The organism is Enterovibrio gelatinilyticus, from assembly GCF_028683095.1.
In the GTDB taxonomy this organism is placed as follows: Bacteria; Pseudomonadota; Gammaproteobacteria; order Enterobacterales; family Vibrionaceae; genus Enterovibrio; species Enterovibrio gelatinilyticus.
Window position 1 is genome coordinate 1 of the sequence record NZ_JAJUBC010000035.1, and the last position, 57671, is coordinate 57671.

Genomic DNA, 57671 nt, shown 5'->3' on the forward strand with positions numbered 1-57671 from the left:
TACCGGCTTAACTCGCCGTGTTCCGTGTCGATGGGGCGCAGTATAGGGACTTCAGAAAATCGTGCAAGTAGTTTTATGAAAAAAATCACACTTTCGTGGTCAAATGTTCATATAACACCCAAAAACGCCACTTTTGTTCAAAAAATACACAATAATCACTGTAATCTTGGTAGATCAAGATCTGGAAATTTGATCATTGCTACATCAAGATTTCGTTTTATTGACGAGTTTATGAACAAAGAGTATTGAGTAAAGCACAGTTGGCGGGTTCTGCACGGAAATTTTCTAAGACAAACCACATCGGCCATCTACTAAAAATGCGGATCTTTGAGGTTACGTTCAAAAAGTGGTCAATAACCTTTTCTTTATATAGAAAAAAGCCCGCTTGCGCGGGCTTTTAATGTTTCTAGCTGAAACGGATGATTACATCATTCCGCCCATGCCACCCATGCCGCCCATGTCAGGCATTGCTGGGCCATCTTGTTTTGGCTGCTCAGTCACCATTGCTTCTGTAGTGATCATCAGGCCAGCTACAGATGCTGCAAATTGCAGTGCTGAACGAGTAACTTTAGTTGGATCCAAGATACCCATATCAATCATGTCGCCGTATTCGCCAGTTGCTGCGTTGTAACCAAAGCTACCTTCGCCAGCTTTAACGTTGTTTGCAACGACAGAATCTTCATCACCCGCGTTCAGCGCGATTTGACGAATAGGCGCTTCCATTGCACGAAGTGCTACACGGATACCTACGTTTTGTTCTTCATTGTCACCTTGAAGGTCAACAACTTTGCTTGCTGCGCGGATAAGTGCAACACCACCACCAGCAACCACGCCTTCTTCTACAGCAGCACGTGTTGCGTGCAGTGCATCTTCTACGCGGTCTTTCTTCTCTTTCATCTCAACTTCAGTTGCTGCGCCAACTTTGATGACTGCAACGCCGCCTGCCAATTTCGCAACGCGCTCTTGCAGTTTCTCTTTGTCGTAGTCAGACGTCGCATCTTCGATTTGTTGACGAATTTGAGAAACGCGGCCTTGGATAGACACTTCATCACCGGCACCATCAATAATAGTGGTGGTTTCTTTAGTGATAGTAATGCGCTTCGCTTGACCTAAGTCTTCTAGCGTCACTTTCTCTAGTTCCATACCGATTTCTTCAGAAATCACAGTACCAGCAGTTAGTGTCGCGATGTCTTGCAGCATTGCTTTGCGACGATCGCCGAAACCTGGCGCTTTAACAGCAGCCACTTTCACGATACCGCGCATGTTGTTCACAACCAAAGTTGCCAATGCTTCACCTTCTACGTCTTCTGCAATGATAAGAAGAGGACGTGAAGATTTCGCAACTGCTTCCAGAGTCGGTAGCAGTTCACGGATATTTGATACTTTCTTATCAACCAATAGGATGAACGGGCTATCTAGATCAACAGAACCCGACTCTTGGTTGTTGATGAAGTAAGGAGACAGGTAACCGCGGTCAAACTGCATACCTTCAACGACATCAAGTTCATCTTGTAGTGATTGACCTTCTTCAACAGTGATAACACCGTCACGGCCAACTTTTTCCATCGCTTCAGCAATCAAAGTACCGACAGTCTCATCAGAGTTAGCTGAGATAGTACCTACTTGGGCGATAGCTTTAGTATCTGCACATGGAACAGACAACGCTTTCAGTTCTTCAACAGCAGCAATAACTGCTTTGTCGATACCGCGCTTAAGATCCATTGGGTTCATACCCGCAGCAACAGCTTTCAGGCCTTCTGCAATGATAGCTTGAGCAAGAACAGTCGCAGTGGTTGTACCGTCGCCTGCTGCATCGTTAGCTTGAGATGCAACTTCTTTAACCATTTGTGCGCCCATGTTCTGGAATTTGTCTTCCAGTTCAATTTCACGCGCAACAGATACACCATCTTTAGTGATAACCGGAGCGCCGAACGATTTGTCCAGAACTACGTTACGACCTTTAGGGCCAAGGGTCACTTTTACTGCGTTTGCTAGAACGTTTACGCCTTCCAGCATTTTTGTACGAGCATCATTGCCAAATTTAACGTCTTTAGCTGCCATTTCTCTCTTCCTTTATAAAATCTGTTTCTTCAGTGAAATAGTAATTACTCAACGATAGCCATGATGTCGTTTTCAGACAGGATCAGGACTTCTTTACCATCAATTTTTTCAGTTTTGGTGCCGTAACCTTCAGAGAAGATAACAGTGTCGCCAACTTTAACGTCCAAAGGCTGAACATTGCCGTTTTCAAGGATACGGCCTTTGCCTACTGCTAGCACAACACCGCGAGTTGATTTCTCAGCAGCTGAACCAGTTAAAACAATGCCACCAGCAGATTTTGATTCAACTTCTTGGCGTTCAACGATTACTCGGTCATGTAGTGGACGAATGTTCATTGGTCGTCTCCTGAATTAATGTAGTGATCCATAGGGGAAATAAATGAGGAAACCACAGCGTCTGTTGTTTCCAAAGTACCTCTTAAGTGGGGATGGGTTATCTCAATCCCAAGGGGGATCTTGCAACTTTTTTCCGTTTTTTTGCCGAATATCTTTTGCGGCATCACATTCTATCTATTAGGGTAGCCCTGCCTTTAACGATAACGATGGGGCATCCAGCAATTTCAATATTCCCGCTTTCTTCAATCTCTTTGAAGAAAACAACAATCCGAGAGTGGTATGAAGGATAAACACGGCCTATTAACTGCCCCCATCGACCAAGTGCTAAAGAACATGACTATCCCAATGGTATTTGGCCTTGTCGCGATTCTGGCATTTAGCCTTGTTGATACCTTCTTTATATCCTTGTTGGGTACCGACGCCTTGGCGGCAGTCAGCTTTACGTTTCCGATTACATTTGCCGTAAACTGCATCACCATGGGAATTGGTGTCGGGCTGTCGACGTGCATTGCACGTTCATTGGGTAAACGAGCAATGAATGACGCAGCGAGGATATCAGGCCACGGTTTGATACTGGCGGTACTGTTAGTTATCTGCGCGAGCGCGATAGGCCTTTTGACTATCGACCCACTGTTTCGACTGCTCGGCGCACACCAGAGCCTACTCCCCCTCATCCATGAATATATGAACGTCTGGTATCTGACGATTCCATTACTGGTGATACCCATGGCAGGGAATTCAGCCATTCGCGCCACAGGAGACACCAGAACGCCTGCCAAGATCATGATTCTGGCAGGCCTTATCAATGGCCTGCTTGATCCACTATTAATCTTCGGATTGGGCCCATTCCCCGAACTCGGTGTTCAAGGTGCGGCGATTGCCAGTGGGATTAGTTGGGCTGGCGCCTTGCTTTGCTCTTTGTATGTGCTAATAAAGAGGGAAAAGTTGCTGGCGCCCCCATCAACTCGCTATCTACTTCAAGATTGGAAAGATATCCTCGCCATTGGCACACCTGCTGCACTATCAAATGCATTGAATCCACTGTCTGGCGCTATTCTAATGGCACTACTTGCTGCTCAAGGCACAGCAGCAGTCGCAGCATACGGCGCGGCACAGCGTGTAGAGTCCTTGCTGCTTATCGTTATGATGGCACTGACTTCGTCACTCACCCCATTAATGGCACAGAACTTTGGGGCGAACCATTCGTCTCGCGCCTTCGACGCATTATTTCGAGCCATGCGTTTTTCCGTGTTGTTTCAGTTCATTGTATTTATCGCCATGGTGCCGCTCAGCTCCCCCATCGCTGCGATATTCAGTCAAGAGCCTGCTGTACAGAACAAGCTATGGCACTACCTGATTGTTGTGCCAGTGAGTTATGGCATGCAAGGTGTCATGATGATGCTAGTCAGTGCATTGAATGCGATGAAAAAGCCAATGTTGGCATTTGCGATGAACTTGGTTCGGTTATTTGTGCTGCTTTTGCCTATGGCATGGTTTGGCAGCATGATTGATGGCACAGAAGGCATGTTCATTGGCATCGCTGTTGCCAATGGCATTGCAGGAATTGTCGCCTACATCATGGCCTTGCAATTAAGACGGCGCAGCATGACCGATATGGCGCATACCTCGTCGTCCGAGACTCATTAAATGCCGCAAAAACTCAAGGCTCTCTAATCGTGCGACGAGGATCGCCACCCGCTTTCTCCAATAAAGCGTCCAGTGTCTTTAAAAAAGATTGGTATTCTTGCCATTCGATCCCAGACATTAACCCTTTCTCCCATGCTCGCGCCTTGGGAAGAATTTCAACATATAGCTGTTTACCTTTATCAGTCAGATGTAAAAACGCCGCACGTTGATCCTTGGCATCTCGTTCTTTACTCACCCAGCCTTTTTGCTCCATCTCTACTAACGTTCGCGATACCCTGACCTTATCCAAACTTGTCTCTTCTGCGAGCTCTTTGGCTTTAATCCCTTCCCTTGCCCCCAGCGAAGCCAATATCCGCCACTGCGCTCGGCTAAGACCAAATTCCCGTTCATAAATATGCGCCAGTGAATCTGCCACATGTGCCGCGGTCTTAACCAATTTATAAGGTAAAAAGTCATCCAGCTGAAACGGATCTGCTTCTAACATCTCTTTATCCATCACTGTCCACCAACACAATCTCTCCATTGATATATAAAAACTGCCATTCCATTTGGCAAACTTCCCAATCCCGCACTACGCTAATATAGTTTCAAATGAAACTATATTCCAATATCGAACCGTTAAAGTGCTGAGGAGGAACGATGAGAAAGTGGTTTTCATTCCCCATCAACGAAGGCAATACCTCAAGGCAGGCGCACTGCGACCTGCCCGAAGGAACATTTGAAAGAGAGTGTGGAAAAGAGGGTTTTTTCGGCCCAGCCACGCACATGTATCACCAGCATGCGCCTACGGGGTGGACGGAATGGGAAGGCGAACTTCGCCCTCATGCCTTTGACACCAATAACGTAGAAGACGTTGGTGATAACCCGCTAGCAGCACCTCTGCTGCTGTCCAATGCCAACGTTAAAGTGCGTATTTGGCGTTGCACGTCATCAATGGAATATCTCGTCAGAAATGGGGACGGTGATGACTGCCTCTTTATTCATGAGGGGTCAGGCTCACTGTATTGCGATTATGGCCACCTAAGCTTTGGGGATGGGGACTACCTGATCATTCCTCGATCTACCAATTGGCGCATAGAACCTGATTCTCCTGTGACCATGTTGATGATAGAAGCAACCCACGGCTCTTACATGACCGCGGAGCGCGGAATCGTCGGCGATCACGCAGTATTCGATCCTGCAATGCTTGAATACCCGAAGATCGATGACGCCTTTCTCACACAGCAGCAAGACGTTAAACCTTGGCAGGTTTATCTCAAGTCTCGCGAAGCAATGAACCGCATCACCTATCCTTTCAACCCACTTGATGTCGTAGGGTGGAAAGGTGAACTCACCGTGCTTCGACTAAATTGGCGGGATATTCGCCCACTCATGAGCCATCGCTATCACTTACCGCCGTCAGCCCATACCACCTTTGTTGCCAACGGCTTTGTCATTTGTACCTTTGTCCCCCGCCCCATTGAATCCGACCCCGGCGCACTAAAGGTGCCCTTTTATCACAACAACGACGACTACGATGAAGTGATCTTCTATCACAAGGGTAACTTCTTCAGCCGAGACAACATTCACCCCGGCATGATCACCCATCACCCATGTGGCTTTCCTCATGGGCCACATCCAAAAGCCTTTGCCGCTGGCGCAAAAGCAACAAAAACAGAAACTGATGAAGTGGCAGTAATGATTGATACCCGGATGCCACTAGATTTGGGCGATGCCGCCAAAAACACCGAAATTGACGACTACGTTCAGTCATGGCGAACACCGCCACGCGGTTAAACAACTAAAGGAATAGATGATGAAACTGGCTTCCCTAAAACACCGCCGCGACGGAAAACTGATCCTTGTCTCTCGCGATCTATCTCAAGCGGTTGATGCCTCAGATATTGCCTTCACGCTGCAAGATGCACTCGATGAATGGGCAACACTTTCACCCCTGTTGCAGGCACGATATGACGCGCTAAATGCTAACACTGTGTCAGGGCGTTTTGTTTTCGATCCAAACCAGTGTGCATCCCCGCTGCCCCGAGCCTATCAATGGGCTGATGGCAGTGCTTACGTCAACCATGTTGAGCTAGTGCGAAAAGCGCGTGGCGCAGATATGCCAGAAAGCTTCTGGACCGATCCTTTGATGTACCAAGGCATGTCCGATAAATTTATTGGACCATGCGAAAACATCGAGTTGTGTGATGAAAGCTGGGGCTGTGATTTTGAAGCAGAAGTCGCCGTTATCACTGACGATACCCCGATGGCAGCCTCTGTCTCCGACGCATCAACACATATCAAACTGCTGATGCTGGTCAACGATGTATCATTAAGAAACCTTATTCCTGGCGAGCTTGCAAAAGGGTTTGGCTTTTTTCAATCTAAACCCGCATCTTCATTTTCCCCCGTTGCCGTCACACCCGATGAATTAGGTGATAGTTGGCAAAGCAGCAAAGTTCACTTGCCATTACACGTCCAACTCAATGGGGATACTTTTGGTGCACCAAACGCAGGTGTCGACATGACGTTCGATTTTTCCGAACTGATTGCGCATGCCGCCAAAAGCAGACCGTTGAGCGCAGGAACGATCATTGGTTCTGGCACCGTATCGAATCTTGATCGTTCAAAAGGATCATGTTGCATTGCAGAGAGACGAATGTTGGAAATTCTGGATCTTGGAGCACCCAAAACACCGTTTCTGCTCTATGGTGATAAGGTCAGTATCGAGATGCATGACAAGGAAGGTCGTTCAATCTTCGGACGGATTGAACAAACGGTTGTCCCCTACCAGATAGCCGAACAAGGAAAGTGAGGAAGAACACGCAGTGAAGCTCTATGACTATCCAAAATCATCAGCCTCTTACCGTGTTCGTATCGCGCTCAATGTTAAGGGGCTGACGTATCAGTCCCATTGTGTGTCTTTACTCGATGGCGACCAAAAAAGTGATGCTTATACAGCCCTCAATCCTAGCGGGTTAGTGCCAACCTTGGTCGACAACGGACAAACACTGACACAATCGCTGGCAATCATAGAGTATTTGGAAGAGGCCTACCCTTCCCCCTCCTTGTTGCCCGCGGCATACGCAGCACGAGCCAAATGCCGTGCACTCGCGTTAGACATTGCTTGTGATATCCATCCATTGAACAACCTTCGGGTACTCAAACACCTAACAGGCCCTATGGGGCACAGTGAGGACGAAAAGCTAGATTGGTATCTGCATTGGCTCCGTGTTGGATTCAGTGCAGTGGAAAAGAAAGTAGAGAATACGCAAACCGCGTTTTGCTGTGATCATATCCCAACACTCGCTGATATTTGCCTCGTCCCACAGCTGTTTAATGCCCGCCGATTTAATCTTGATCTGGCTCCTTACCCAACACTAAAAGAAATAGAACAGCGCTGCCTGGCCCTACCTGCCTTTGAGCTGGCGCATCCAGATAATGTTTAGGAGCAAGCATGCCACATCAGCCTCTTTGGCAACCCAGCACAAAGCGAATTGCCAACGCTAACCTGACAGACTTTATCAACACGATAAACGGTCAGTACGGGTTAAGCCTCACCAATTACGACCAACTGTACGCATGGTCAATCAAAGACAGTGAAGCATTTTGGCAATCACTTTGGCAGTTTTCAGGAGTAGTAGGCGCTCAAGGCGAACGCATCGTTGATAAACCCGACACCGACCCGAATAAAAATAGCCGCTGGTTTCCAGATGCAAAACTCAACTTTGCAGAGAATCTCCTGCAATGGGTTAAAGACATGCCAGACAAAGACGCCATTGTCTTTTCCGGCGAGGATGAAAAAGCGAGCACGGTATCGTGGGCTGAATTAGTTCGACAAGTCAGTTGCGTCGCCGCCTACTTAAAGCGTTGCGATGTTCAGAAAGGAGATGTTGTCGCTGGGTATCTACCCAATATCGCCGAAACCGTTGTCGCCATGCTTGCCACCTCATCACTTGGTGCAATTTGGACATCCACCTCTCCCGATTTTGGCACAGACAGTGTGCTAGATAGATTCGGTCAAACCCAACCCAAGGTGCTATTTACCACCGATGCTTACCACTACAACGGTAAATCTCACGACAATCTCAACAAGGCACGATCAGTACGCGCTGGCGTTGACAACCTCACTCATATGGTCGTGATCCCTTATGTTGGCGGTACTGCGCTCAATGAAGACGAAACCTGCTGGCGTGCCATATTGGCAGAGCAAGCAGAACCACTCACCTTCACGCGCGTTGGCTTTAACGATCCGCTTTATGTGCTGTATTCCTCCGGCACAACAGGCAAACCGAAATGCATTATTCATAGTGTGGGCGGCATGCTGCTCAACCACTTGAAAGAGCATCAACTTCATTCTGACGTCAAAGCAGGCGACCGCGTCTTCTATTTCACCACCTGTGGTTGGATGATGTGGAACTGGCTAGCGAGCGCATTGGCCAGCGGTGCAACACTGGTGCTGTTTGATGGGTCACCATTTTATCCGGACGCTGGCGTATTGTGGCGTCTCACAGACGCCCAAAAAGTGTCATTGTTTGGTACGTCCGCCAAATACCTCGAAGCACTAGAAAAACAACACTACTCACCAATGCGTGAGCACTCACTAACTAGCCTTCAAGCCCTATGCTCAACAGGTTCGGTGTTGGCACCGGAGCAATTTGACTATGTCTACAAAGACATTAAGAAAGATGTGCAGCTAAGCTCCATTGCCGGCGGCACAGACATCTGTGGGTGCTTTGTATTGGGAAGCCCTATCTCCCCCGTATATCAAGGTCAAAGTCAGGTGCGTGGACTTGGCTTAGACGTCGAAGTGTTCAACAACGAAGGCAAGCCCGTTAGCGGGGAAAAAGGAGAGCTTGTGTGTTGCAACAGCTTTCCCAATCAACCGGTTGGCTTTTGGCACGACACGAACGGCGAACGCTACCACAAAGCCTATTGGGACAAAATTGAAGACATCTGGTTTCACGGCGATTACGTCGAGCTGACAAAAGAAGGTGGCATGGTGTTCTTCGGCCGCTCAGATGCCATCTTAAACCCGGGAGGCGTGCGCATAGGAACCGCTGAAATCTATCGACACGTCAATCAACTGGATGAAATCATCGACTCTGTGGTGATTGGGCAAGAATGGCAAAACGACGTACGTGTGGTGCTGTTTGTTAAGCTTAAACCCGGTGTCGATTTGGGTGACAACTTAGAACGGAAAATTCGCTCTACGATTCGAACCAGCTGCACACCAAGGCATGTACCCGCCAAAATCGTTGCCATTACCGACATTCCTCGCACTAAGTCAGGTAAGCTCGCTGAACTCGCAGTACGAGACGTCGTTCATGGCCGCGCTGTTGCACAGCTCAGCGCCCTAGATAACCCTGAGTCTCTCGCTCAATTTAAAGACAGACCAGAGTTACAGGAATAACCGCTTGTCTCGCCGCGTGAATGCATTTAGCTGCGGTCAATAAAGCACAAAGCCAACCGAAAGGTTGGCTTTGTCGTCTCTAAACGCACCGTTCAACTGACCCGTTCGGGCGTTTTTTCAATACGGCTAATTCAGGCGATCGTTATCGTCATTTTTTCGCTGATATTCACCTTCAAACGTACTGCCATTACCAGAGCCGTCACGAGAGGAACCATTGTCATGCCCCCCAAATGGGCCTTGACCAAACGGACCTTGTTGCTGGAATCCACTTTGGAAACTCGCCACCTTCACGCGGCTCATAAATTGTTTGGCTAACCACGCACGCGGCCACGGTAAAAGGACAGCCATGCCCATGGCATCCGTCATAAATCCTGGAGTAAGCAGCAATACACCTGCTACAGCAAGCATCACCCCTTCAACAATCTGCTGCGCGGGTAATTCGCCTTGGTTCATTCGCTGTTGGACCGTCAGCAGCGTTTGTAGCCCCTGACTACGTACTAAAGACGCACCCACAATCGCGGTCAACAGAATCAAAGCAACCGTTGGCCACAGCCCTAATACGCCGCCGACTTGAATGAACAGAGCAATTTCAATAATAGGAACGACAATAAACATCAAAAGCAAAATAGGAAACACGCTGGAACCTCGTTTTCGTTCAAAGGGTCATAAAGCTCACGACCATACTAACACCGCACAACCTCGAATGTTGAGATCACCCATTCATTCGGCTTTACGCCGCTCACGCCATTTCGTCGTCGCGTTCTTTTCATTATCAAGTTCAACCACGATATCGTACAGAGGTTAACAGTATCAATACGTTTCTATAGCGTTGGAAAACAATGAGAAACAAACTCAATGAAGATCTAGATCACATAACTGTGCAATTCGTATCACTTCGTTTTGATTGGTGATCTGACTCATGTTTTTGCGGGAAAGGATGAGTAAAATCCAACAGTATAAACCGGATGAAAACACATCATCATCCAGCCAAAATCTCTGGTGAACGGACTCTACAGCGAAATTTGCGGCTAATTATTATCCAATATAAGTTTCTTTTTAGGGCCAAACTATGTCACAGACGATTGATATCGCAAACAACCTGATCCCTCCGCATCTTGCTACTCGCATTGAAGAAGACTTACTTGGTGAGCGTCACGTTCCTTTTGATGCGTACTATGGTATTCACACTCTACGCGCTATCGAAAACTTCAATATTTCTCGCACCACCATTTCAGATGTTCCTGAATTTGTTCGCGGCATGGTATTCACCAAAAAAGCCGCTGCGATGGCAAACAAAGAGCTTGGCGTGATCCCTTCCGTTGTAGGTGACTACATCATCAAAGCCTGTGACCTAATTTTGGACACTGGCAAGTGCATGGATCAATTCCCGTCTGACGTTTACCAAGGTGGCGCTGGCACTTCCGTTAACATGAACGCCAACGAAGTGATCGCCAACCTAGCGCTGGAGCTCATGGGCAAAGAGAAAGGCGATTACGACGTTGTTAACCCTAACGACCACGTAAACAAAAGCCAATCCACCAACTGTGCATACCCAACGGGATTCCGTGTGGCGGTATACAACAGCATCCTGACGCTAATGAACTCCATCAGCTACCTGCAAAGTGAATTCGAAGGCATTGCCAACGCGAACAAGAACGTACTGAAAATGGGTCGTACCCAGCTTCAAGATGCCGTGCCAATGACAGTAGGCCAAGAATTCCACGCGTTTGCCGTACTGCTAAAAGAAGAAGAGAAGAACCTCAAATACACCGCTGAATTACTGCTAGAAGTTAACCTTGGCGCAACCGCGATTGGTACTGGCCTTAACGCTGCGGCAGGCTACCAACAACTGGCGGTTCAGCGTTTGGCTGAAGTGACAGGTTTGAACTGCACTCCAGCAGAAGACCTTATCGAAGCAACCTCTGACTGCGGCGCGTATGTGATGGTTCACAGTGCGCTAAAACGTCTTGCAGTGAAGCTATCGAAAATCTGTAACGACCTACGTTTGCTCTCTTCTGGCCCTCGTTCAGGATTAAATGAAATTAATCTTCCTGAAATGCAGGCTGGATCGTCTATCATGCCAGCCAAAGTGAACCCAGTTATCCCAGAAGTGGTGAATCAGGTGTGCTTTAAGGTTATCGGTAACGACACCACCATCACCTTTGCAGCAGAAGCGGGTCAGCTTCAATTGAATGTGATGGAGCCTGTGATTGGTCAAGCGCTGTTCGAATCGATTGAGATCCTGTCTAACGCATGTATCAACTTGGGTGAGAAGTGCGTGAAAGGCATTACGGTAAACAAAGAGATCTGTGAGAGCTATGTATTTAACTCAATCGGTATCGTGACCTACTTGAACCCGTTCATCGGTCACCATGAAGGCGACATCGTCGGTAAAATCTGTGCTGAAACCGGCAAGAATGTTCGCGATGTGGTCCTTGAACGTGGACTTCTGACCGAAGAGCAACTCGACGATATCTTCTCTGTCGAAAACTTGATGCACCCTCAATACAAAGCGAAACGCTATAACTAAGTATTGATAAAAAGGGTACTCACATTGAGTACCCTTTTTTATAATCGCTCGCCAGCATCAGCCTGACACTGAAAACAAACGCAGCGGCTTTTCTCGTATGACATTCCCCACCAAAATCCATTCAAATGATGGTTAAGGGCGACATCGAAGATAGCTACTCCGTTTGTTTTTTTGTTTTTTGTTTTATTTAAGTAGGAGTTACCTATGGTAGCCGTAGAGTTATTCGTCGTTCTGGCCTTTATCTATTTAGGGGCCCGCATCGGTGGTATTGGTATCGGTTTAGCCGGTGGCGCAGGCGTTATCGCACTGTCATTGTTTCTTGGAATGCCCACCAGCCAAAGCTACATTCCTATCGATGTCATTCTGATCATTATGTCAGTTATCACCGCAATTGCCGCCATGCAGGTTGCTGGCGGTATGGATTGGCTTGTTGAGAAAGCTGAGAACTTCCTTCGCAAAAACCCAAAGAAAATTACTTTCTATGCGCCGATTGTGACTTACCTGATGACACTGATGGCGGGGACGGGTCATACCGCGTTTTCGACATTGCCAGTGATTGCCGAAGTCGCCAAAGAGCAAGGTATTCGTCCATCTCGCCCACTTTCTATTGCCGTCGTCGCCTCTCAAATCGCTATCACAGCGTCTCCAATTTCGGCAGCAGTCGTGTTCTTCTCCGGTATCCTTGAGCCACTTGGCATTGGTTATCTCACTCTGCTGGCGATTTGTATCCCAACCACTTTCATCGCCTGTATGGCGGGGGCTTTCGTGGCGAACTTTATGGGCTGCGAATTAAAAGACGACCCTGTGTATCAAGAGCGTTTATCGAAAGGCCAAATTAAGCTTCAAGGAACGGAAAAACGCGTCATCGCGCCAACAGCTAAAAAAGCGACCTACATCTTCCTGACAGCCATCGTTCTTGTGGTGGCTTACGCGGCGGCAATCTCAGGCTCTATCGGCTTGATTGAAAACCCAACATTGGGCCGCAATGAAGCAATCATGACATTCATGCTGGCTGCCGCATCACTCATCGTTCTCACAACGGGCATTGACGCGTCTAAAATTGCCGCTGCGCCAACGTTCCGCTCAGGCATGACTGCCTGTGTGTGTGTGCTGGGTGTGGCTTGGTTAGGGTCGACCTTTGTTAACGCTCACGTTGACGGCATCAAAGAAGTGGCTGGCACTCTGCTGTCTGACTACCCGTGGATGCTGGCTTTGGTGTTGTTCTTTGCCTCAATGCTGCTCTACTCACAAGGCGCAACCACGGTTGCACTGATGCCTGCCGCTTTAGCGATTGGTGTTGCGCCACTGACTGCGATTGCCTCGTTTGCGGCGGTTTCAGCACTGTTTGTATTGCCAACGTATCCAACCTTACTCGCTGCTGTGGAAATGGATGACACAGGGTCCACGCGTATCGGAAACCTTGTCTTCAACCACCCGTTCTTCATTCCAGGCGTGGTGACTATCACGACCTCCGTCGCGCTAGGCTTTATCGTTGGCGGGATCGTGTTGTAGCTCTAGGAGCTATCAGAAAAGGGCTCTTCGGAGCCTTTTTTTACGTTTAAATATCTCGCCACAACCTATCTATAGCAGCACATCCTATCGTTCTATACCGCCCACCATCGATTAAAATTAACAGGCACTTTCTGAAACGAATTCGGGCTTTTCCGGTCTCAATGATATAGTTCTTTTCTCTTTTAGGAATAACGGTTGCTAATGAAGGCCATGTCAAAGATAGGCTCACGATTTTTCGCCCTTTTTGCCTTTACGCTGATCAGCGTATTTCCAGCGCATGCAGAATTTTCTCTGTTTAATTCACCTGTTCCTTCGATGGACAGTGCCCCCAAATTTGTGCCGGCTGATCAAGCGTTTCCATTCAATTTCACGCAGCAAGGCGATCGCGTTTATCTTGATTGGCAAGTCACGCCTGGGTATTACCTCTATCAAGATAAAATAGAGGTCAATGCCAGTGAAGATGCAAAAATCGGCGCCCTCACCATGCGCCAAGGCCTACCTCACAACGATGAGTTTTTTGGCGAAGTCTTTATCTTCAAAAAGCCTCTCACCGTGACCGTGCCGATTGTTCACGCGACTGACAACAGCTCACTAAAAGTGACCTATCAAGGGTGTGCGGACGCAGGTTTTTGCTACCCACCAGAGACAATATCTGTCCCGTTAAGTGCCGTGAGTGGCAGTGGTAATAAAACCACAACCCTTGATATGACGAATACACAAAACTCAAGCTCTACTTTGCCTACAACGGTAGCGGCTCAAACCGCCTCATCAAATTCAAATACCGACGTCAGCAGCTTAGCGGACAATTGGTGGCAACCATTGTTGTTCTTAGGGCTAGGCATTGGCTTGGCTTTCACCCCTTGTGTGTTACCTATGTACCCAATCTTGACTGGCATTGTGCTCGGCGGTGGCAAGAAAACACACAGGCAAACGTTCAAGCTCTCTATGCTCTACGTGCAAGGCATGGCGTTGACATACACCCTTTTAGGCCTTGTCGTCGCATCAGCTGGCTTGCAGTTTCAAGCGGCATTCCAACATCCCTATGTGCTCATGGGGTTAAGCAGCTTATTCGTGTTATTGGCACTGTCGATGTTCGGCGTGTTTAACTTGCAACTTCCTGCCAGTATTCAAACCAAACTCAGTGAGATGAGTAATCATCAGCAGGGTGGCAGCAGCGCCGGTGTATTTGCGATGGGAGCCATTTCAGGGCTGATCTGCTCACCTTGTACTACAGCACCTCTCTCTGGCGCGTTGTTGTATGTAGCACAAAGTGGCGATTTACTCACAGGAGCAGTAACGCTATACGCACTGGCGTTAGGCATGGGGATTCCACTGATTATCGCCGCCATGTTTGGCAACAAATTACTGCCAAAAGCCGGAGCATGGATGGATCGCGTGAAAACCTTCTTTGGGCTAGTGTTACTCGCAGCCCCAATCTTCCTGTTGGAGCGCTTGTTACCAGAACACATCAGCGTATGGTTGTGGGCGTTGTGGTTATTGGTGTCTCTAAGTTGGCTTTATCACATTAGTCGCACGCTTCAACCGGGCAAACTGGCGAGTGCTCTAGGGATCATGGCGATTCTTGGATTAAGTGGCGGCGCTGCCTACACATATAACGCGCTACTCACACCCAGCGTAAAAGCCGCTATACCTTCTGTGGAATTCATCAAGATAACGACAACGGAAGATCTCAATCGCGAATTGGCGGCAGCCAAAAGAGCAGGAAAACCGGTTATGCTCGATTTCTATGCAGACTGGTGCGTAGCCTGTAAAGAGTTTGAAAAATACACCTTTCATGACCCCAGCGTCGCTCCGGAATTACAGGACTTTGTCTTGCTGCAGGCCGATGTTACGGCAAATCGTCCGCAAGACATCAAGCTACTCATGTCGCTGAATGTTCTCGGTTTGCCTACGCTAGATTTTTGGGATGAGAATGGCGCCCCAATGCCCGATGCGAGACTAACGGGCTTTATGAAACCCGCTCCCTTTCTTTCTCACCTCGCGCAAAATCAGCTGATTAATTCTCAGAACTAATTGCAGTCAAACTTGATCCCGACGACATTGCCCGCCAATGACGGGGGATCAAGCTCTTAATTCCCACCTATGCAAATTGATCAATTTAATACCGAGTGTTAACTTTTTTGTTAAAGACGTATTAATGAAATTGCTATGGACGCTCAATACACCATTGTCATCGCTGACGATCATCCCTTGTTTCGCAATGCACTGTTTCAATCAGTGCATATGGCGATCAGTGGTGCCAATCTGCTGGAAGCCGATTCACTCGACAGTTTGTCAGCACTCTTAGAAAAAGAACCTGACATTGACTTGCTGCTGCTGGATTTGAAAATGCCCGGTGCCAATGGCATGTCAGGACTGATCCATTTACGTGTGCAATATCCCGAGCTTCCTATTGTGGTGGTTTCAGCCAGTGAAGAAGCCAGTGTTGTTCGACAAGTGAAAGCCAATGGCGCAGTTGGGTTCATTCCTAAATCCAGCGACATGCGTGAGCTGATAAACTCGCTCAATCATGTACTCGATGGGGAACCTTGCTTCCCCGAAGGTATCGACTTTAGCGGACATAGCGACGAAGAAACCATCATGGAAAAAGTCGCCTCTCTGACCCCGCAACAATACAAAGTGCTGGGTATGTTGTCTGATGGTTTGCTCAATAAACAAATTGCCTACGAATTGGATGTGTCCGAAGCGACCATCAAAGCACACATGACAGCTATTTTTCGTAAACTAGGGGTCAAAAACCGCACTCAAGCGGTGATCTTGCTGCAGCAAAGCACTCCCGATCACTAATTCTCCTCGAAGCACTCAAGCTTTACGCGTTATTTCTCTTACATTCAGCCCACAGTCAGCGCCATGTGATAACATTGCTTATCACAGTTCGCTGTTCTCGCGAGCCATCTTTTGACCTTCTCTACCTGTTTAGGAGGCCATTCTTGCTAACTGCACTGATCACTCAATTTGTCGTCCTTTGGGCTGTCATCGACCCCATTGGCTCCGTTCCTGTTTACCTATCTCAAACCAGCCACATGACCAAACAGCAACGTCGTATTGTCGCCATTAAAGCGGTGACTATCTCGGCGTGTATCTTGCTATTTTTTCTCATTGCCGGACAGTTTTTACTCGAAGCAATGCAAATTCCGCTACCGGCCTTTCAAGCGGCTGGCGGCTTAGTGCTGTTACTGTTTGCATTAACCATGATATTTGGTGAAAGCAAACCCGATCAAGAAACAAAAATGAGCGATGATAACCTGTCACGCTCTGATCTATCTGCCACTGCCGTTTACCCATTAGCCGTGCCTTCTATCGCCTCGCCCGGCGCCATGATGGCGATTGTCATGCTGACTGATAACCATCGCTTTGCCCTCGTCGAACAAGCCATGACCGCGGGTATTATGCTGCTTGTATTGGTAGCGACATTGTTGCTACTGCTCAGTGCCAATCTTATCCATAAAATCATCGGTCATGTCGGTGCATCCATCATAAGCCGCGTTATGGGTTTAATCCTTGCAGCTGTTGCAACCAGCAATTTGCTACAGGGCATCCTCGACTTTTACACCTTAGCCTAAAGACTATTAGACCTTTGGCGTAGTTAACAACTCGTTAACACACCAAAGGTTTGTCTCATATCACATAAACCCCTATCTCACAGGCAGTTACGGTCATTTCCGCCTCGACTAAAGTTGCAGTGTTTCCTAATACCTAGGCTGCTATTGTCGAAGCGTAACAATCCGTTAACTCGTCACTTAAGGAGATGGTGATGTCTGAGGAACAGAAAAGAGATAACGCCCAAGCGTACTGGCAGAAAAATGTCAGGCTAATGGCAGGCCTATTAGTCGTTTGGTTCGTGGTGTCATTTGGATGCGGCATCTTGTTTGTCGATGAGCTCAATCAAATTCGCATTGGCGGCTATAAATTGGGCTTTTGGTTTGCACAGCAAGGTTCTATCTACACCTTCCTAGCAATCATTTTTATTTACGCTTTTCAAATGCGCAAACTCGACCGTGAGTTTGGCGTAGAAGACGACGAGTAAGGAGCTGTATCATGGATTTGAAAACCGTTACTTACCTTGTCGTAGGTTTCACGTTTGTGCTGTATATCGGCATCGCAATTTGGGCACGTGCAGGTTCAACGAAAGAGTTCTACGTTGCCGGTGGTGGTGTTAACCCAGTTGCAAACGGCATGGCAACCGCTGCGGACTGGATGTCAGCCGCATCGTTTATTTCAATGGCTGGCCTGATCGGCTTCATGGGATACGGTGGCTCAGTATTTTTGATGGGCTGGACTGGCGGCTACGTGTTGTTGGCTCTGCTTCTCGCTCCTTACCTACGTAAGTTTGGTAAGTTTACTGTGCCAGAATTTATTGGTGAGCGTTTCTACTCAAACACAGCCCGAATTGTGGCCGTTATCTGTTTGATTATTGCGTCTATCACTTATGTAATCGGTCAAATGAAAGGTGTTGGTGTTGCGTTTGGTCGCTTCCTAGAAGTGGACTACGAAACAGGCCTTTACATTGGTATGGCTATCGTATTCATGTACGCTGTTTTCGGTGGTATGAAAGGGATTACCTATACCCAGATTGCTCAGTACTGTGTACTTATTCTGGCATACACCATTCCAGCTATCTTTATTTCGCTACAACTGACAGGTCACCCTCTGCCACAAATTGGCTTAGGCAGTACCATGACAGGTACAGATACTTATCTGCTCGATCGGCTTGATCAGGTGGTGTCCGAACTCGGCTTTAGCGAATACACCACATCGGTACGCGGTGACACTCTTAACATGTTCGTTTACACCCTGTCACTGATGATTGGTACAGCTGGCTTACCACACGTTATCATTCGCTTCTTCACCGTACCTAAGGTGCGTGATGCACGTATCTCTGCGGGTTGGGCACTGTTCTTCATTGCGATCCTTTACACCACTGCACCTGCTGTTGCTGCAATGGCGCGTTTGAATCTAATGGATACTGTTAACCCTGCACCAGGTCAGCACCTCGCCTATGACGAGCGTCCTGATTGGTTCAAAAACTGGGAAAAAACAGGGCTACTCGGTTTTGATGACAAGAACAATGACGGCGAAATCAACTACACCTCAAGCGCTGCAACTAACGAGCTGAAAGTTGACCGAGACATCATGGTTCTGGCGAACCCTGAGATCGCGCAACTTCCTAACTGGGTCATTGCATTGGTTGCGGCAGGCGGTCTTGCGGCAGCACTGTCAACGGCTGCGGGCCTACTATTGGCCATCTCCTCTGCGGTGTCGCATGACCTCTTGAAAGGGGTTCTGATGCCGAGCATATCTGAGAAGAATGAGCTTATGGCGAGCCGGATAGCTATGGCCTTTGCCATCGCCTTTGCTGGGTACCTCGGGCTCAATCCGCCCGGATTTGCCGCAGGCACGGTGGCACTCGCCTTCGGCCTGGCAGGCTCATCCATCTTCCCCGCTCTGATGATGGGTATCTTCTCGAAGACCATCAACAAAGAAGGCGCTATCGCCGGTATGATTGCGGGTATCAGCGTGACCTTGTTCTATGTATTCCAACACAAAGGCATCTTGTTTGTTTCTGATTGGAAATACCTACAAGACTGGGGCAGCAACTGGTTCTTCGGCATTGAGCCAAACGCATTCGGTGCAATCGGTGCGATGGTTAACTTTGCAGTAGCAATTGCAATTTCTCGTGTCACAGCAGAAACACCACAACACGTGAAAGACCTAGTGGAACACGTGCGTATTCCTGCAGGCGCAGGCGATGCACAGTCACACTAATCCTCTTTGTCTCGCTGCTCGCAGCGTAGGAAGCGACTCGCTTCTAAAAAGAAGGGTATAAGCATCACGTTACCGCTAAAAAGCCCCTTAATGGGGCTTTTTTTAAGGTATGTTTAGCCCATAAGCCCAAGGATGAAAGCGAATAGCCTACCTATTATGTTAAAAAACAAACATATAATTGCCGCAATGCTCGTTGCCCCTATCTTAGCCATCATCGCTTATTTCGGTGTAGATCTCGCCGTGAGCGAAAAGCCACATGCGGCAAAAGAAGGGGAATCTTACAAGTTGGTAGCCAGCTCAAACTGCCGATATACCAGTGGTATCTGTACGTTAGAAAATGGCGACTTTAAACTAAAACTGCGCTCAGAACGGCTTACCGACAATGCCTTAGTTATTAAGCTTGTCTCTGATTTTCCTTTGGATGGCGCCAAGATAAGTTTGGTACAACAAGAAGGGAAAAGTGCTACGCCTATCGACATGAGCGTCACTCAAGAAGATAGAAAAGAATGGTTTGTCGACCTTCCTGCACCTACAACAGCAGAAAGTGAGATTCATTTGGTGGTCAAAGCAGGCGAAACGCTCTATTACGGCGAAACTCCCGCTGTATTCGCTGAATACAAAACAATATTTACAGAAGACAAGTAACATCAGTGCGCGTTGCGTTTTCGCATACAACGCGCAACAACAATTCAGTGTTTATTGACCCAAAAGATAATGCTTGGCAGCACTTACCACCGCTGCCACTCTTCCTTCGTGTTCTTGCTCTGAAAGCCAAAAAGTCACATCAACCCAGCCATCAGTACTCATCATCGCTAACTCTGCGAATTGGATATCTACCGTCAATGGATCCCACGCGCCATCAGCACGAATAAGGCCAACTTCAGTATCTAACCTAGGTATAGAAAATGCTTCCATGTCAGCTCACTTTTTGTTGAAGAAGGGTTCTTAGCTTTAAGGGCTTCACTGGCTTGGCGATATAACTAAAACCCAACTCGCGAATTAATGTTCGAGTATCCACAGTGCGATCTGCCGTGATTATCGCGCCAATAAACGCATCATCACCCAGTATTTCCCTGCAGCGTTGCAGTACATCTATCCCTGTTAACGATGGCGCAAGATGATAGTCACTGAGGATGGCATCCGGTACGAGGCCACCTTCCAATAAACTGACGACGTCATCAAGGTCTTCCGCGAGGTCAACCTGGCAGCCCCAGCGAGTTAGCAAGCTTTCCATACCGGACAAGATGTCTCTTTCATTATCCACACAGAGCACACGAACCCCAGCAAGTGGTTCATCAATTTTCACCGATTCTTCAGCCACAACCCCAGTGTTACAATACTGAGGCACTGCGGTGTCACATTGCGCCGTGATAGAAAATACCGTTCCTTCCCCCGGCCAAGATCGCAGACCCAACGGCTGATTGAGAATATGGCTAATGCCTCGCGCGATGGCCAACCCAAGCCCTAACCCCAACTCAGCGCCTTTACGGTCAATACGCGTAAATTCATTAAAAATGTCTTGCTGGCGATCTTCCGGAATACCCAACCCGTTGTCCCACACTTCTATGCGGCATTGTGAGCCTTGCCGGCGCACACCGAGCAAAACGCGGCCATCTGGGTTATAACGAAAGGCATTGGTGAGGAAGTTTTGCAGCACTCTTCGCAGTAAACGTCGGTCTGATCGAATCCATAAGCCGGTGTGTTGCACACGAAAATCCACGCCCTGCTGACGGGCGATCATGCCAAACTCTGCGGCAAGGGTGGAAAATACCTCATCGAGTTGAAAGCGAGTAATCTTGGCTTTCATCTTGCCAGACTCTAGGCGGGAGATATCCAATAAATCACCAATCAAATCTTCAGCTGCACCCAAGGCACTCTCAATGTGAGAGGATGTTTTTTGTACGTCCTTATCTTGTGCCATTTCACTGAGTGATGATGCAAACAAGCGCGCTGCATTCATCGGTTGCATCAAATCATGGCTTACCGCCGCAAGCAGGCGACTCTTCGATTGGGAAGCTTGCTCTGCCTTCGCCGTCGCGCTGATCAGGCGTCGGTTTAGTGACTCTAGCGCTTGAGTACGTTCAACGACACGCGCTTCCAAAGTTTCATTGGACTGCTTCAACGCTTCTTCCGCATCACGGAACGCTGTGATGTCTGTGAAACTCATAACAAACCCACCACCGGGCATAGGATTACCCTGCACTTCGATCACTCGCCCGTCAGGGTGAACGCGCGATGACGTATGCGAGGAGCCTTGACGAAGATAAGAGACTCGCTTTTTCACATGGTCTTCAATCTCACCTGGGCCACATAGCCCGCGCTCTGCGTTATAACGCACCACGTCCGCAATCGGCCTGCCGACTTGAATCAAATCCGGCGGAAAATTGAATAGCTCCACATATCTTTGGTTCCACGCCACCAGCCTCAATTGCTTATCAACCACTGAAATACCTTGGCTGATATGCTCTATCGCGCCTTGCAATAATCCTCGGCTAAAATCAAACAACTCAGACGCTTCATCAACAATGGTGGCGATTTCTTCGAGTTGCATGTTGCGTCCTTGCAGCGCGGAGGTCAGCACGAGCTTGGCAGACGATGCACCAAACACCCCTGCCAGCACACGCTCGGTGTGACGAATCAGCGCTGCACTGGCTTGTTGTTGTGGCAGTAGTACTTCACCGCGTTGCTCACCAAAGGCGCGGAAAGTTTGACGCATCCGTGTGCGGCCAACAAAACGCGCTGCCAGCATCTCGAGTTCAGCAACCGTCACACGGCTTTGATACAAACTCGAATCATCACCTTCAGGCAATGGCGTTCCCACAAAGCTTGCGGCTTGCAGACGCTCACTTAACGACGGGCGCGTGGCCATCGACACCACCACAAAGCAGGATGTGTTTACCATCAAGCTCAGTACCATGCCCCAATCAACAGGGCTTAATGAGCGGAAAAACGGAATGTCTGGCGGCGCCAACAACCACAACACGATATTGGTATTGGCGTCCCCAGCCAGCATGCCAGTTTGCATCATCAGGGTCATGAGCCACACGATGAACCCTGAAAGCAATCCCGCATACACGCCTTTTTTATTGGCTTGTCGCCAGTAGATACCGGCGACTAACGGCGGGGCGAATTGCGCAATCGCCGCGAAAGAAAGAAAACCAATCGCAGATAAAGACGGCACTTCGAGGATCAGTTGATAAAAGCCCCATGCCGCAATCAACAGCAAGAAAATCAAAGCACGACGCACATTGAGCAAAAGGCCAGAAAATTGCGTAAAGTTGCGGTTAGACACGCGCATTCTGCGCAGCAACTGAGGTAAGACTAAATCGTTCGACACCATGATCGCCAAAGCAATCGTCGACACGATTACCATGCCACTTGCCGCCGAAGCGCCGCCTAAAAACGCCAATAACGCGATGCCTTCATTACCTGTGGAAAGCGGCAATTGGATCACATGGGTTTCGGCTGACAAGTGCGGCAAGAATATCTGCCCCGCATAAGCCAGCGGCAGCACAAACATGCCCATCAATAATAAGTAGGAAGGGAACACCCAACGCGCCGTATGCAAATCTTGGGCGCGAGCATTCTCAACGACCATGGTATGGAATTGGCGCGGCAAACAAATAATCGCAGCCATGGTGAGCAAGGTGTGTACTAACAAAGCTCCCCACTGAGGTTCACCAACGAGGTTGGTTTCTTTTAAACTCGGCAAAGGGCCGGGGGCATCAAATAACAAAAAGACCGCAAAAACACCGACCACCAAAAAAGCGACCAGCTTGACGATAGACTCAAAAGCCACCGCCATCATCATGCCTCTGTGATGCTCGGTAGAATCGATATGTCGCGTACCAAACAGCACGGTGAACATCGCCAACGACATACACACAAGCCAAGCTACTTGCCCTTGATTCAGCCCTGCACTTTGACCGATATCTGGCGCAATGACATCTAACCCCATGGTGATCCCACGAAGTTGCAACGCGATATAAGGCAAGATCCCCAGCACGGCGATCACCGTGACCATCACAGCCAATCCCTGCGATTTTCCGTAACGCGCAGCAATAAAATCCGCGATGGAGGTGATGTGTTCGCGCTTGGCGATCAGGATAATTCGAGCGAGGAATCGCCATCCAATGGTAAATACCAATATCGGGGCAAGATAGATAGGAAGGAAAGACCAAGGTTGACTAGATGCTTGCCCTACCGTGCCGAAAAAGGTCCACGAAGTACAATACACCGCAATCGATAGGCTATATATCCACGGACGCCAGCCACGCAACCAACGCGGTCGGCTATCGCCATACCACGCAATTAAAAACAAAACGCCAAGGTACGCAAGTGCCACTGGCACCACTATCCATCCAGCCGACATAAATCCTTCCATGACATGCGGTTATCAATCGCTTATTTACCACGGCAGGTAAAATGCAACAACGTGCATTCCGAATGCCGTGAGCCATCTCTCCCTGACGCATCAACCTCCCTGCTGCATCAACCCTTCTAAGTACGATTCATTGGTGACGTATCTTTTGTTGATCCTAAAGAGAGGAACAACACTGGTACACCCAAAAGTGCCATGGTGTAAAAACTGTCGCCGGCCCACAACGAATAAAATTCACCACTGATCACCGTCAATACCGCCATCACACCTCCTAACGGCAATGCGCTATAGAGTGCTTGTAACGCCATGATGTTCTCCGGCACTTGCTGTTGGATGTACCGCATAGCTGCAAGGTGTGCAACGCCAAACGTCACGCCATGCAAGGACTGCGCAACCACGAGAATACCCAACTCCGTCGACCATCCAGTGAGTAACCAACGCACAATCACCGCAAGTGCAGCCAGTCGAAATAGCGATTGCACCGACCAATGCCCAAATAGCCGCTGGCTGAACGCAAACATCAACACTTCCACACCAACGCCCAAACTCCATAAATAGCCCACCCACAAATCTGACACGCCGGATTGCGTCCAATGGAGTGCACTAAATGCATAGTAAGTGGCATGACTGCCCTGAATCAGCGAGACAATCAAAAAGAAGACCAACACATTGCGTGATTTGAGCACTTGAATAAGAGGCGGCCTAACCGGGGACGTGAGCGCTTCGTTCTTGGGTAACGGATTGGGTGACACCAAACTCCAACACCAAGAAATAAGTAATGCACTCGCGGCAAGCGGAACAATGATAGAAGGCCCAAATGTATCAATCATGCTGCCCGTGATCGTCGACCCCACAACAAACGCGAGTGACCCCCAAAGTCTGGCTTTCCCATAATCCACCAGTTTGCGGCGATGGTAATGGTTCGCCAACGCATCAGAAACGGGGATCGCTGGCCCGATCACCGCATTAATCATCACTGACAAAGCCGTTAACCACAGCACATTCGGAGAGGCAATAAGATGAAGAAAACCAATAACAGTAGCAAGAAACGCCAAACCACGAACGGCTGGAAGCAAATGCTCTGGCAAATGAAAACGCGGCGTAACCGTCAGGTTGACGACAAATCGCGTCATGATGCCAGCCCCCAGCACGATGCCAATATCTTCAGGAGAAAGCCCAAGCCAAGCGAGCCAGACTGACCAAAAAGGCAGATATACGCCAAACGCGAAGAAGAAGGTCCCGTAATACATAGACAGCCAACGAAATGGGGAGGGACGATGACGTTTCAAACTGGCGGATCCTTCTACCAAGGTTGAGCCCCTAGCAAGCTGAAGATGCACTGACTTCAGGTGACATAGAGCGAGAGAGTTGGAATTCTGACAGCGAATGCAAAAAACTGATAGCGCAAAAATGTAGCAATGACGCATAGACTAAAGTCTGCTGGCAAGCGTACGAGTCGTAAGACACACTGGAACTATACGCAATGTGCCGTGTTTACTATGCAAAGGGAGTTGCCATGCCAGAGCCATTTGATACGTCTTCTCCGCCGTTTGACCGCCTTGATACTAAGCAGGCGCAAACTTTGCTATCGGCACTCGACGTGGCTTATTACCGCCGCGGTGACACTTTGATTGAAAAAGGCGATCAGAACAGCGCGCTAAACATAGTCATCAAAGGACGGGTACAAGAAGTTAACCCCGACACCAAAGAAGTGCAGGCACAATACATCAAAGATGACTTGTTCGATGCCCGCGCACTTTTGCTCGGGCATTCCCACCATAGCTATCGCGCCGTTGAAGACACCTTATGTTACGTTCTTCCCAAAGCCGTCTTCGTCACTCTATACGACGAAAATCAAGCGTTCGCTGATTACTTCAACACCAGTTTTAGCCAGCGAAAGCGTCTACTTGAGAAAGCACAACAACAGCAAAATTTGGCCGAATTCATCCTAACTCAAGTTGACGAGACGAATATTCAACCCATTGTCACCTTAAATCACGACACCTCGATTCATGACGCCACACATATCTTGCGCAAACAACGACAAGACTGCGCATTGGTCGCGATGAAAGGGGGGGAAAACGACATAGGGATAATCACGCGAACCAATCTATTACATGCTTTAGTCGAAGATGGTCATTCTCAAGCCCACCCTATCGGCGACGTTGCCACCGCTCCAGTGATCAGTGTTGAAGTCGGTGATTTTCTCTTTAATGTGATGATATTAATGACCCGAGATAGGGTGAAGCGCGTACGAGTCACTGACAATGGTGAAACCGTGGGTATGCTAGATATGACACAGGTGTTGAGTCTATTCTCAACACACTCCCACGTGCTTACGTTACAAATTAACCGAGCTCACTCTATCGAAGAGCTGGCGCTTGCCGCCAACAACCAACAGCAGTTGGTGACATCACTCACCAACAACGGCATTCATACCCAATTCGTGATGGAGCTCATTTCCGCTGTGAACGAGCAGATTATCGAAAAAGCCTTTCGCCTCACCATGCCAGATGCGTTTTACGACAAATGCTGTTTGTTTGTTATGGGCTCAGAAGGGCGCGGTGAGCAAATACTGAAAACCGACCAAGACAATGGTCTGATCTTGGCGGACGACGCAGATTGGCCAGATGTTCAACATTACATGGCACGCTTTAGTGAAGTATTAAGTCGGCTGGGTTATCCCCCATGCCCTGGGAACGTCATGGTCAGCAACCCTCGCTGGGTAAAAACACAATCTGAGTGGCAAAAAGAGGTACTCGCTTTGTGTCAGATCTCAGATGAAAGAAGTTTAATGGACTTGGCCATCATTGCGGATAGCCATGCTGTAGCGGGCAACAAAAGCCTGTTGGAGCCTGTTGCCGATCGACTTCGTAGCACGCTAAAAGGCAATATGCTTGCGCTTAACACCTTTGTTCGTCCCTGCCTTGCGTTTCGTGTTCCTTTGACATTATTTGGCAGCCTTAGGACTGACAAAGAAGGATTGGATGTCAAAAAAGGAGGAATATTCCCATTGGTTCATGGCGTGCGAACACTCGCATTGGAAAAAGGGATCCGCGAAACCAATACCTTCGATCGACTCAATGCATTGGTTGAATGCCATGCTCTCGAACAGGAGACGGCTAACAACCTCACCGAAGCATTGAAGTTATTCGTCAAAACTCGACTGCGCCAACAACTCAATGATGACGCAGCATCAGGCAACCAACTTGATGTCACGCTGCTTCCTCGAACCGAACGAGATTTGCTACGTGATTGCCTAAGTGTCGTGAAGAAGTTTAAAGAACGACTTGCCTCTCACTACCAAGTGAGGGACTAACATGAACGTGCTGTCGCGTTATTGGCATCAGTACAAATGGCGAAACACGTTATATGCCCCGCTTTTTGAGACGCCAACAGATCACGAGCTGGTTGCGCTCGATTGCGAAACCACCAGCCTCGATCCTCACAAAGCTGAGTTAGTGACGATTGCAGCAACAAAAATACGCAACAACACCGTTATTACCAGTGAGCCTCTAACACTCACCTTGCGCGCACCTTCATCGTTAAACGCCCAATCGGTCAAAATACATGGTATACGCCATCAAGATCTCAACGATGGTTTGACCGAAAAAGATGCCATGCAACAACTGATCGATTTCATCGAAAATCGGCCCATCGTGGGGTATTACATTCACTATGACAAAGCCATTCTTGATCGCTATGCCAAACGGCTATTAGGGTTCAAATTGCCTAACGCCACCATTGAGGTCAGTGACATCTACCGCAAAAAGCTCGAACACGTGCTTCCCAACGCCGATTACGATTTGAGTATGGAGGCAATAGGACACAACTTGGATTTACCACTGTCTGGACGACATGATGCACTTCAAGATGCCGTCAGCGCAGCCTTGATATACGTACGTTTAAAGTACGGTGACGTGCCAGTACCCAGATCGTATTGAACATCACGCAACTAGGTGCATTCAAGTGAGATCAGTACCTCATTGCGAGGCTCGTCAGTTCACAAATATCAGAGAAAATGTACACGTCATCCTAAAGTCTAATTGTCGAGAACCCTCATCTGACCGACCTTAATGTAAAACAAGACCACAATACCGTACCCTATTCTTATATGACGTGGTCGAAAAATCAGGATGCCTGACAGCATCACGCAGGAACACAAGGAGAAAGATAATGAGTGAGGTTCACCTGCACCCGGTAATGCCGGAGATTGAAGCAAACGCGCACGTAAACAACGATGGCTACCGTGAGATGTATCAGCAATCTGTTGTTAACCCAGAAGGATTCTGGCGCGAACACGGCAAGATCGTTGACTGGATCAAACCGTACACCAAGGTGAAGCACACCTCTTTTGATACAGGCCACGTCGATATCAAGTGGTTCGAAGATGGCACACTCAACGTTTCTGCTAACTGTATCGACCGCCACCTTGCAACCAAAGGCGACCAAGTCGCGTTAATTTGGGAAGGTGACGACCCAGCTGATGACAAATCACTGACCTACAACGAACTGCACACCGAAGTGTGTAAGTTTGCCAATGCTTTGAAAGGCCAAGGTGTTCGAAAAGGCGACGTAGTTTGCCTATACATGCCTATGGTACTTGAAGCTGCCGTCGCAATGCTGGCTTGTACCCGCATCGGCGCAGTTCACACCATCGTATTCGGTGGCTTCTCACCAGACGCCCTTGCAGGCCGCATTGTCGATTCAAACGCAAAAGTCGTTATCACTGCCGATGAAGGCGTACGTGGTGGACGCGCTGTTCCTCTAAAACAAAACGTTGATGCTGCGCTAGCGAATCCAGCGGTCAACTGCGTGGAAAAAGTGGTAGTGTATCAACGCACTGGTAACACTGTTGAGTGGCAATCAGATCGCGACGTATGGTGGCATGAAGCCACGGCTGTCGTATCAGACAACTGCGAACCAGAAGAGATGAGCGCGGAAGATCCACTGTTCATTCTTTACACTTCAGGCTCAACGGGCACACCAAAAGGCGTACTTCACACTACAGGTGGTTATTTGGTTTACGCCACCATGACGTTCAAGTACGTATTCGATTACCAAGAGGGCGAAGTTTTCTGGTGTACAGCAGATGTAGGTTGGATCACTGGCCACAGCTACCTAGTCTACGGACCGCTGGCAAACGGCGCTAAAACCATTTTGTTCGAAGGTGTACCTAACTATCCATCAACGGCGCGCATGAGCGAAGTGGTTGATAAGCATCAGGTCAACATCTTGTATACCGCACCAACGGCGATTCGCGCATTGATGGCGAAAGGCAACGAAGCCGTTGAAGGCACCAAGCGTGATTCATTGCGCATCATGGGCTCCGTGGGCGAACCGATTAACCCTGAAGCGTGGGAGTGGTACTACAAGACCATCGGCGACAGCAAATGTCCTATCGTTGATACTTGGTGGCAGACTGAAACTGGCGGCATTTTGATTTCACCACTGCCAGGCGCAACCGCGTTGAAACCAGGCTCAGCAACCCGTCCATTCTTTGGTGTTCAACCTGCTCTTGTCGACAACATGGGCAACATCGTAGAAGGGGCGACAGAAGGTAACTTGGTCATGTTGGACTCATGGCCAGGTCAAATGCGTACTGTCTTTGGTGACCATGAACGCTTCGAGCAAACCTACTTCTCAACCTTCAAAGGCATGTACTTTACGGGTGACGGTGCACGTCGTGATGAAGACGGTTACTACTGGATCACAGGACGCGTTGATGACGTATTGAACGTATCAGGCCACCGCATGGGTACGGCGGAAATCGAATCTGCGCTCGTCGCATTCGACAAAATTGCCGAAGCCGCTATTGTCGGTGTACCGCATGATATTAAAGGCCAGGCAATCTACGCGTACATCACGCTTAACTCTGGCGAAGTACCAAGTGCAGAGCTAACCAAAGAAGTGAAAAACTGGGTACGTAAGGAAATTGGTCCTATCGCCACTCCAGATTTCATCCATTGGACAGATGCATTGCCAAAAACCCGCTCAGGTAAAATCATGCGCCGAATCCTACGCAAGATTGCAACTGGCGATACTGGCACACTGGGTGACACTTCCACATTGGCCGATCCGGGCGTGGTTGATAAACTGATCGCTGAGAAGTCTAGCGTGGTTTAATGTTCACTTAAGTCGATGAAAAGGCCGCAGTGCGGCCTTTTTTATTCCTATCGTTTTAAACGCAAAGCCACTACTCACCTTTATCAATATCAACGTATTGCACATCGGTTCATGGGAGCGAGATAACACTTTTCGTTTCGGAAGTGGTCAAATCGTGAACTATCACCTCTTAATCCCAGTCATAAACCCGTAATCTATAACGCTGAATGTCTTAATATGTCTGATTAGACCAGTATTTTGCTGCCATTTGCGGTGATTTCTCTATAATTGCCAGTGAGTGAATGGTCGGAGTGCCATTTTATAGGCTCTCGCACCACTCTGTGTTGAAAAGCAGAAGTTACGGTCTTTTCGCAACAAGAACAGGAACAAAGCGATCAATATGACGACAAATCGCAAAGTTTTACTACTCAATGGCCCCAACCTCAATATGCTGGGCGTTCGTGAGCCTGGGCACTATGGACAGAGAACGTTAGACCAAATTGTCGCCGATCTGACCTCACTTGCTGCAAACCTCAACCTCCAGCTTGAACATCTTCAGTCAAACGCCGAATACGCGCTGATTGACAGAATTCATCAAGCCATGGGTAATGTTGATTTTATTATTATCAACCCTGCTGCTTTTACACATACAAGCGTGGCGCTTCGTGATGCCATCCTTGCAGTGGGTATCCCATTCATTGAGGTACACCTATCTAACGTCCACGCACGCGAACCTTTTCGCCACCACTCTTACTTTTCTGATAAAGCAGAAGGAGTGATTTGTGGCTTAGGTGCCGACGGATACGAATTTGCACTGAAGGCAGCGGCTCGCCGCCTGCAGTCAGACGCCAACTGAACAACAATTTTGAAGAGACTAGACACCATGGATATTCGTAAAATCAAGAAACTGATTGAGCTGGTTGAAGAATCAGGCATTGCTGAACTAGAGATTTCGGAAGGTGAAGAATCCGTGCGCATCAGCCGTGCAGTTGCACCTGTTGCAGCTCCAGTACAGTATGCAGCAGCGCCGGTTCCAGCACCTGTAGCACCTGCACCAGCGGCGGCGGCACCTGTTGCAGCTCCAGTTGAAGCAGCACCTGCAGAAGTCTCTGGCCACAAAGTTCTTTCGCCAATGGTAGGTACTTTCTACCGTTCGCCAAGCCCAGAGGCTTCAGCGTTCGTAGAAGTCGGCCAATCAGTCAACGTTGGCGATACACTGTGTATCGTTGAAGCGATGAAAATGATGAACCAGATCCAATCTGACAAAGCAGGTGTGGTGAAGCAGATTTTGTGTGTAGACGGTCAAATCGTTGAGTTTGATGAAGCACTGATCATCATCGAGTAATCGAGGACAGTTATGTTAGATAAAATTGTCATCGCTAACCGCGGTGAGATCGCGCTTCGTATCCTGCGTGCATGTAAAGAGCTAGGCATCAAAACCGTTGCCGTTCACTCTACCGCTGACCGCGATCTGAAGCACGTGCTGCTGGCAGACGAGTCGATTTGTATCGGCCCTGCATCAAGTGTTGAAAGTTACCTGAATATTCCACGCATCATCAGTGCAGCAGAAGTCACTGGTGCTGTGGCTATCCACCCAGGCTACGGTTTCCTGTCTGAGAATGCGGATTTCGCAGAACAAGTCGAGCAATCTGGCTTTATCTTCGTTGGCCCTCGCGCTGAAACCATTCGCATCATGGGCGACAAAGTTGCAGCCATCAATGCGATGAAAAAAGCGGGCGTTCCATGTGTACCGGGTTCAGATGGCCCGTTGGACAACGATGAAGCGAAAAACAAAGCATTTGCTAAACGTATTGGCTACCCAGTAATCATCAAAGCCTCTGGTGGCGGCGGTGGTCGTGGTATGCGTGTTGTTCGCTCTGAAGCTGAGCTGGTTGAATCTATCGCGATGACTCGCGCCGAAGCCAAAGCAGCGTTCAATAACGATGTGGTTTACATGGAGAAATTCCTAGAAAACCCTCGTCACATTGAAGTGCAAGTATTGGCAGACGGTCAAGGTGGTGCAATTCACCTTGGTGAGCGTGACTGTTCAATGCAGCGTCGCCACCAGAAAGTGGTGGAAGAAGCCCCTGCACCGGGTATCACTGCTGAAATGCGTCGTTATATCGGTGAGCGTTGCTGCCGTGCATGTATCGAAATTGGTTACCGCGGCGCGGGTACGTTTGAATTCTTATATGAAAACGGCGAGTTCTACTTCATCGAGATGAACACCCGTATTCAGGTTGAGCACCCTGTGACCGAAATGGTCACTGGCGTTGACTTGATCAAAGAGCAACTGCGCATTGCTGCAGGTCAGCCATTGTCATTCACGCAAGACGATATCGTGATTCGTGGCCACGCCATTGAATGTCGAATCAATGCGGAAGATCCAGTACGCTTCCTGCCGAGCCCAGGTAAAATCGATCGTTTCCATGCACCCGGCGGTATGGGCGTGCGTTGGGAGTCTCACGTATACTCTGGCTACACTGTGCCTCCTCACTACGACTCCATGATTGGTAAGCTGATTTGTTTCGGTGAAAACCGTGACGTAGCAATCGCTCGCATGCGTAATGCATTGAGTGAGACCATCATCGATGGCATCAAAACTAATATCCCGCTTCAGCTGGAAATTATGAAAGATGAAAACTTCCAGCACGGTGGCGCGAACATCCACTACTTGGAAAAGAAATTGGGTATTCATAAGTAATCACGCGATACGCTGATTCCTCAATCTCTCGAAAGGCTGCAGCAATGCAGCCTTTTCTTTTTTCGAAGCCAAATACTCCCCGATTCGATTGCCGATTTATCTTAAGCGGTAGAGTCATCTAGCAGGTTGTCCTCGCCACCCTCTGCTCGACATAAACTAACACGCATCTTACCCCCTGCACCTTATGCAAGATTACGAGTACAATGTGCGCCTTTTCTTCACACTGTATTGTTGCAAACAGACGCTGGAAACCACCGTTTCTGTTTTGGAGACGTCTTATGAAGACACTTAGCAGCCGATACCGCCAAGCACATAAAGAAGCAAAATGGGCCATTGCGCTCGCCATCGCTTATTTCGTTTGGTGGTATGCCTCCGCCTATGGACTTGCCCCTGAAGGCATTGAGCAAACACTTCCGACGCTGTATTTCGGCATGCCACTTTGGTTTCTCATGGCATGCGTTATCGGTCCGTTCATCTTTACCGTACTGTGCGCCTTGATGGTGAAGTACCTCTATAAAGATATGCCTCTCGATATCGAACAGGACTCGTCCAATGAATAGCCAGTTACTCATTCCGATGGCGCTGTATTTGGTCGCCGTGTTTGCCTTAGCTATTTACTCGCGCCGAGAAGGTCAAAAGAGCCAAGGTTTTTTAAGCGAATACCTACTCGGTAACCGCAGCATGGGCGGTTTTGTGCTTGCTATGACATTAGCGGCAACTTATGCCAGTGCAAGTTCGTTCATCGGTGGCCCAGGCGCCGCGTATAAAATGGGATTAGGCTGGGTATTACTGGCGATGATCCAACTGCCCGCAGCTTGGCTCACGCTCGGCGTTCTGGGTAAAAAGTTTGCCATTGAGTCTCGCCGCCACAATGCACTCACACTGAATGACATGCTCTACGCACGATATAAAAACCGTGCCGTGGTCATTTTTGCCTCCCTTGCGCTGCTACTGGCCTTTTTCGGCACCATGGTGGTTCAGTTTGTCGGTGGCGCGCGTTTGCTTCAAACCGTCACCGGGCTTTCTTACATGCACGGGTTAATGCTATTTGCCTTAACCGTCGGCATATACACCACCATTGGCGGCTTCCGCGCAGTGGTGATGACCGACACCGTACAAGGCATCATGATGATCATCGGCACCATTGCACTCTTGGTTGGTATCGTGCATGCAGGTGGCAGCATTGGTGAGATGATGACAGAGCTGCACGCCATCGACCCTGCACTTATTACACCTTACGGCCCTGATGAATTCCTCTCACAGCCCTTCATGCTCAGTTTCTGGGTATTGGTGTGTTTTGGTGTGATAGGGCTACCTCATGCCGCGGTGCGCTGCATGTCGTATAAATCGAGTGGTTCTTTGCACAAAGGCATGGTGATCAGCACCGCCATGGTGGCATTTTTAATGCTAGGGATGCACCTCGCTGGCGCGCTCGGTCGTGCCATCGTGCCAGACGTGGCAAACCCCGACCAAATCATGCCAACGTTAATGATGACGGTACTCCCTCCAGTGGTTGCGGGGGTGTTCCTTGCTGGGCCGATGGCAGCCATCATGTCCACCATTGATTCGCAACTGATTCAGGCATCTGCGACGTTACTGAAAGATTTGTACCTCAACTACATCAACCCTAACGCCGAACGCCAACCTGAAATAGAAAGCAAGCTACCAACACTCTCTCTTTGGGTGACCGGAATTTTCTCATTGCTTGTGTTTGTCGCCGCCACTAACCCACCAGATATGATTATCTGGCTTAACTTACTGGCCTTCGGGGGTATGCAAGCTGTTTTCCTTTGGCCTCTTGTTCTCGGTTTGTATTGGAAGAAAGCGACAGCAGCAGGCGCAATGGCTTCCATGTTGACAGGGCTGGGTAGCTATGCGGCATTGTCGACCTTCAAACCAGATATGAGCGGTATTCATGCCATTGTACCTGCATTGAGTATTAGCCTCGTGGCATTCATTATGGTCAGCACACTCCAGCATCAACGTCTTCAGCCCACCGCAGACGCGTAAGGTAATACATTCCCCCTCTCGGACAGCCTCGGCTGTCCGTTTTTTTATGTTTTCTTAGCGATACGCTTCCTCGACCCTATGCGAGCTGACTACTTTTTATGCTAGAATCCGCCCCCTAAAACCGTAGTGAAACGAAAAAAGTGAATTAACCATGCCTTGGATTCAAATCAAACTGAACGCAACAGCGGAAACGGCAGAGCCAATCGGCGATATGCTGATGGACGACGCAGGCGCACTGTCAGTGACTTTCCTTGATGCTAAAGACACACCTGTCTTCGAACCTATGCCAGGTGAAACCCGCCTGTGGGGTGAAACAGACATCGTGGCACTTTACGATGCAGAAACCGACATGGATGCGGTAATGAGCATACTGAAAGCAAGTCCACTGCTTGTTGAAGGTTTCGCGCATAAAATCGAACAATTGGAAGACAAGGATTGGGAACGCGCTTGGATGGACAACTTCAAGCCAATGCGTTTTGGTCAGCGTCTTTGGGTTTGCCCAAGCTGGTGTGATGCACCCGATCCAGACGCCGTCAACATCATGCTAGATCCTGGTCTTGCATTTGGTACGGGCACACACCCAACGACCTCTCTTTGCTTAGAGTGGCTGGATGGCCTCGACCTCAATGGTAAAACCGTGATCGACTTTGGTTGTGGCTCAGGCATTCTTTCGCTGGCAGCTTTACTGTTAGGTGCAGAAAAAGTGATCGGTATTGATATCGACCCTCAAGCACTACAAGCGTCAAAAGCTAACGCAGAACGCAATGGCGTTTCAGATCGTCTAGAGCTTTACCTGCCAAAAGACCAACCAGAGAACCTACAGGCTGAAATCGTGGTCGCGAATATTCTCGCTGGTCCATTACGTGAGCTTTCTCCTGTGATCAAAAGCCTGATGATGCCAAACGGTAAATTGGCAATGTCTGGTGTTCTTGAAGCACAAGCAGAGTCTGTTGCCGATTGTTACCGCGATGAATTGAACGTAGATGACATCATTGTGAAAGAAGAATGGTGTCGTATTACGGGCCAGAAAGCCTAACTCAGTGATAATTGAACATTTTTTGTACTAAAAAATTGAATTCACTGACTTTTTAGAAAATCAAGACAGAACGCTCAAATATTGGCCTTTTCAGAGCGAGAAAAAATGCGTAAAATGCGCGCCCTTGCTGAGTTAGAAGGTAATACCTTGCAAATCGGACCATACAAGCTGGAAAACACCCTTATCGTCGCGCCCATGGCTGGCGTAACAGATAGGCCATTTCGCGAGCTTTGCCTTAGCCACGGTGCAGGCATGGCTGTCAGTGAAATGATGTCTTCCAATCCAGCGATGTGGCGAACCGCTAAGTCGATGAACAGGATGGTTCATCTCGATGAAAAAGGGATTCGTTCTGTTCAGATTGCAGGTGCAGAACCAACTTTGATGGCAGATGCCGCACGTTACTGTGTTGAGAATGGCGCTCAAATCGTCGATATCAACATGGGTTGTCCGGCAAAAAAGGTCAATAAAAAACTGGCCGGTTCAGCATTGCTGACCCGACCCGACATCATTGAGCAAATCCTGAAAGCAGTGGTTTCTGCGGTTGATGTTCCTGTCACCCTGAAAACACGGACAGGATGGGATCCGGAGAACAAGAATTGTCTCCAGATTGCCAAACTGGCTGAAGACTGCGGCATACAAGCACTGGCCCTACACGGTCGTACACGTGCTTGTATGTATAAAGGAGAAGCTGAGTACGACAGCATTCGTGCCGTTAAAGAGGCTATTTCTATTCCCGTTATCGCCAACGGAGATATTGATACCCCTCAGAAAGCGAAACATGTGCTGGAGTACACAGGTGCAGATGCCTTAATGATCGGCCGCCCGGCACAAGGGCGTCCATGGATTTTCCGAGAAATCCAACACTACCTCGACACGGGTGAAGAGCTTGCTGCTCCACCTATGAAAGAAGTAGAAGCAATTTTGTTAGGTCATGTTCAAGAGCTACACCAATTTTATGGTGAACTTAAAGGACTACGTATCGCACGCAAACACGTGGGATGGTACCTGAAAGAACATGATCTAATTGGCGATTTTCGCCGGACTTTCAACGCAATCGAAGACGCCAACCAGCAGATCGATGCGCTGCAAGATTATTTCGTAAACGTTGCATAAAATACGAGAAGAGCTGACAGAGTATGTTCGAACAAAACCTGACTTCAGAAGCATTGACAGTGACTACTGTGACTTCACAAGATCAAATCACCCAGAAGCCACTGCGTGACTCAGTAAAAGCCTCCCTAAAAAACTACCTAGCGCAGTTGAATGGCCAGGAAGTCAATGACCTGTACGAGCTGGTACTGGCAGAAGTTGAGCAGCCACTGCTGGACACCATCATGCAATACACTCGCGGTAACCAAACCCGCGCAGCAACCATGATGGGTATCAACCGTGGTACTCTGCGTAAGAAACTGAAAAAATACGGCATGAACTAAGTTCAAGCCCTATAAACAGTTTTAAAACAAAGGCCAAGCTTCTAAAGCTTGGCCTTTGTTGTTTCTGCTTCATTAGAAATGAATTCCTCACACAGCCCTCACGCCTCTTTCACAATCTCAAATTGCACGCGCCTATGCTCTGAACTTATACTCTCTCCCTAAATCGCTCGGCCTACACGTATGACTGGAGAGACACAATGGGGCACACCAACGCCACCAGCGACACCCAAAAGATGAGCAACCAAGACAAGCCTGCCATCTTGCATATCTGTCTTTCTACTGGCTGGGGCGGCCTTGAGATGTACCCTTCTCGTATGGGCAAAGAATTTATCGACAAAGGCTATCGCGTGTTTGGGCTGGCATCAGAAAACTCTCGCGTTGCCAATGCCATGAAAGAAGCAGGCATGGACGTGTTTACCGTCCCGAAAAAAGCAGCACTTTTTGGCCCAACGCTTTTTGCGCTCAATAAATGGCTCAAGGCCAACAATGTACAGATTGTGCATTGCCACAAATCCGGCGACATCTTGATCTCTGCTTTATTGAGCCTTTTGACACGCAGATACACCCTGTTTACCGAGCATATGGGTGTGAAACGCCCTAAAAAAGATATCTACCACCGCTGGGTCTATGGTCACGTCGATCAGGTGCTTTCAATCAGCAACGAAACCTACCAACGCAATATCAAAGCGCTCCCTGTCGTCGAAAACAAAGTCGAAAGGCTATGGCTAGGCACCTACATTGAGAAGAAAACGTTCGATGAAGAAAATCGCCCCCACCTTTTAGCGGACGAATACGGTCTTTCTCATGACACCACCTTTATCGGTTCAGTTGGCCGTATTTGTGATGGCAAAGGTCAGGCTGATTTACTGGCTGGGTTTGAATTGATCGCGGCTGATTATCCCAATACGCACTTGGTATTGATTGGTGGGCTCAACCCTGATGAAGGCGCAGATGAAGATTTTTCTAACAAGCTGCAAGAGAAAGCCAAGTCTTCCGTTTTTGCAGACAGAGTGCATCTCGCAGGGTACCGTAAAAATGTGCCTACGCTGTTAGAAGAAATTCAGATTGTCTGTCTACCCTATTGGAATGAAGCATTTGGCTTAACGGCGATTGAAGCCATGGCCCAGCATTGCGCCATCGTGGCATCAAATACAGGGGCGCTACCTGAGATATTGGAAGAAACAGGCGTGTATAGCGCACCTCAAGATCCGCAGTCTATTGCCGCAGGGCTGAAGCAGTACTTAGATGATCCCGCGTTAATCGCGAAAAATGCACAAGAAGGATATTTACGCGCTGTTGAGCATTTTTCGATGCAGGGGCACGCTGACAAGCTCGAAGAGATCTATTTGAGAGGTGTTTAGTCTTCCTTCCTCTTGAATGCCTCTTGAATGCCGCACAATGAACAACTAGCCAAAAAACATAAAAAAAGCGCCAACAATGGCGCTTTTTTTATGAAAGCCTAAAGATGATTAGGCTCTGAGCAATTACAGGTATTCACACAGGTAAGCAGTGGTTTGCTCAACCTTCACTTGGAAAGATGATTCACCTGGGATTTCAAAGTCATCACCTGCGCCGAAGGTTTCCCATTCGATATGACCCGGCAACTTAACAGTCAGCTCACCTTTAATCACTTTCATACGCTCAGGGGCTGCTGTACCAAACGTGTACTCACCCACTTCCATCACGCCTATGCTCAATGGGCCTTTGTTTTCAAAGCTGATGGACTTCACGCCACCATCAAAATATTCGTTTACCTTTAACATCTTTGTCCTTACTTATCTTGTGATGTACCCATTCGATGGCAAGGTGTGTGTTTGTCACTGCGCTATATTCGGCGGGTACGTATCCTTTCGGTTTCCCTGACGCTATCACACTCTTTTTGCGTTCCCAAACACTATTTAGTCTAGTGACGAAGAGAACCAAATCAGAGTCTTAAGCCGTATCACGTATTTTATACACTTGGTATGCGCTGCATGTGCCAGACTTACCAATCACACGCGTTTTTATTAACAAGGAACCCACAATGTCACAAGTTACGTTTCATGGACAGCCTCTTCCACTCTCAGGTTCAATCCCAGCCACTGGCGCACCAGCACCTGACTTTTCACTGACGGCGGGCGATCTGTCTGATCTCACGCTAGAAAGCCTTCGCGGTAACAAAGTCGTTCTCAACATTTTCCCAAGCATTGATACACCAACGTGTGCGAGTAGCGTGCGTGCATTCAATGAAAAAGCGGCATCAACCAGCAACACAAAGGTCGTGTGTGTGTCTGCTGATCTGCCATTTGCTGTTAGCCGTTTCTGCGAGCTGGAAGGTCTGGAGAACGTTCAGCATGCTTCAACGTTTAGAAGCCCTGCGTTTCTAAAAGACTACGGTCTTTTGATTGCTGAAGGGCCACTACGCGATTTAGCAGCACGAGCAGTCGTGGTATTGAATGAAGGCGGTGTAGTGACTTACGTTGAGCTTGTTGGTGAATTAGGTGACGAGCCAAACTATGATGCCGCACTAGCTGCATTGTCTGCATAATTGCGCTAAGGCAAGAAAAAAAGCGAGCCTATCAAGCTCGCTTTTTCGTTCGAATTAGCTATTCATCTGCGAGCGCTTCAAGTATCGAGCAATGGCTTGCGTCATCATCAACGTGCCCACAGCACGCATCGTTGAGCTTTTTAAGCGCCACACGAATTTGCGCCAGTTCAGCGATTTTCTGATCTATTTCATCCAGCTTCTTTTGAGTGATCCCTTTTACTTCTGCGCAACTATGCTGGCTCGCTTCAAGACGGATATCCAACAATTCTTGAATTTCATCGAGCGTCAGGCCGATACGCTTTGCTTTCAAAATAAAGTGGATACGCGACACGGCATCTTCATCATAAAGACGATAGCCGCTGTCACTTCGTGAAGAAGGCTGAAGTAGTCCGACTTTCTCATAAAAACGCAGAGTATCGCCCGACACGCCCGCCCGCTTGGCTAACTGCCCAATCTGTAACATCTTCATGAATTGTTTCTTCCGGATTCTGTGACAAAACAACAAAAGCAATCGATTGCGTCACCAAATTAGGTTAGAATGTGCGCCATTCCAACGTGAGACACCGCGGTGTCTGGGTCTTTGGCAAAAGGGTCTCTTTCTGACCATTTTGCCAAATATCCTATCCCCACAGTTAAAGAGATGGTAGCAATGGAAAACGCTCGTCCTATTCGTCGCGCATTGATTAGCGTATCTGACAAAACTGGCATTGTAGAATTTGCCAAGACCCTCGCAGAAAAAGGTGTCGATATTCTCTCCACCGGCGGTACTGCTCGCCTACTGGCAGAACAAGGTCTCACGGTCACTGAAGTTTCAGATTACACCGGTTTTCCAGAAATGATGGACGGACGTGTCAAAACCCTGCACCCGAAAGTGCATGGCGGTATTTTGGGCCGCCGTGAAACTGATGACAACATCATGAACGAACATGGTATCGCACCTATCGACATGGTAGTGGTTAACCTTTACCCGTTTGCTGAAACCGTCGCAAAAGAAGGCTGTACGCTAGAAGATGCGGTTGAGAACATCGATATCGGTGGCCCAACCATGGTTCGCTCTGCGGCGAAAAACCACAAAGACGTTACCATCGTGGTGAATGCTTCTGATTATGGTCGCGTTCTGTCTGAGCTAGACGCAAACAACGGTTCACTCTCGTTGCAAACACGCTTTGACTTGGCCATATCTGCCTTCGAACACACCGCTGCGTATGACGGCATGATCGCTAACTACTTTGGTACCATGGTGCCATCGTATGGCGACAACAAAGAAGGTGATGAACCTTCTCCTGAGAACAAGAGCAAGTTCCCACGCACCTTCAACCAGCAATTCATCAAAAAACAAGACATGCGCTATGGCGAGAACAGCCACCAAGCGGCGGCGTTCTACACAGAAGCGAACCCAGAAGAAGCCTCTGTTTCTACTGCGACTCAGCTTCAAGGTAAAGCACTGTCTTACAACAACATCGCAGATACCGACGCCGCACTTGAGTGTGTGAAAGAGTTCGTTGAACCTGCGTGCGTTATCGTTAAGCACGCCAACCCATGTGGCGTTGCGCTCGGCGACAACTTACTTGAAGCGTACGATCGCGCTTACAAAACCGACCCTACCTCGGCATTTGGCGGCATTATCGCCTTTAACCGTGAACTGGATGCGGAAACCGCACAAGCCATTGTTGACCGCCAGTTTGTAGAAGTCATCATTGCACCATCCGTTTCTGCAGCAGCATCTGACGTTGTCAGCGCGAAGAAAAACGTTCGCCTTTTGGTATGTGGCCAATGGAGCACACAAACCACGGGCTTCGACGTGAAACGCGTTAACGGTGGTTTGTTGGTGCAAGACCGCGACCAAGGCATGGTGTCACTGGATGATTTGAAAGTAGTTTCTAAACGTCAGCCGACTGAAGAAGAACTTCGTGACGCGCAGTTCTGCTGGAAAGTGGCGAAGTACGTGAAATCAAACGCGATCGTCTACGCAAAAGGCAACATGACCATCGGCGTAGGTGCAGGTCAAATGAGCCGCGTTTACTCTGCGAAAATTGCAGGCATTAAAGCCGCTGATGAGAATTTGGAAGTGGCAGGTAGCGTAATGGCTTCAGATGCCTTCTTCCCGTTCCGTGATGGTATTGATGCAGCCGCTGAAGCGGGTATTACCTGTGTGATTCAACCAGGTGGTTCTATGCGTGATGACGAAGTGGTTGCTGCCGCTGACGAGCACGGCATGGCAATGGTCTTCACTGGCATGCGTCACTTCCGTCACTAAGAGACAGTCACTAATAAATAACACGCGATGCGCAGTATCTCGAAGAGACTGCGCATCTATCCACACTTACGTTTTTGCCCTTTTAAGCGCGCTCTTGCCTTAAAAGAAAGAGGGAACGCAAAAATATGAACATCCTTGTTATTGGTGGCGGTGGTCGTGAACATGCACTTGCATGGAAAGCCGCTCAATCTGCAAATGTTGAAACGGTTTTTGTTGCACCAGGAAACGCAGGCACTGCGCTAGAACCAAAGCTTGAAAATGTCGCTATCGATGTTGAAGATATTGCGGCTCTTGTTGATTTTGCCAAATCAAAAAATGTGGCATTGACGATCGTGGGCCCGGAAGTACCTTTGGTACTGGGTGTGGTTGACGCTTTCCAAGCAGAAAGCCTCGCCATCTTTGGCCCAACACAAGCTGCAGCGCAGCTTGAAGGCTCAAAAGCCTTCACCAAGGATTTCTTGGCTCGCCACGCGATTCCTTCTGCGGATTACCAAAACTTCACCGAGATTGAGCCAGCATTGGCTTATGTACGTGAAAAAGGTGCGCCTATCGTCGTCAAAGCTGACGGTCTTGCTGCAGGTAAAGGCGTTATCGTTGCCATGACCTTGGAAGAAGCGGAAGACGCTATCCGTGACATGCTGGCAGGTAACGCATTTGGCGAAGCCGGTCACCGTGTGGTGGTTGAAGAGTTCCTTGATGGCGAAGAAGCCAGCTTCATCGTGATGGTTGATGGTGAGAACGTGTTGCCAATGGCCACCAGCCAAGACCACAAACGTGTCGGTAACGGCGATACGGGACCAAACACTGGCGGCATGGGGGCATATAGCCCTGCACCGGTTGTAACCCCTGAGATTCATGATCGCGTGATGAACGAGGTTATCTTCCCTACCGTTCGCGGTATGGCTGCCGAAGGCAACCCTTACTCAGGCTTCTTGTACGCAGGTTTGATGGTAATGGCTGACGGCACACCGAAAGTGATCGAGTACAACTGCCGCTTTGGTGATCCTGAAACACAACCTATCATGCTGCGCCTTCAATCTGATTTGGTTGCACTGTGCCAAGCTGCTGTTGCAGGCAAGCTTGATACCGTTGAGTCTAAGTGGGATCCACGTGCTTCAATCGGTGTTGTGCTGGCAGCAGGCGGATACCCTGCCTCTTACAACAAAGGCGACGTGATTTCAGGATTGTCTGCTGAGTCATCAGACAGTGCGAAAGTCTTCCACGCAGGAACAGCGGAGAAAGACGGTAACGTTGTGACTGCAGGCGGTCGTGTGCTGTGTGCAACAGCGATGGGCGATAGCGTATTAGACGCTCAGCAGCGCGCATACGCGCTTGCATCGCAAATTAGCTGGGATGGGATGTTCCACCGCGATGACATCGGCTACCGCGCAATAGCGCGTGAAAAAGACGCATCGTCTAACTAACACCTACATCAGTGCCAGTACCAAACGCAAAAACGCGCCCATGAGGCGCGTTTTTTAATTCGTATTTTTTCTTGGTTTAAAACGTTGGTCGTTCGAAACAATCTTCGCTGTCATTGTTGAGCGCAATGATCGCGTCAACGGTATTGGTTTTTCGCCCCACGTTTCCGACAGCCGCAATAAAATTGTCTTCTTGGTTCAGACGCTGCACGATGAAATTCGGTAAAGCGACCTCAAATGACAACTTTTTCTCACGCCCAGTATCACATTCTTCCAAGATACCTTCACTCCAGTACCCTTGGAAGAACTGCTGACCGTTCTTTTTGAGCTCTCTCGCTTGAATCAGCGCTTTTTCTGCTTGCTGGTAATACAGTTCAAGGTCTGTGTTACGCAATGGCCGCATATCGCCATCTAGGCGATTCTGCTGATACACAGCTTGTCCTTCGGAATCATAACGAATAACAAACGATTGGTGCGTTAATTTGTCGTCCATCATCACTTCGCCGTCACGGTGAATTTCGCGGACAATGCCTTTTCGCCAACGATACTCTGTGCTGTATTGGCCGTAATCGCCCATCAACACGCGTTCTGACAAAATTTCTGGAAACCCCTGACGTTCATCCAACCAAAAAATGGTGGTTGCATCACCTTGGACGATAGCCGTTTGGGTTTGTGTAGGAGGCTTGATGCTCTCTGTCGAGCCACAGCCCGCCAAAGACAAAATTAGGAGTGTTGCGAGAGGTGTTAGCGCTAAACGCATAAATATCCGCCAAAACATAAGACATGCTTTGGCGGAGTATAACTTACTTCACTGCGTCTTTAAGCGCTTTGCCCGCTACAAACGCAGGAACGTTTGCTGCTGCAATTTGAATTTCCTGACCAGTTTGTGGGTTACGGCCAGTGCGCGCAGCACGGTGGTTAACTTTAAACGTACCGAAACCGATCAGTTGAACCTGGTCACCGTCTTTCAGTGCACCTTCGATGCCTGCTAGCGTTGCTTCAAGTGCTGCTTTTGCTTGTGCTTTAGACAGGTCTGCTTTCTCAGCAATCAGGTCGATCAAGTTGGTCTTGTTCATTAGGTCTTCCCTTCTTTAGGTTTTCTTGAGACAAGGCAACTCTAATTCAAAAGAAGCCCGACTGGCAAAGGTTTGTGGCGCTACAAGTGACTGTCTGCAGAGTCTTTAACCACAAACTGAGCGCATCCTCACAAAATATTGGGTATATTCCCTTATCAACACTTGTATTTACTGCGCTAAGACCCGATCTTTGGCGCTACTTTATTCCTGTTTTATTACTATTACGCTGGAAAACGATGATCCTGCTTATCATGTTTGTGGCACTATCTATTGGTGTCTCATTTATTTGTTCTGTACTCGAAGCGGTTCTTTTGAGTATCACTCCCAGTTACTTGGCCCAAATGCGACAACAAGGCCACCCTGCAGCAGCACGCTTACAAGAACTCAAAGATGACATTGATCGTCCACTCGCTTCTATCCTAACGCTCAATACCATTGCTCACACCGTGGGTGCAGCTGCATCCGGTGCGCAAGCGACCAAAGTATTTGGTGATGCATGGCTCGGCGTATTCTCTGCGGTCCTTACATTGGCTATTTTGTTGCTGTCCGAAATTGTACCGAAAACCATCGGTGCGACTTACTGGCGTCAAATGGCACCAGGTGCTGCCTCTATCCTTCGTTGGATGGTATGGGCGCTAACCCCAATCGTTTGGGCATCAGAGCAACTGACACGTCGTTTGTCTCGTGGCAAGGAACAACCAAAGCTGCGTGATGAAATTTCTGCAATGGCACTGCTTGCAAAAGAAAATGGCGAGTTGGCAGATGATGAATCGACCATGTTGACCAACCTACTTAGCTTACGCGATGTGTCTGTCACCAAACTCATGACGCCACGCCCAGTGCTGTTCCGCGTTGATGCAGACATGACCATTGAAGAATTTCTTGATCAACACCATGACACGCCATTCTCTCGCCCTCTGGTGTATACCGAGCAGCGCGATAACATCATGGGCTTTGTTCACCGCCTAGAATTGTTCTACGCACGCCAACATGGTCGCGGCGGCGATAAGCTCGGCACCATGATGCGTCCAATCCCTGTGTTGCACGACTCAACCCACGTACCGAAGGCGTTTGATCGCTTGATGGCACAGCGTTCGCAGTTGGCATTGATTGTGGACGAATATGGTGATGTTCAGGGCATCATCACCTTAGAAGATATTTTTGAACACCTCGTCGGCAAAGACATTGTCGACGAAGCCGACACCACGACCAGCATGCAAGAACTCGCGCATGAGCGTTGGGCTGACTGGAAAGAAACCCATGGTGTGATTGAAAGTAAAGATGATGATGAAGAAGAGGCAAAGCAAGAAGCGATGAAAGCGGAAGCGGCCTCTGCTGAAACCGAAAATACACAAGCAGAAGATGCAAGAGAAAAAATCGGTGCATCCAGCGACGAAGAAGACGCAAAATCTTCAAAATAAAAAAACGGGCGAAAGCCCGTTTTTTTTCATCTCAATCTTCACGGTTTCTTACAGTGACAAACCAAGGTTGCTGACACCGTCTTCGCGAAGTTCAGTACGAATGCCACGGATCAATTCAATATCACGCGACTCTGCCTCTTTAAGTGCGCGGAAGATTTCCCACTGCACATCCCACTCTGCACAAACAGATTCAATTTCCTTTTGATTCTCGTTAGTCACCTCAATCCCAGTTTGTGCTTCTTCTAACTGAGCAACACTCGCGACTGACTGCTGACTGATTTTCAGCACGGATTCCATCATCAAATCGCGATCGAGCAGGGTGTGAAGCAAGGTCGACATTGACACACACGCATCTACGGCCGGGTAGGTCAGATACATGTCGAACTCTTCGTTAGTTGGGATCAACTCCTCGAGCTTCTCAAGTTGATTCTCAAAGTTTATCTTGGCCGTTTTTACAGTCAGGATTTCCCATACTGCATCCAGCAGATTACGAAAAGCCTGCGGTTCAGCAAAGTTTGTTTGCTGACAGAACACCGCATAATTGGGATACATGCGCTCCACCAGCGCTGTCATAAAAGTGATATGCTGCCAAGGTTCAAGTTTTTCGAGTCGCAGCTGGATCGGATTTTGTAACATGGTCTGCCGTTTATCTTATGACACAGCAAGTGCTGGCCAGAAAGGAATGTGGGGCAAGTTTACTTGATAACCACGAACGACCTCAAGAAACATGCTTCATAGGCGTTTCAAGGATGATTCAAAATAGAAAAGGAAGGGATTTTGAACCGACTTTATCTTTGTTCTGAAAACCATGACCAATATATGGATTTTCTCGCGAAAGCCCGTCTGCCTGATCTCGCGATCACCACACAGATTGAAGACGCTAATGTGGTTCTTGCTGACCCTCCTCTGTTTGCGCCTCACATTGAACACGCCCAAAGGCTAGTATGGCTGCAATCCACATTTGCGGGTTGTGACGCGTTGCTTGCCAACCCCAAGCGCGATTACCAACTGACAAACGTGCGCGGTATTTTTGGCCCCCTCATGTCCGAGTATGTCTTTGGACAATTACTGTCCATCACCCGTCATCTGCCTGAATACCAAACACAACAAGCTAAGCGCCATTGGTCCCCTATCCCTTACAGCAGCCTTCAAGGTCTGCACATGGTGATCCTCGGAACTGGCTCTATTGGGTCACATGTCGCAACCACCGCAAAACATTTTGGAATGAAGGTAACAGGGGTGAGCCGCAGAGGTGCTCTGGTTGCGCCATTTGATGACGTAGTATCTAACGCCCAGTTACACCAAGCGCTCGCATCAGCGGATGTCATCGTGTCAACACTGCCTTCAACACCCCAAACCAAACATCTGTTAAATGCAGAGTTACTGTCCCACTGTCATCAAGCTTTGTTGTTTAATGTAGGTCGAGGACCAGTATTGGAAGAGCAGGGATTACTGACGGCCATTGAAAAGCAGCATATCAGGCACGCGTTTCTCGATGTGTTTGTAACGGAACCCCTTGGCAGTGAACACGCGTTTTGGTCTCACCCTGCCATTTCTGTGACGCCACATATTTCTGCCATCAGCTTTCCTGAACAGGTAGTGGCGCTATTCAAAGAGAACTACTTGCGATGGATCGAAGGCACTTCTCTGCAGCACATTGTCGATTTTGAGTCAGGCTACTAAGCATGTCTAAAACGCTATTCACTCTCCTTGAAGAGATAAAACAATGCCAAGTATGTGCTGAGAACTTACCATTAGGCCCGCGCCCCGTGGTACAAGCCGCATCATCAGCGCGTTTATTGATCATCGGCCAAGCACCAGGAATACGCGTACATGAAACGGGGATACCTTGGAACGACCCTAGCGGCGATCGCCTTCGAGAGTGGCTTCAAATTGAAAAACCATGCTTCTACGATCCCAATAACATTGCCATCGTTCCCATGGGGTTTTGTTATCCTGGGAAAGGAAGCTCAGGGGATTTGCCTCCACGCCCCGAGTGCGCGCCAACGTGGCATGCGTCGATCAAACAACACCTGCCAAACGTAGAACTGACTCTGCTGATTGGTGATTACGCGCAACGCTACTACCTACCCAATAAACCCCGGACTCTGACAGAGACAGTCAAAGCCAACATACAATGGTCACCTGATTTTATTGCGCTGCCCCACCCATCGCCGCGCAACAATATTTGGCTGAGAAAGAACCCTTGGTTTGAGGAAGATGTGCTTCCTTATTTACGAGAGAGAGTTGAGCAGCTTTTATAAAAACATTCACCTTTTCGCTGATCGAGAAATTAAAATATAAACCTATAGCGAAATAACTATTTGATATTTAATGTTATTTATACTGCGTACAGCTTTCTTAGCGATTTTCCGATCGAACCCAGCACAGTAAAATCCGTTCATATTTACCGTATAGACAGATATTTTCAACATGATCAGCTTTTAGATTAAATGGCAGCTTTTTGGATCTTGATAGTTATGAAAAAACAACCGACCACTCTATCTTATTGATAAAATTAAGTTAATTTCAATGTGCAGCTTTACAAGGTATTTTCCAAGTGAACCTCTGCACTAAGCATCCTCATTAGAATAACGCCCAAACAAAAATGGCCAGCAAGCGCTGACCATTTTCAAACTAAGCAAGACGTTGATTACTTGTGGTAAGGCTTTGAAAGCTCATGTACCGCTTCAACGAACACACCCGCATTTTCAGGTGGCACGTCCAAGTGAATGCCGTGGCCCAAGTTGAAAACATGGCCTGTATTGCTGCTACCAAACCCTTCAAGAATGGTGCCCACTTCTTGGCGAATGCGTTCAGGTGATGCATACAGCATGGAAGGATCCATGTTGCCTTGAAGCGCCACTTTATCACCGATACGGCGCTTGGCTTCTGCAATATCAATGGTCCAATCCAGACCCACGCCATCACAGCCAGTTGCTGCAATTTTCTCTAACCACATGCCACCATTTTTAGTGAACAAGGTTACAGGTACACGGCGACCATCATTTTCACGAATCAAACCATCAACGATCTTATGCATGTATTGCAAAGAGAAGTCATTGTAGTCACGCGGTGTCAGAACACCACCCCATGTATCAAAGACCATCACAGATTGTGCACCCGCTTTGATCTGCGCGTTAAGGTACTCAATCACACTGTCCGCCAGCTTATCCAAAAGCAGGTGCAGCGTTTGAGGATCGGCGTACATCATCTTTTTGATTTTGGTGAAGGCTTTCGAGCTGCCGCCTTCGACCATGTAGGTGGCCAGTGTCCAAGGGCTTCCAGAGAAACCGATCAATGGAACGTCACCGTTCAACCCTTTTCGACAAGCACGTACTGCATTCATGACATATTGCAGTTCACCTTCCGGGTCAGGAAGACCGATTTTTTCGACATCAGCTTTGCAGGTAATTGGGCGTTCAAACTTTGGACCTTCACCGGTCTCAAAGTACAAACCAAGTCCCATTGCATCTGGGATAGTCAAAATGTCTGAAAATAGAATAGCAGCATCAAGAGGGAAGCGACGCAACGGTTGCAGAGTAACTTCACACGCCAGTTCTGCATTTTTACACAATGACATAAAGTCGCCAGCTTCTGCACGCGTCGCCTTATACTCTGGCAAATAACGACCTGCTTGACGCATCATCCATACCGGCGTGTAATCGACCGGCTCTTTTAACAGAGCACGCAAATAGCGATCATTCTTTAGTTCTGTCATTGTTCACATCCTAAAAGTTGAGTGGCGCTATTGTATCACCCTCAGAGAGCAACAAAAGCCGCCCTTTGTGGAGACGATCATAAATATCATCTCTCAGGATGCAGGATGTTTGCTGAAGCATTACGCACATGTTAAAAATTTGCTTCTAATAACAAAATGTCTGATAGACACTACCCATAAATATCGCATCTTACTCCCGCCTCCCTACGGCGGGTTTTTTTTGGCTATTCATCGGCTCGCAGGCTAGAAAAAATCTAGTAATGGCGGGTGACTCCCGCTTTGTTTGATTCGTCGATTTACAGTAGGGCGATCGCCTCCCTGCGCCCTCGCCGCTAACGGATGATTAGCTGTAGAAAGAGGGTTATTTTCTCACCCCTCTTTGCATTGATCAGGCCTCTTTGTTCAGATTTTCTGAACCAATCTCCGCTTTATTCACCCTCGTTGCAGGCGCACTTCTTCAATCAACCGCCGTGCAATCGTGCCCTCCGGAGCCACCAGCGGTAAGTCATCTAACCCAAACCACTGCGCATCCGTAAGCTCTTCATAATCTGGATTAATATCGCCTGACGCGTAATCTGCAATGAAGCCCATCATGAGGTTCGATGGGAACGCCCACGGTTGGCTATCGAAGTAGCGAATGTTCGTCACGACGATACCTGTCTCTTCAAGCACCTCTCGAGCGACACACTGTTCTAGCGTTTCACCAGCTTCAACAAACCCTGCAATCACGGTATACATTCCATTTCTATGACGGGGGTGGTGAGCCAACAATATTTCCCCTCCTCGCCTAACCGCAACAATGACACACGGTGAGACACGCGGATAATGTACGGTATGACACTGCAGACAAACCATCGCGACATGTTGAGCATCAAAGCGATTGCTACCACCGCACTGACTACAAAAGCGCTGTGTATTGCGCATATAGTCGAGTTGAATTGCTCTACCAGCAAGATTGAACAACGAAGGGTTAATAGAAAGCTGGCTACGAAGGCTATCAAAATCAGCGAAGGAAAAACCTCCACTATCAGAGGTATAGTGAACAGCCTTATCCTCAAATTCGCCGATGACATAGCTAGATAACGCCATTTTCTCAAGCTCTACTTGGGAAATTAAGGGTAAGCTGTGATCGGGTAACCATAACTTTCCGTCGTTTGCACAACACAAGTACACAAGATCTTTTTGATCAGACATAACGCAGTTTCGATCCTTGCTAACCGTGACAAATTGGGGCACTCTAAAATCAACTACCTGATGTTAGTAAAATGATAGCCAGAATGATATGGCTCAAATCCTATAAGAGCGCTCAGGTGCGCTGATCATGAGGAACGTGGTCATGCTAAATAAACTCGAAAAAGCACAACAACAGTGGGGCGGATATAGCGATGTCATCGACTATTGGTTGACGTTGCGACAAGAACTACTGGTTGAATATTCAAAGGTCGCTGGGCTGTCAGGCGGCAATAAAAATTGTCTTCCTACTGAACAGGAATTGAATCGATTTTGCGAAGCATTAGTCGATTACATCTCCGCAGGACATTTTAAGATTTATGACATGGTCATGAATCGTTGGCAATCCACAGGGTTTTCTAGCAACGCTGAGATAGACACGCTCTACTCGCGCATAGTAGAAACCACTGAACCCTTGCTGACTTTCAACGACAAATACAGCGCATTCGTATTGGATGAAGATAATTTTGCCCGTTTTGACAATGATATTTCTCGTGTCGGCGAAATAATGGAACTGCGCTTCGAACAGGAAGACATGCTGATACAACTGATTGCTGATAGCCTGTCGATTCCACCAGGTGCTTAACGCTTAGTATCTTGTCTTTGCCAATCCCATAGTCCGGTTAGTGGCCTCACTAGCCGGTTTCTGTCGTCTTCCTCGCTTCTCGCTTCTCGCTTCTCGCTTCTCGCTTCTCGCTTCTCGCTTCTCGCTTCTCGCTTTGCAGCAGAATATTCAGGTTGGTTTTCTTTCGGCAATAAAAAAGGCACCCCGCCGAAGGGTGCCTTTTATCACTTTAAGTCAGGACTTAAAGGTCGTCGTTAAGACCAGCGTTCAGAAGTGCAGCTAGATCCTGAGATGCTTGTTCAGCATCCATTTGCGGAGCAACAGGTGCTTCTACCACTTGACGACGAGTTTGACGCGTCTTGTGATAAGCAAAGCCTGTACCTGCAGGGATCAAGCGACCAACGATAACGTTCTCTTTAAGACCACGAAGCTCATCACGCTTACCAGATACCGCTGCTTCAGTAAGAACGCGAGTGGTTTCCTGGAACGATGCTGCAGAGATGAACGACTCAGTTGCCAGAGACGCTTTAGTAATACCCAACAGATCGCGACCGAAAGAAGCAATTTGCTTACCTTCGTCTTCAAGCTTACGGTTCGCAATGGTTACGCGAGAGAATTCTACCTGCTCACCTTCTAGGAACTCAGAGTCACCAGAAGATGTGATAGTTACCTTACGTAGCATCTGACGAACGATAGTCTCGATGTGCTTATCGTTAATCTTAACGCCTTGCAGACGGTAAACGTCTTGCACTTCGTTAGTGATGTATTCAGTTACCGCACGCACACCACGTAGACGCAGAATATCGTGTGGAGATTCTGGACCATCAGCGATTACGTCACCCTTCTCAACTTTTTCACCTTCGAATACGTTCAGCTGACGCCACTTAGGAATCATCTCTTCGTATGGTGAACCGTCAGTTGGCGTGATGATCAGGCGACGTTTACCTTTGGTTTCTTTACCGAAGGAGATTGCACCAGTGATCTCTGCCAGAATTGCAGGTTCTTTAGGCTTACGAGCTTCGAATAGATCCGCTACGCGTGGCAGACCACCGGTGATATCTTTCGTACCACTTGCAGCTTGCGGGATACGTGAAAGCACTTCACCAATACCAACGGTTGCACCATCTTCCAACTGGACAATTGCTTTACCAGGTAGGAAGTATTGTGCAGGCATGTCAGTACCTGGGATCATGATATCGTTACCAGCAGCGTCAAGCAGCTTAACGGTTGGACGCATGTCTTTACCGGCAGATGTACGCTCAGCAGCGTCCAAAATCACCATTGAAGACAGACCTGTCAGCTCATCAGTTTGACGCTGAACAGTCACGCCATCGATCATGTCATGGAACTGGATACGACCTTCCACTTCCGTGATGATTGGCATTGTGTGCGGGTCCCAGTTTGCTACGGTTTCACCGATAGCCACTGCGTCACCGTCTTTCTTCGCAAGGATAGTACCGTAAGGAAGCTTATAGTTTTCCTTCGTACGACCAAACTCATCAACGATAGTCAGCTCAGAAGCACGAGACGTGATAACCAGCTTGCCTGCGTTGTTCGTAACGAACTTCGCATTGTGCAGGTGCAACGAACCCTTGTTCTTCACTTGGATGCTGTTTTCTGCTGCCGCACGCGATGCCGCACCACCAATGTGGAACGTACGCATTGTCAGCTGTGTACCCGGCTCACCGATTGACTGAGCAGCGATTACACCGACTGCTTCACCGTGGTTAATGATATGACCACGCGCCAAGTCACGACCGTAACAGTTTGCACAACAACCGAAGTCTGTCTGACAGCTAACTACAGAGCGTACTTTCACTTGGTCAACAGAGTTCAGTTCTAGGATCTCACACCACTTCTCATCAAGAAGCGTGTTACGAGGTGCAAGAACTTCATCTGTACCAGGCTTCATCACGTCTTCAGCAACAACACGACCAAGAACACGCTCACGCAGTGCTTCTTTAACGTCGCCGCCTTCGATAACAGCCATCATGTGGATACCTTCGCTGGTACCACAGTCGGATTCAGTTACAACAACATCTTGTGCAACGTCTACTAGACGACGAGTCAGGTAACCTGAGTTCGCAGTCTTAAGTGCGGTATCCGCAAGACCCTTACGAGCACCGTGCGTCGAGATGAAGTACTGAAGTACGTTCAGACCTTCACGGAAGTTCGCAGTGATTGGCGTTTCGATGATTGAGCCATCCGGCTTAGCCATCAGACCACGCATACCCGCCAACTGACGAATCTGAGCAGCAGAACCACGAGCACCTGAGTCGGCCATCATGTAAACGCTGTTAAACGATTTCTGTTCTTCTTGTTCGCCGTCGCGGTTAATAACGGTGTCGTGAGACAAGTTATCCATCATCGCTTTAGCAACTTGTTCGTTCGCCGCAGCCCAGATATCGATAACTTTGTTATAACGTTCGCCAGCGGTTACCAGACCAGACTGGAACTGCTCCTGAATTTCAGCAACTTCAGCTTCAGCCGCTTCGATCAGGTCGTATTTAGCCTGTGGGATCACCATGTCGTCAATACCAACAGATACACCAGACAGTGCCGCGTAAGCGAAACCGGTGTACATGATTTGGTCAGCGAAGATAACGGTGTCTTTCAGACCCAGCTTACGGTAACAAGTGTTCAGCAAGTTAGAGATCTGCTTTTTACCCAACGCTTGGTTAACGATGTCGTATGGCAGGCCTTCAGGCACGATTTGCCACAACATTGCACGACCAACGGTGGTGTCACGCAGTTCTACTGACTCGGTGCGGTTACCCATCTCGTCAAACAGCACTTCTTTCAAGCGTACTTTTACGCGAGCATGCAGTTCAGCGTTGCCAGTACGGTAAGCTTTTTCAGCTTCCGCAGAGCCTGACAGGTAAAGGCCTTCGCCTTTCGCATTAACTTTGTCACGGGTCATGTAGTACAGACCCAACACAACGTCCTGAGAAGGTACGATGATTGGATCACCGGACGCTGGAGACAGGATGTTGTTGGTCGACATCATCAGAGCACGTGCTTCAAGTTGAGCTTCCAACGTCAACGGTACGTGTACCGCCATTTGGTCACCATCGAAGTCGGCGTTGTATGCCGCACAAACCAGCGGGTGAAGCTGAATCGCTTTACCTTCGATCAGTACAGGTTCAAATGCCTGAATACCCAAACGGTGAAGTGTTGGTGCACGGTTTAGCAGTACTGGGTGTTCACGGATAACTTCATCCAAGATATCCCAAACGACAGCTTCTTCGCGCTCAACCATTTTCTTAGCAGCTTTGATCGTAGTCGCAAGACCACGTGCTTCTAGTTTGCCGTAGATAAATGGTTTGAATAGCTCAAGTGCCATCTTCTTAGGAAGACCACACTGGTGTAGACGAAGGTATGGACCTACGGTGATTACCGAACGACCAGAGTAGTCTACACGCTTACCAAGCAAGTTCTGACGGAAACGACCTTGCTTACCTTTGATCATGTCAGCTAGAGACTTAAGCGGACGCTTGTTCGAACCAGTGATGGCACGACCACGACGACCGTTGTCTAGCAGGGCGTCAACTGACTCTTGCAGCATACGCTTTTCGTTACGTACGATGATGTCAGGTGCAGCCAGATCAAGTAGGCGTTTCAGACGGTTGTTACGGTTGATTACACGACGGTACAGATCGTTAAGATCTGAAGTCGCGAAACGACCGCCATCCAGTGGTACCAATGGACGAAGGTCCGGTGGCAGAACTGGAAGTACAGTCAGGATCATCCACTCAGGGTTGTTTCCAGACTGTAGGAATGCTTCAACAAGCTTCAAACGCTTGGTGATTTTCTTGCGCTTAGTTTCAGAGTTGGTTTCTTCCAGCTCTTCACGCATTAGTTCAGTTTCAGCTTGCAGGTCCATGTTGGCTAGCAATGCTTTCACCGCTTCGGCACCCATGCGAGCGTCGAATTCGTCACCCCATTGCTCAAGCGCGTCAAGATACTGCTCTTCAGACAGCATTTGGCTACGCTCAAGATCGGTCATGCCTGGTTCGATCACAACATATGATTCGAAGTACAGAACACGCTCGATGTCACGCAAAGGCATGTCCATCAGCAAACCGATACGAGACGGTAGTGATTTCAGGAACCAGATGTGGGCAACAGGTGAAGCCAACTCAATGTGACCCATACGCTCACGGCGTACTTTGGTCTGAGTAACTTCAACACCACATTTTTCACAGATCACACCACGGTGCTTAAGGCGCTTGTATTTACCGCAAAGACATTCGTAGTCTTTTACCGGGCCAAAGATACGTGCACAGAAAAGGCCGTCACGTTCAGGCTTAAAGGTACGGTAGTTAATGGTTTCTGGCTTTTTAACTTCACCGAAAGACCATGAACGAATCATGTCTGGTGAAGCTAGACCGATTTTGATTGCATCAAATTCTTCGGTCTTATGCTGTGCTTTCAGAAACTTAAGTAAGTCTTTCACATTTGGCTCCTGTGAGGAGTTGACCCAGAAAGGCGCTGGCAGTCAGCGCCTTCATATTGATACCGGAAATCCCTTCGCAGTTTAGTGCGAAGGGAGTTACGAGCAAGCCTTGGCTTATTCGTCTTCCAGCTCGATGTTGATACCCAACGAGCGGATTTCTTTCAGCAATACATTGAAAGATTCCGGCATACCCGGCTCCATGCGGTGATCGCCATCGACGATGTTCTTATACATCTTCGTACGGCCGTTCACGTCATCCGACTTAACAGTCAGCATTTCTTGCAAGGTGTATGCTGCGCCGTATGCTTCAAGCGCCCACACTTCCATCTCACCGAAACGCTGGCCACCGAACTGAGCTTTACCACCCAGCGGCTGCTGAGTAACTAGGCTGTAAGAACCGGTAGAACGAGCATGCATCTTGTCATCAACCAAGTGGTTCAGTTTCAGCATGTACATGTAACCAACAGTTACAGGACGCTCAAACTTCTCACCAGTACGGCCGTCGAACAAGTTCAACTGACCAGACTCAGGCAGATCACCCAGCTTCAACAATTCTTTGATTGAAGGCTCTGGTGCACCGTCGAATACTGGCGTTGCAATCGGAAGACCTGCACGCAAGTTTTGGATCAATGTACGCACTTCGTCATCAGTCATTGTGCTGATATCGACTTTCTGACGAGTATCACCCAGGCTGTATACCTTCTGCAGGAATTCGCGGAATTTCGCTAACTCTTGCTGCTCTTTAAGCATCTTGTTGATCTTGTTACCGATACCTTTCGCCGCTAGGCCAAGGTGGGTTTCAAGGATCTGACCGATGTTCATACGAGACGGTACACCCAGTGGGTTCAATACGATGTCTACTGGTTCACCAGTTTCGTCGTACGGCATGTCTTCAACAGGGTTAATCTTAGAGATAACACCCTTGTTACCGTGACGACCCGCCATCTTATCACCAGGCTGGATGCGACGTTTAACAGCAAGGTAAACCTTAACAATCTTAAGGACACCTGGTGCTAGATCGTCACCCTGAGTGATCTTGCGACGTTTGGTATCGAACTTCTTATCGAAGTCAGATTTCAGCTCGTCGTACTGCTCAGCCAGTTGCTCAAGCTGAGTTTGCAGCGCTTCGTCGTCAAGGGTTTGCGTTAGCATGCTCTGACGATCCATGTTCGCCAGTTTTTCTTGGCTGTAACCGGCATGACCCAGTACGCCACGAACACGTGCCACCAAACCACCTTCAAGAATTGAGAACTCTTCTGTCAGGTCTTTCTTGGCTTCTTTAAGCTGCATTTCTTCGATTTCTAGCGCACGCTTGTCTTTCTCAACACCGTCACGGGTAAATACTTGTACGTCGATAACCGTACCAGATACGCCGTTAGGAACACGTAGAGAAGAGTCTTTCACGTCAGACGCTTTCTCGCCGAAGATTGCACGTAGTAGTTTTTCTTCTGGTGTAAGCTGAGTTTCACCTTTAGGTGTTACTTTACCTACCAGAATGTCACCGCCTTTCACTTCCGCACCGATGTAAACAACACCAGATTCGTCAAGTTTAGACAGAGCCGCTTCACCCACGTTAGGGATATCAGCAGTGATTTCTTCGCTACCCAGTTTAGTATCACGCGCCACACAAGAAAGTTCTTGGATGTGGATGGTAGTCAGGCGGTCTTCCTGCACTACACGCTCAGATACAAGGATGGAGTCCTCGAAGTTGTAACCATTCCAAGGCATGAACGCGATACGCATGTTCTGGCCAAGTGCTAGTTCACCTAGGTCTGTTGAAGGACCATCAGCCAACACGTCACCACGTGCAACTGGCTCACCAGGCATCACAGTTGGACGCTGGTTGATACAGGTGTTCTGGTTAGAACGGGTGTACTTCGTCAGGTTGTAAATATCGATACCAGCTTCACCAGAAACCAGCTCTTCTTCATTAACCTTAATAACGATACGTGATGCATCTACTGACTGAACCATACCGCCGCGCTTAGCAACAGCTGTTACACCAGAGTCAACCGCTACTGCACGCTCAATACCAGTACCTACTAGCGGCTTATCAGCACGCAA

Annotated in this window: 48 protein-coding genes (1 of these 48 running past the window's edge); 32 read left to right on the forward strand and 16 right to left on the reverse strand. The window is 48.5% G+C overall.

Annotated features, from left to right (window positions below; translation table 11 throughout):
- Window positions 1-423 precede the first annotated feature (423 nt).
- On the reverse strand, window positions 424-2061 hold the full coding sequence (gene groL, locus LRP50_RS21910) for a chaperonin GroEL (RefSeq protein ID WP_028024515.1): 1638 nt from the start codon (window positions 2059-2061) through the stop codon (window positions 424-426).
- 44 nt (window positions 2062-2105) lie between these two features.
- On the reverse strand, window positions 2106-2396 hold the full coding sequence (locus LRP50_RS21915) for a co-chaperone GroES (RefSeq protein WP_002541974.1): 291 nt from the start codon (window positions 2394-2396) through the stop codon (window positions 2106-2108).
- A gap of 279 nt (window positions 2397-2675) precedes the next feature.
- Here LRP50_RS21915 and LRP50_RS21920 point away from each other — a divergent pair, with 279 nt between their 5' ends.
- The gene (locus tag LRP50_RS21920) at window positions 2676-4043 is read left to right on the forward strand and encodes an MATE family efflux transporter (RefSeq protein WP_274166565.1); all 1368 of its coding nucleotides are present in this window, start codon (window positions 2676-2678) and stop codon (window positions 4041-4043) included.
- Between the two features lie 13 nt (window positions 4044-4056).
- Here the strand turns inward: LRP50_RS21920 and LRP50_RS21925 are convergent, their stop codons facing one another.
- On the reverse strand, window positions 4057-4539 hold the full coding sequence (locus LRP50_RS21925) for a MarR family winged helix-turn-helix transcriptional regulator (RefSeq protein ID WP_274166566.1): 483 nt from the start codon (window positions 4537-4539) through the stop codon (window positions 4057-4059).
- Between the two features lie 143 nt (window positions 4540-4682).
- Between LRP50_RS21925 and LRP50_RS21930 the strand changes: the two genes are divergently transcribed.
- From LRP50_RS21930 to LRP50_RS21945, 4 genes are read left to right on the forward strand one after another with little or no spacing between them, the layout of a single operon-like run.
- Window positions 4683-5819 (forward strand): homogentisate 1,2-dioxygenase, encoded by a 1137-nt coding sequence (locus LRP50_RS21930; protein ID WP_274166567.1) that lies wholly within the window; start codon window positions 4683-4685, stop codon window positions 5817-5819.
- A 19-nt stretch (window positions 5820-5838) separates the two neighbouring features.
- Complete coding sequence (locus LRP50_RS21935) at window positions 5839-6837, forward strand: fumarylacetoacetate hydrolase family protein (protein WP_274166568.1); 999 nt, start codon at window positions 5839-5841, stop codon at window positions 6835-6837.
- 13 nt (window positions 6838-6850) lie between these two features.
- The gene (gene maiA, locus LRP50_RS21940) at window positions 6851-7471 is read left to right on the forward strand and encodes a maleylacetoacetate isomerase (RefSeq protein WP_274166569.1); all 621 of its coding nucleotides are present in this window, start codon (window positions 6851-6853) and stop codon (window positions 7469-7471) included.
- Window positions 7472-7479: 8 nt separating this feature from the next.
- The gene (locus LRP50_RS21945; protein ID WP_274166570.1) at window positions 7480-9435 is read left to right on the forward strand and encodes an acetoacetate--CoA ligase; all 1956 of its coding nucleotides are present in this window, start codon (window positions 7480-7482) and stop codon (window positions 9433-9435) included.
- A gap of 126 nt (window positions 9436-9561) precedes the next feature.
- Here LRP50_RS21945 and LRP50_RS21950 read toward each other — a convergent pair whose 3' ends face one another.
- Window positions 9562-10071: an FxsA family protein gene (locus LRP50_RS21950; protein ID WP_274166571.1), complete on the reverse strand. Its 510-nt coding sequence runs from the start codon at window positions 10069-10071 to the stop codon at window positions 9562-9564.
- A gap of 433 nt (window positions 10072-10504) precedes the next feature.
- On the opposite strand from LRP50_RS21950, the gene aspA reads away from it, so the two are divergent.
- From aspA to LRP50_RS21990, 8 genes are all read left to right on the forward strand, one after another.
- Entirely contained in the window at window positions 10505-11965 is a 1461-nt protein-coding gene (gene aspA / locus LRP50_RS21955; protein WP_274166572.1) for an aspartate ammonia-lyase, read from the forward strand.
- A gap of 204 nt (window positions 11966-12169) precedes the next feature.
- Window positions 12170-13477: an anaerobic C4-dicarboxylate transporter gene (locus LRP50_RS21960; RefSeq protein WP_274166573.1), complete on the forward strand. Its 1308-nt coding sequence runs from the start codon at window positions 12170-12172 to the stop codon at window positions 13475-13477.
- Between the two features lie 201 nt (window positions 13478-13678).
- Window positions 13679-15511: a protein-disulfide reductase DsbD gene (locus LRP50_RS21965; protein ID WP_420791247.1), complete on the forward strand. Its 1833-nt coding sequence runs from the start codon at window positions 13679-13681 to the stop codon at window positions 15509-15511.
- A 135-nt stretch (window positions 15512-15646) separates the two neighbouring features.
- Window positions 15647-16285 (forward strand): response regulator transcription factor, encoded by a 639-nt coding sequence (locus LRP50_RS21970; RefSeq protein ID WP_274166575.1) that lies wholly within the window; start codon window positions 15647-15649, stop codon window positions 16283-16285.
- 143 nt (window positions 16286-16428) lie between these two features.
- Window positions 16429-17061 carry a MarC family protein gene (locus LRP50_RS21975; RefSeq protein ID WP_274166576.1) on the forward strand — a complete coding sequence of 211 codons (633 nt, stop codon included), beginning with the start codon at window positions 16429-16431 and terminating at the stop codon, window positions 17059-17061.
- A 191-nt stretch (window positions 17062-17252) separates the two neighbouring features.
- Window positions 17253-17525, forward strand: coding sequence for a DUF4212 domain-containing protein (locus LRP50_RS21980; protein WP_028024502.1), 273 nt, complete (start codon window positions 17253-17255; stop codon window positions 17523-17525).
- Between the two features lie 11 nt (window positions 17526-17536).
- Window positions 17537-19264: a sodium:solute symporter family protein gene (locus LRP50_RS21985; protein ID WP_274166577.1), complete on the forward strand. Its 1728-nt coding sequence runs from the start codon at window positions 17537-17539 to the stop codon at window positions 19262-19264.
- A gap of 156 nt (window positions 19265-19420) precedes the next feature.
- Window positions 19421-19909 carry a hypothetical protein gene (locus LRP50_RS21990; protein ID WP_274166578.1) on the forward strand — a complete coding sequence of 163 codons (489 nt, stop codon included), beginning with the start codon at window positions 19421-19423 and terminating at the stop codon, window positions 19907-19909.
- 51 nt (window positions 19910-19960) lie between these two features.
- Here LRP50_RS21990 and LRP50_RS21995 read toward each other — a convergent pair whose 3' ends face one another.
- The 3 genes from LRP50_RS21995 to LRP50_RS22005 form a co-directional block, all read right to left on the reverse strand.
- On the reverse strand, window positions 19961-20179 hold the full coding sequence (locus tag LRP50_RS21995; protein ID WP_274166579.1) for a hypothetical protein: 219 nt from the start codon (window positions 20177-20179) through the stop codon (window positions 19961-19963).
- Window position 20180: 1 nt separating this feature from the next.
- The gene (locus LRP50_RS22000; RefSeq protein ID WP_274166580.1) at window positions 20181-23636 is read right to left on the reverse strand and encodes a PAS domain-containing hybrid sensor histidine kinase/response regulator; all 3456 of its coding nucleotides are present in this window, start codon (window positions 23634-23636) and stop codon (window positions 20181-20183) included.
- Between the two features lie 128 nt (window positions 23637-23764).
- On the reverse strand, window positions 23765-24934 hold the full coding sequence (locus tag LRP50_RS22005) for a 3-phenylpropionate MFS transporter (protein WP_274166581.1): 1170 nt from the start codon (window positions 24932-24934) through the stop codon (window positions 23765-23767).
- Between the two features lie 227 nt (window positions 24935-25161).
- Here LRP50_RS22005 and LRP50_RS22010 point away from each other — a divergent pair, with 227 nt between their 5' ends.
- From LRP50_RS22010 to LRP50_RS22065, 12 genes are all read left to right on the forward strand, one after another.
- Entirely contained in the window at window positions 25162-26964 is a 1803-nt protein-coding gene (locus tag LRP50_RS22010; protein ID WP_274166582.1) for a DUF294 nucleotidyltransferase-like domain-containing protein, read from the forward strand.
- Window position 26965: 1 nt separating this feature from the next.
- Window positions 26966-27589: a 3'-5' exonuclease gene (locus tag LRP50_RS22015; protein ID WP_274166583.1), complete on the forward strand. Its 624-nt coding sequence runs from the start codon at window positions 26966-26968 to the stop codon at window positions 27587-27589.
- A 232-nt stretch (window positions 27590-27821) separates the two neighbouring features.
- Window positions 27822-29771: an acetate--CoA ligase gene (gene acs, locus LRP50_RS22020; RefSeq protein WP_274166584.1), complete on the forward strand. Its 1950-nt coding sequence runs from the start codon at window positions 27822-27824 to the stop codon at window positions 29769-29771.
- Between the two features lie 379 nt (window positions 29772-30150).
- Window positions 30151-30606 carry a type II 3-dehydroquinate dehydratase gene (gene aroQ / locus LRP50_RS22025; protein ID WP_274166585.1) on the forward strand — a complete coding sequence of 152 codons (456 nt, stop codon included), beginning with the start codon at window positions 30151-30153 and terminating at the stop codon, window positions 30604-30606.
- Window positions 30607-30633: 27 nt separating this feature from the next.
- Window positions 30634-31095: an acetyl-CoA carboxylase biotin carboxyl carrier protein gene (gene accB, locus LRP50_RS22030; RefSeq protein WP_274166586.1), complete on the forward strand. Its 462-nt coding sequence runs from the start codon at window positions 30634-30636 to the stop codon at window positions 31093-31095.
- A 12-nt stretch (window positions 31096-31107) separates the two neighbouring features.
- Window positions 31108-32454 (forward strand): acetyl-CoA carboxylase biotin carboxylase subunit, encoded by a 1347-nt coding sequence (gene accC / locus LRP50_RS22035; RefSeq protein ID WP_274166587.1) that lies wholly within the window; start codon window positions 31108-31110, stop codon window positions 32452-32454.
- 278 nt (window positions 32455-32732) lie between these two features.
- Entirely contained in the window at window positions 32733-33014 is a 282-nt protein-coding gene (locus LRP50_RS22040; protein WP_274166588.1) for a YhdT family protein, read from the forward strand.
- Window positions 33007-34464, forward strand: coding sequence for a sodium/pantothenate symporter (panF, locus tag LRP50_RS22045; RefSeq protein ID WP_274166589.1), 1458 nt, complete (start codon window positions 33007-33009; stop codon window positions 34462-34464). The genes LRP50_RS22040 and panF overlap by 8 nt, the downstream gene beginning before the upstream one ends.
- Window positions 34465-34615: 151 nt before the next feature.
- Window positions 34616-35500, forward strand: coding sequence for a 50S ribosomal protein L11 methyltransferase (gene prmA / locus LRP50_RS22050; RefSeq protein WP_274166590.1), 885 nt, complete (start codon window positions 34616-34618; stop codon window positions 35498-35500).
- 147 nt (window positions 35501-35647) lie between these two features.
- Complete coding sequence (dusB, locus tag LRP50_RS22055) at window positions 35648-36613, forward strand: tRNA dihydrouridine synthase DusB (RefSeq protein WP_274166608.1); 966 nt, start codon at window positions 35648-35650, stop codon at window positions 36611-36613.
- Between the two features lie 23 nt (window positions 36614-36636).
- Window positions 36637-36933: a DNA-binding transcriptional regulator Fis gene (fis, locus tag LRP50_RS22060; RefSeq protein WP_002542007.1), complete on the forward strand. Its 297-nt coding sequence runs from the start codon at window positions 36637-36639 to the stop codon at window positions 36931-36933.
- Between the two features lie 197 nt (window positions 36934-37130).
- Window positions 37131-38294, forward strand: a complete 1164-nt coding sequence (locus tag LRP50_RS22065) for a glycosyltransferase family 4 protein (RefSeq protein ID WP_274166591.1) — start codon at window positions 37131-37133, stop codon at window positions 38292-38294.
- Between the two features lie 123 nt (window positions 38295-38417).
- On the opposite strand, the gene ppnP is transcribed toward LRP50_RS22065, so the two are convergent.
- Window positions 38418-38696, reverse strand: coding sequence for a pyrimidine/purine nucleoside phosphorylase (gene ppnP / locus LRP50_RS22070; protein WP_274166592.1), 279 nt, complete (start codon window positions 38694-38696; stop codon window positions 38418-38420).
- Between the two features lie 260 nt (window positions 38697-38956).
- Here ppnP and tpx point away from each other — a divergent pair, with 260 nt between their 5' ends.
- Window positions 38957-39460 (forward strand): thiol peroxidase, encoded by a 504-nt coding sequence (gene tpx / locus LRP50_RS22075; protein ID WP_274166593.1) that lies wholly within the window; start codon window positions 38957-38959, stop codon window positions 39458-39460.
- A 58-nt stretch (window positions 39461-39518) separates the two neighbouring features.
- Here the strand turns inward: tpx and zntR are convergent, their stop codons facing one another.
- On the reverse strand, window positions 39519-39929 hold the full coding sequence (gene zntR / locus LRP50_RS22080) for a Zn(2+)-responsive transcriptional regulator (RefSeq protein ID WP_274166594.1): 411 nt from the start codon (window positions 39927-39929) through the stop codon (window positions 39519-39521).
- Between the two features lie 180 nt (window positions 39930-40109).
- Here zntR and purH point away from each other — a divergent pair, with 180 nt between their 5' ends.
- Together purH and purD are read left to right on the forward strand one after the other, a co-directional pair.
- Entirely contained in the window at window positions 40110-41717 is a 1608-nt protein-coding gene (purH, locus tag LRP50_RS22085; RefSeq protein ID WP_274166595.1) for a bifunctional phosphoribosylaminoimidazolecarboxamide formyltransferase/IMP cyclohydrolase, read from the forward strand.
- A gap of 125 nt (window positions 41718-41842) precedes the next feature.
- Window positions 41843-43141: a phosphoribosylamine--glycine ligase gene (gene purD / locus LRP50_RS22090; RefSeq protein WP_274166596.1), complete on the forward strand. Its 1299-nt coding sequence runs from the start codon at window positions 41843-41845 to the stop codon at window positions 43139-43141.
- A 76-nt stretch (window positions 43142-43217) separates the two neighbouring features.
- On the opposite strand, the gene LRP50_RS22095 is transcribed toward purD, so the two are convergent.
- Both LRP50_RS22095 and hupA read right to left on the reverse strand, forming a co-directional pair.
- A complete protein-coding gene (locus tag LRP50_RS22095; RefSeq protein WP_274166597.1) occupies window positions 43218-43898 on the reverse strand; it encodes a DUF1481 domain-containing protein in 681 nt (226 codons plus the stop codon).
- 43 nt (window positions 43899-43941) lie between these two features.
- Window positions 43942-44214, reverse strand: coding sequence for a nucleoid-associated protein HU-alpha (gene hupA / locus LRP50_RS22100; protein WP_002542017.1), 273 nt, complete (start codon window positions 44212-44214; stop codon window positions 43942-43944).
- Window positions 44215-44450: 236 nt separating this feature from the next.
- On the opposite strand from hupA, the gene LRP50_RS22105 reads away from it, so the two are divergent.
- Entirely contained in the window at window positions 44451-45635 is a 1185-nt protein-coding gene (locus tag LRP50_RS22105; RefSeq protein WP_274166598.1) for a hemolysin family protein, read from the forward strand.
- Between the two features lie 48 nt (window positions 45636-45683).
- On the opposite strand, the gene LRP50_RS22110 is transcribed toward LRP50_RS22105, so the two are convergent.
- On the reverse strand, window positions 45684-46271 hold the full coding sequence (locus tag LRP50_RS22110) for a YjaG family protein (RefSeq protein ID WP_274166599.1): 588 nt from the start codon (window positions 46269-46271) through the stop codon (window positions 45684-45686).
- Between the two features lie 138 nt (window positions 46272-46409).
- Between LRP50_RS22110 and LRP50_RS22115 the strand changes: the two genes are divergently transcribed.
- Both LRP50_RS22115 and LRP50_RS22120 read left to right on the forward strand, forming a co-directional pair.
- Window positions 46410-47318 carry a D-2-hydroxyacid dehydrogenase gene (locus tag LRP50_RS22115; RefSeq protein WP_274166609.1) on the forward strand — a complete coding sequence of 303 codons (909 nt, stop codon included), beginning with the start codon at window positions 46410-46412 and terminating at the stop codon, window positions 47316-47318.
- Window positions 47319-47320: 2 nt separating this feature from the next.
- A complete protein-coding gene (locus LRP50_RS22120; protein ID WP_274166600.1) occupies window positions 47321-47899 on the forward strand; it encodes a uracil-DNA glycosylase family protein in 579 nt (192 codons plus the stop codon).
- Window positions 47900-48288: 389 nt separating this feature from the next.
- Here the strand turns inward: LRP50_RS22120 and hemE are convergent, their stop codons facing one another.
- Together hemE and nudC are read right to left on the reverse strand one after the other, a co-directional pair.
- The gene (hemE, locus tag LRP50_RS22125) at window positions 48289-49356 is read right to left on the reverse strand and encodes a uroporphyrinogen decarboxylase (RefSeq protein WP_274166601.1); all 1068 of its coding nucleotides are present in this window, start codon (window positions 49354-49356) and stop codon (window positions 48289-48291) included.
- Window positions 49357-49788: 432 nt separating this feature from the next.
- Window positions 49789-50550: an NAD(+) diphosphatase gene (gene nudC / locus LRP50_RS22130; protein WP_274166602.1), complete on the reverse strand. Its 762-nt coding sequence runs from the start codon at window positions 50548-50550 to the stop codon at window positions 49789-49791.
- A 142-nt stretch (window positions 50551-50692) separates the two neighbouring features.
- Here nudC and LRP50_RS22135 point away from each other — a divergent pair, with 142 nt between their 5' ends.
- Complete coding sequence (locus LRP50_RS22135) at window positions 50693-51172, forward strand: Rsd/AlgQ family anti-sigma factor (protein ID WP_028024468.1); 480 nt, start codon at window positions 50693-50695, stop codon at window positions 51170-51172.
- A 220-nt stretch (window positions 51173-51392) separates the two neighbouring features.
- On the opposite strand, the gene rpoC is transcribed toward LRP50_RS22135, so the two are convergent.
- Complete coding sequence (gene rpoC, locus LRP50_RS22140) at window positions 51393-55607, reverse strand: DNA-directed RNA polymerase subunit beta' (protein ID WP_274166603.1); 4215 nt, start codon at window positions 55605-55607, stop codon at window positions 51393-51395.
- 114 nt (window positions 55608-55721) lie between these two features.
- On the reverse strand, window positions 55722-57671 hold the final stretch of the coding sequence (gene rpoB / locus LRP50_RS22145; protein ID WP_274166604.1) for a DNA-directed RNA polymerase subunit beta. Its footprint extends 2076 nt past the window's final position; the window shows 1950 of its 4026 coding nt (coding positions 2077-4026); its start codon lies off the right edge, out of view; the stop codon is at window positions 55722-55724.

Excerpts from the sequence above, each read along its gene's own strand:
- accC (WP_274166587.1), top strand. The coding sequence starts at position 31,108 with ATGTTAGATAAAATTGTCATCGCTAACCGCGGTGAGATCGCGCTTCGT.
- groL (WP_028024515.1), bottom strand. The coding sequence starts at position 2,061 with ATGGCAGCTAAAGACGTTAAATTTGGCAATGATGCTCGTACAAAAATG.
- tpx (WP_274166593.1), top strand. The coding sequence starts at position 38,957 with ATGTCACAAGTTACGTTTCATGGACAGCCTCTTCCACTCTCAGGTTCA.
- LRP50_RS22095 (WP_274166597.1), bottom strand. The coding sequence starts at position 43,898 with ATGCGTTTAGCGCTAACACCTCTCGCAACACTCCTAATTTTGTCTTTG.
- LRP50_RS22135 (WP_028024468.1), top strand. The coding sequence starts at position 50,693 with ATGCTAAATAAACTCGAAAAAGCACAACAACAGTGGGGCGGATATAGC.
- aspA (WP_274166572.1), top strand. The coding sequence starts at position 10,505 with ATGTCACAGACGATTGATATCGCAAACAACCTGATCCCTCCGCATCTT.
- purH (WP_274166595.1), top strand. The coding sequence starts at position 40,110 with ATGGAAAACGCTCGTCCTATTCGTCGCGCATTGATTAGCGTATCTGAC.
- LRP50_RS21930 (WP_274166567.1), top strand. The coding sequence starts at position 4,683 with ATGAGAAAGTGGTTTTCATTCCCCATCAACGAAGGCAATACCTCAAGG.
- LRP50_RS22110 (WP_274166599.1), bottom strand. The coding sequence starts at position 46,271 with ATGTTACAAAATCCGATCCAGCTGCGACTCGAAAAACTTGAACCTTGG.
- LRP50_RS21920 (WP_274166565.1), top strand. The coding sequence starts at position 2,676 with ATGAAGGATAAACACGGCCTATTAACTGCCCCCATCGACCAAGTGCTA.
- LRP50_RS21935 (WP_274166568.1), top strand. The coding sequence starts at position 5,839 with ATGAAACTGGCTTCCCTAAAACACCGCCGCGACGGAAAACTGATCCTT.
- hupA (WP_002542017.1), bottom strand. The coding sequence starts at position 44,214 with ATGAACAAGACCAACTTGATCGACCTGATTGCTGAGAAAGCAGACCTG.
- LRP50_RS22040 (WP_274166588.1), top strand. The coding sequence starts at position 32,733 with ATGAAGACACTTAGCAGCCGATACCGCCAAGCACATAAAGAAGCAAAA.
- purD (WP_274166596.1), top strand. The coding sequence starts at position 41,843 with ATGAACATCCTTGTTATTGGTGGCGGTGGTCGTGAACATGCACTTGCA.
- LRP50_RS22000 (WP_274166580.1), bottom strand. The coding sequence starts at position 23,636 with ATGTCGGCTGGATGGATAGTGGTGCCAGTGGCACTTGCGTACCTTGGC.
- LRP50_RS21980 (WP_028024502.1), top strand. The coding sequence starts at position 17,253 with ATGTCTGAGGAACAGAAAAGAGATAACGCCCAAGCGTACTGGCAGAAA.
- LRP50_RS21960 (WP_274166573.1), top strand. The coding sequence starts at position 12,170 with ATGGTAGCCGTAGAGTTATTCGTCGTTCTGGCCTTTATCTATTTAGGG.
- LRP50_RS21995 (WP_274166579.1), bottom strand. The coding sequence starts at position 20,179 with ATGGAAGCATTTTCTATACCTAGGTTAGATACTGAAGTTGGCCTTATT.
- zntR (WP_274166594.1), bottom strand. The coding sequence starts at position 39,929 with ATGAAGATGTTACAGATTGGGCAGTTAGCCAAGCGGGCGGGCGTGTCG.
- LRP50_RS22065 (WP_274166591.1), top strand. The coding sequence starts at position 37,131 with ATGGGGCACACCAACGCCACCAGCGACACCCAAAAGATGAGCAACCAA.
- LRP50_RS22015 (WP_274166583.1), top strand. The coding sequence starts at position 26,966 with ATGAACGTGCTGTCGCGTTATTGGCATCAGTACAAATGGCGAAACACG.
- fis (WP_002542007.1), top strand. The coding sequence starts at position 36,637 with ATGTTCGAACAAAACCTGACTTCAGAAGCATTGACAGTGACTACTGTG.
- LRP50_RS21915 (WP_002541974.1), bottom strand. The coding sequence starts at position 2,396 with ATGAACATTCGTCCACTACATGACCGAGTAATCGTTGAACGCCAAGAA.
- LRP50_RS22010 (WP_274166582.1), top strand. The coding sequence starts at position 25,162 with ATGCCAGAGCCATTTGATACGTCTTCTCCGCCGTTTGACCGCCTTGAT.
- LRP50_RS21985 (WP_274166577.1), top strand. The coding sequence starts at position 17,537 with ATGGATTTGAAAACCGTTACTTACCTTGTCGTAGGTTTCACGTTTGTG.
- LRP50_RS22120 (WP_274166600.1), top strand. The coding sequence starts at position 47,321 with ATGTCTAAAACGCTATTCACTCTCCTTGAAGAGATAAAACAATGCCAA.
- accB (WP_274166586.1), top strand. The coding sequence starts at position 30,634 with ATGGATATTCGTAAAATCAAGAAACTGATTGAGCTGGTTGAAGAATCA.
- panF (WP_274166589.1), top strand. The coding sequence starts at position 33,007 with ATGAATAGCCAGTTACTCATTCCGATGGCGCTGTATTTGGTCGCCGTG.
- LRP50_RS21925 (WP_274166566.1), bottom strand. The coding sequence starts at position 4,539 with ATGGATAAAGAGATGTTAGAAGCAGATCCGTTTCAGCTGGATGACTTT.
- LRP50_RS21965 (WP_420791247.1), top strand. The coding sequence starts at position 13,679 with ATGAAGGCCATGTCAAAGATAGGCTCACGATTTTTCGCCCTTTTTGCC.
- LRP50_RS21990 (WP_274166578.1), top strand. The coding sequence starts at position 19,421 with ATGTTAAAAAACAAACATATAATTGCCGCAATGCTCGTTGCCCCTATC.
- prmA (WP_274166590.1), top strand. The coding sequence starts at position 34,616 with ATGCCTTGGATTCAAATCAAACTGAACGCAACAGCGGAAACGGCAGAG.
- acs (WP_274166584.1), top strand. The coding sequence starts at position 27,822 with ATGAGTGAGGTTCACCTGCACCCGGTAATGCCGGAGATTGAAGCAAAC.
- aroQ (WP_274166585.1), top strand. The coding sequence starts at position 30,151 with ATGACGACAAATCGCAAAGTTTTACTACTCAATGGCCCCAACCTCAAT.
- LRP50_RS21945 (WP_274166570.1), top strand. The coding sequence starts at position 7,480 with ATGCCACATCAGCCTCTTTGGCAACCCAGCACAAAGCGAATTGCCAAC.
- LRP50_RS21970 (WP_274166575.1), top strand. The coding sequence starts at position 15,647 with ATGGACGCTCAATACACCATTGTCATCGCTGACGATCATCCCTTGTTT.
- hemE (WP_274166601.1), bottom strand. The coding sequence starts at position 49,356 with ATGACAGAACTAAAGAATGATCGCTATTTGCGTGCTCTGTTAAAAGAG.
- ppnP (WP_274166592.1), bottom strand. The coding sequence starts at position 38,696 with ATGTTAAAGGTAAACGAATATTTTGATGGTGGCGTGAAGTCCATCAGC.
- LRP50_RS22105 (WP_274166598.1), top strand. The coding sequence starts at position 44,451 with ATGATCCTGCTTATCATGTTTGTGGCACTATCTATTGGTGTCTCATTT.
- nudC (WP_274166602.1), bottom strand. The coding sequence starts at position 50,550 with ATGTCTGATCAAAAAGATCTTGTGTACTTGTGTTGTGCAAACGACGGA.